Here is a 56,365-nt window from a genome sequence, read left to right on the forward strand (position 1 = left end):
CCCTGTCTCGGGGGGGCCCCCGCGCACCCGCACTGGGTGGTGGGCGTCGGACCGTACGGTCCGACGCCCTCACCGGTGTGCACCCCGCGGCCGGCCCGGCGGCCCTCAGGCCGGCTTCGGCTCGCAGACCATGAACACGAAGTCGTGCCCCAGCTGCGGCAGGACGGCGTCCTCGGCGGCGAAGCAGCGTTCGATGAGCCTGGCCTCGGCCTCGCTGCCGTCCCGGAAGTTCTGTGCGATCCCGGAGAACGCGACGTGCAGCACCGTGCCGCCGTAGGGGCGTTCCTCCAGGACCCGGTAGCGGCTGCGCAGCGCGGGCAGCAGCCGGTCCGCGTCGACGGCCTCCGAGGGGTCGTCCAGCCGCATCGACAGCAGGCTCGGCCGTACCGCCCGCCGCTTGAGCCGCCCGTCGGCCAGCCTGCGCCGCTCGGGCGGGAGGTGGCCGAGCAGCTGGTCCACCGCCCGCAGCTGGCCGCTGGTCCACTGGAACCTGGTCGGGCCGACGTACTCGTCCACGACCAGCAGTCCGCCGGGGTTGAGCAGTCCGGCGATCCGGTCCATGGTGTGGTCGAGCCGGTCGAAGTGGTGCAGCGACTGGAGGCCGAGCACGATGTCGTACGTCTCCCCCGCGCGCAGCAGGTCGCGGACGTCGGCGGTGCGGAAGCCGAGCACGTCGTCCAGGCCGAGCTCCTTGGCCTGGCCGGTGGCGTAGGCGATCCGGTCCGGGGAGATGTCGATGCCGGTGATGTGCTCGAAGACGCCGAGGCGGGCCCAGATGACCTCGTTGCCCCCGGTGCCGCAGCCGAGCGACAGGGCGCGCAGGCCGGTGCGTTCGGCCAGCCACCTGTCGGCGACGTACTGCGGGAACCCGGTCTCGGGGTCGCCGCTGGCGAAGGTGTTCCACCGGCGGACGACGGCGGGTATCGCCCACCACTCCTGGAGCGAGGGGTCGACGGCGGACCAGTGGGTGACCACCCGTTCCGTACCGCGGACCCGCACCTTGGACACCAGCCGGTCGAGTTGCCCGCGCCGCAGCTTCCGGCCGACCCGGTAGACGTCGTGACGGTTCACCAGATTGTTGAACACGTTCTCTCCCTTGTGTGAACGGGTCACCACCGGGGGCGCCCACCGGCCGGCCCGCTGCCTGCGGCCGCCTTCCTAGATCCCGCGCAGGCGCCAGGACTTCCACCAGAGCCACTCGCGCCCCTTGGCCACCACGGCGGTGAGCACCAGCGGCTGCAGGTACGGCATCGCCCGGGGCCCGATCCGGCGGCGCAGCCGGAGGCCGTGGTACTCCGGCAGGGTGCGGTAGGCGGGCCAGCACTCGGCGGCGAAGGCGAGGAGTTCGGCCTCGGGGACTTCGCGGGTGCGGCCCCGGTCGTAGGCGCGGACGGCGCGCCGCAGGGCGAAGCGGGCGAGTCTGCGGTTGACGGTGTCGGCGAGCCGGCGGGCGTCGGGGATGCGGTCACCGCACTTGGCGATCACCGAGTCGTAGGCGGTCTTGCACTGCCGCAGGTCGTCCATCTGTCCGCCGAACTCGGTGGCGGACATGTTCCCGCCGTGCCGGCGGTAGTACGCCTGGTCGACGCCCTTGACGTAGCCGACGTCGGCGCGCGCGGCGAGCCGCATCCACATCTCGATGTCGCCGGCGTGCGGCAGCTCGGGGTCGTAGCCGCCGACCTCCTTCTGCAGCGAGGTGCGGACCACCACCTCGGGCGAGGTGATGCAGCCGTGTGCCTCCCTGAAGCGCCGCTCCAGCCACCACCCGCCCGGGAAGACCGAGGTGCCGCGCAGCCGGGTACGGGCGGGCGGCAGCGGTGTGCCGTGCTGGAAGTGGATGGGGTGGCCGTAGACGAAGCCGACGCCGGGGTTGGCGTCCAGCAGGGCGGCGGCACGGGTCAGCGCCCCGGGGGTGAGCCGGTCGTCGGCCGAGAGCAGGACGGTGTAGTCGCCGTCGGCCCACTCCAGCAGGCCCTCGTTGTAGGTGGCGATGTGCCCCTTGTTGGTCTCGTGCACCCGGACCTCGATCCGGGGGTCGGTGGCGGCCAGCCTCCGGGCGACCTCGGCGGAGTCGTCCGGCGAGGCGTCGTCGATGATCAGCACCCGGACGTCGACGCCGGGTTGCTCGTCCAGCACGCTGCTCACGCAGTCGGCGAGATAGTGCCCGTACCTGTAGCACGGGATGACCACGCTCACGGTGCTCACTGCGCTGTTGTCCTTTCGCGGTCGGGGTCGGAGGCGGGGGCCGGTCCCGCCGGGAGGGCGGGACCGGCCCGGGTCGGGCGGCTGTCAGCCGGAGCGGCGCGCCGCGGCCGAGGCCGCGCCGGAGGGCGGGGTGAGCGGCGCGGGCTCACGGCCCGGGGTCGCCGTCCTCGGCCCGTTAGCCTTGCCCAGCAGGCCGTTCAGGAGTCCGCCGAGGATGTCCGTCACCGGCTTCAGCGGCAGGGCGAGCTGCAGTGCGGTGGTCTGGGCCGCGGCGGCCGGCCTGACGTTGGTGAAGACCGGGTCGACCCAGTAGTTGGTGGAGTTGAAGGTGCTGGTCGGGAAGCCGCTGGAGCCGTACCGGTAGACGCCGTTGGCGCTGCCGGGGCCGTCGGCGACGGCCCGCAGCGGGTACGCCGAGTAGCCCGCCGCGAGGTAGCCGTTGCTGGCGGAGTAGTGGCCCTTCGGCGCGTAGTACGAGACCAGGTAGCTGGTGTTGGCGGTGATCGCCACCGGGGTCGCGAAGTTGAGCTGCTGCCAGCCGGAGGCGCTCTCGCTGCTGAAGGTCCCGGTGGCGAGCTGGGTGCCGGAGTTGCTCCACAGCGTCGCGGTGTGGGTACCGGTGTTGGCGACCGACTTGTAGAACCGCACGCCGGTGATCCAGCCGTCCAGGGTGGAGCTGAACCGGGTGCCCACCTCGACGGCGGTGCCGTCGCCCGAGTCGAGGCTGGCCGGTGCCGCGGTGGAGTTCCACAGCGAGCAGGGGCAGCTGACCGCGGGCGGGGTGGCGTTGGTGGTGAAGGTCCAGGTCCTGGGCCCGCTCATCGGGTTGCCCCACGGGTCGCTCGCCTGCACGGTGGCCGTGTACGCGGTGTTCAGCGCCAGCTGCCCGTTGGGGCGCAGCGTGGCGGTGGCGGTGGCGGAGTCGTAGCCGACGGTCGCGGTGACCGGGGTGCCGCCGGGGCCGGTCAGGGTGAACTTGAGGGTGGCGGTGTCGACGGTGTGGTTGAAGGTGGCGGTCGGGGTCGCGGTGATGGCGACCTGGGTGGCGCTGTTGGCCGGGGTGACGGCGGTGACGGCCGGCGGTGTGACGGTGTCCACCGAGGTGTCGAGGACGGCGTCCACCCAGTAGTTGGAGTCGTGGTAGCTGGAGGTCGGGAAGCCGCCGCCGGTGGCGTAGCGGTAGACCGAGTTGTCGCCGTCGGCTCCGGCCATCAGGGCCTTGATCGGGTCGATTCCGGCGCCCTGGCTGGTGAAGTAGCCGTCGTCGTAGGAGTAGTGGCCGTTGGGGGCGTAGTAGGAGGCGATGTAGGTGGTGTTGGCCTTGACCGGGACGGGTGTGGCGAAGGTCAGCTGCTGCCAGCCGGAGGCGCTCTCACTGGTGAAGGTGCCGGTGGCGAGCCGGGTGCCGTCGGTGCTCCAGAGGCTGCCGGTGTGGGTGCCGGTATTCAGCGCGGACTTGTAGAACCGCACGCCGGTGATCGCGCCGTTGGTGGTGGTGCGGAACTTGGTGCCGAGTTCGATCGCTCCGGCGTCACCGGAGTCGACGTGGGCCGGGGTGGCCGAGCTGGGCCAGATGGTGCAGGGGCACTGCTGCGGGCCGACGGTCAGGCTGACGGCGGTGACCGTCCCGGTGTTGACGGAGTCGTTGACGCCGCGGACCTGGATCTGGGCGGCGCCCTGGGTCAGCGGCGTCCAGGTGTAGCTCCAGTTGGCGAGGCCGGTGGCGCCCTTCCAGGTGTTGCCGCCGTCGACGGAGACCTCGACCCGGGCGACCTGGCCGCCGCCGAGGTCGGCGGCGGTGCCGGTGACGGTGACGGGCTTCTGCACCGGGACGGTGACGCCCGGGGCCGGCGAGGTCACCACGACGGTGGGTCCGGTGAGTTCGGTGGAGGCGGTGGCCCGGACCAGGCCGGACTGCAGGCTGGTCGGCTGGACGCCCATGTCGGCGAGCAGGTTGACGGTCGCCTGCTGCATCCGCGGGTCCTCGGTGGTGGCGTTGCCCACGTGCAGGGTGTCCAGGCCCCAGGACCACTGGACCGTTCCGGCGCCGAAGACCAGCGCCTTGGAGGCCGGGTCGCGGTAGATGGTCGGGCTGTGGGTGGCGACGCCGTTGCCGTAGGTGTTGCCGTTGTCCAGCAGGTAGGTGCCGTCGGTGACGGAGACGGTGGTGGAGGAGAGGTCGATGGCGCCCGGCGGCCGGGAGCCGTTGTCCTCGTCGACGTCCCACTCGTAGCCGAGGGTGCCGGTCGGGAAGGTGGCGACCTGCCCCGGTTGCAGGTTGGCGATGGAGGTGTTGCGCCACAGTCGTAGCTTGGCGTACTGGGCGGGGACGGTCATCGCGTCGTTGCGGTAGCCGTTGACCCGGAACAGCTGTCCGGTCAGGGCGTTCTGCGGTTTGCCGCCGCCGCGTCCGGCGCCGACCGGGTCCATCCAGGTGCCGGTCCACTGGCCGCTGGGGTCGGGCACGCCGTCCACGCCGGGGATCTGGAGCTTGCTCTCCTTGTAGCTGACCATGGTGCGGTAGGCGGTGCCCGAGCCGTCGAGGGAGTTCTCGAAGCGGGTGCGCCAGAACATCTCGTTGCCGGAGAAGAAGGCCAGGTTGACGCCGGCCGCCTTGGCGGCCGTCACGTTGTCGCGCTGGGCCTGGTTCCAGTACTCGTCGTGGCCGTTGGACAGGAAGACCTTGTGGTTCTGCAGCAGCAGTCCCTTGGTGGTGACGTCGATGCCGGAGAGGTAGCTGACGTCGTACCCGTTGCGTTCCAGCCAGGCGATCATCGCGTACTCGGAACCGTAGACGCCGTTGTCGGCTCCGATGTCCAGCGGGCGGTTGTAACTGACCTTGTACGCACGGCCGTCGGGCGCGGGCCCGGAGCCGTTGTACAGGTTCTGGCCGCCCCACGTGTTGTAGGCCTGCCAGGTCTCGTCGCTGGTCTGCACCACGATGTCGCTGTGGCTGCTCTCGTCCCGGACGACGATCGGGTACGGCATCAGGCCGTTGCCGTCGGTCTGCGAGATGTTGGCGATGTAGAGGCCGGAGACGGCGTCACTGGGGACCGTCCAGGTGGCGGTCACGGTCCAGTTGCCGCAGTCGACCAGTCCGGTGGAGCTGTCGGAGAGGCAGTTGGGCTGGCTCTTGGCCGCGAACGTGGCGGTGGGCGAACTGGGCATCCTGCGCGCCCGGTCGCCCTGGTACCAGCCGAGGCGGTAGACGTCGATCGTGTACGGCACCGGCGACTGCACCTTGAACTGGACGGTGTCGCCGGGCTTGACGCTCTCGTGGGTGGTGAAGCCCTGGATGCTGCCCCAGGCGTTCGGGGAGTACCAGTCCTCCATCTGGTCGCCCGGCTTGCTGTTCTCGCAGGCGACCTTGTTGGTGACGGGCGCGGCGCACGGGTCGCCCGCCGCGTGGGCGGCCGGCGCCGCGAGGACGCCGGAGGCGACCAGCAGCACGGCCGCGAGCAGGGCTCGCAGGAGCCCGCCGGTGCCGTGGCCGCCGCGTCGGATGGATGGACTGGGTGGGGACGTGTTCATGCCGCTGCCGTTCTTCATTGCCGTTGCTCCCCTGCTGTGCCTACGAACTCCCGGGCACCGGTTCGGGCGCCGTTGCCCGTTCCGCCGCCCCAGCCGCCGCCCGGAGGAACCGGGCCGGGTTGCCGGCCCAGACCTCCAGCGGAGGTACGTCGTGCAGTACCACCGATCCCATGCCGACCAGCGACCACCGGCCGACCGTGGTGTACTCGCGGACCATCGAGCCCGCGCCGAGGTAGCAGCCGCGCTCCAGCCGCACGCCGCCGCCGAGGCGTACCCCGGTGGCCAGCGTGGCCAGGTCGGCCACCTCGGTGTCATGGGTGAGTACCGTCTGCGGCATCACCGCGACGTGCGCGCCGACCGTCGCCCGCGCGGTGATCACCACCTGGGCGAGCAGCACGCTGCCGGGGCCGAGTTCGGCCGAGCCGGCGATCTGCGCACTGGGGTGGACCAGGGTGGCGTACCTGTCCTCGGACAGTTCCAGCCGCTCCACCAGGTCCGAACGGCTCGTGTAGACACGGGGGTTGACGGTGCACAGGACGACCTGCGCGTCGGGCAGGTCGTGCACCGCCTCGGCCGGCCCGAGCACCGGGACGCCGTCCACCTCGGTGCCGTGCAGGGCCGGGTCGTCGTCCAGGAAGCCGCGCAGCCGCCAGCTGTCACCGGCTGCGCGGGCCGCTTCGGCGGCCTCCCGTCCGAAGCCCCCGGCCCCGACGATCAGCAGGTCCCGCCTCAGCACGGCGCGGCCGTACGGTCGGCCGGGGCGAGCGGCACCAGCGCACCGTCGCGTTCCAGGCTCAGTGCGGCCGCCTCCAGGATCTCCAGGACCCGCAGTCCGGAACGGCCGTCGGTGAGCGGCGCGCGGCCCTGCCGGATGGCGGCGGCGAACTCCTCCACCACTCCGCGCAGGGCCTCCTTCTCGCCGAGCGCGGGCGCGATCATGTCGCCGGAGCGGTAGTTGACCAGCCGCTCGCGGCGCTCGCCGGCACCGAGCTGCTCGGGGGTGGCGATGTCCACGCCCCGGTCGAACAGGGCGATCCGCTGCTGCGGGTTGAGGTCGTCCCAGATGACGGTGCGCTTGGAGCCGCCGACCATGGTGGTGCGCACCTTGGTCGGGGAGAGCCAGTTGACGTGCACGTGCGCGATGGCGCCCGAGGCCAGCTGCAGCGTCAGGTAGGCCACGCAGGCTCGGCCGACACCGAGCGGGTCGGCGCCCTGGGCGGCCACCGCGACCGGCCGGTCGGCCTCGGGCAGGACCGCGTCCAGGATGGACAGGTCGTGCGGCGCGAGGTCCCAGAGCACGTCCACGTCCTTCTGGACCAGCCCGAGGTTGATCCGGACCGAGTCGACGAACTGGATGTCGCCGAGCTCTCCGGAGCCGACCAGCTCGCGGATCCGGCTGACCGCCGGGGTGTAGCAGTAGGTGTGGTCGCACATCAGCACCAGGCCGCGCCGCTCGGCCTCGGCCACCAGCAGCCTGCCCTCCTCGCCGGTGGCCGCGAGCGGCTTCTCCACCAGGACGTGCTTGCCCGCGCGCAGGGCGGCCAGCGCCACGTCGAGGTGGGTGCCGGCCGGGGTGGCGATGGCGACCGCCGCCACCTCGGGGTCGGCGAGCACGGCGGCGTAGTCGTCGGTGGCGGCCACCGTGGAGTACTCGCCCAGCACCCGCTCGGCCCTGGCCAGGTCCAGGTCGCAGACCCAGCGCAGCCGGAACTCCTCCGAGGCCTGGAAGTTGCGCACCAGGTTCGGACCCCAGTAGCCGGCCCCGACCACGGCCAGGCCCAGCGGACGGGCTTCTGCCTGGACGGTCGGTGCAATGGCTGTCACGTGACGGTTCCTTTCGGCGGAGTTCGACAGTTCGTCCGACTTTGACGGTGCATCAATCAGCTGCTCGCCGGAGGGCGTTCAGCAGACGTATCAGTACGCACCCTTGCCACGGGCGACGGCGCCGGTGGTGCGCAGCAGAATCTGCGCGTCCAGGGCGTGGGACCAGTTGTCGACGTAGCTGAGGTCGAGCCGGACGGCTTCCTTCCAGGGCAGGTCGGAGCGCCCGCTGACCTGCCACAGCCCGGTCAGTCCGGGTTTCACCAGCAGCCGGCGGCGGGTGACCTCGTCGTAGTCCAGGGTCTCCTCGGGCAGCGGGGGCCTCGGGCCGACCAGCGACATGTGTCCGGCCAGGACGTTGATCAGCTGCGGGAGTTCGTCCAGGGAGTAGCGGCGCAGGAAGCGGCCGACCCCGGTGGTCCTGGGGTCCCTGGTCATCTTGAACAGCGGGCCGTCGCCGTTGACGTTGAGCGCGGCGAGTTCGTCCCTGAGTTCCTCGGCGTTCTGCACCATGGTGCGGAACTTGAACATGGTGAACTGCTCGCCGCCCAGCCCGGCCCGGCGCTGCTGGAACAGCACGGGTCCGGGACTGCTGCTGCGGACGGCGGCCGCGACCACCAGCAGCAGCGGGGTGAGCAGCAGCAGTCCCACGGCGGCCAGCAGCCGGTCGACGATCTCCTTCGGCAGCCGGGCGGCCAACGACCCTGCGGGCGCCCGGAGATGGAGCAGCGGCAGGCCGCCGACCGTCCTGACGTCGAGCCGGGCGGCGCAGACGTCCGAGAGCCGCGGGCTGATCAGCAGCTGGACCCCCTCGGCGTCGAGGTCCCAGCCGAGACGGCGCAGTGCCATCTGGTCCAGGGCCGCGTCCGGCAGCACGATGACCATCTCGCAGCCGGTCCGGCGGACCACCGGGAGCACGTTGTCCCGGCCGCCGAGGACGGGCAGTTGCGGGTCGGGCAGCCGGTCCGGCAGCGGTGCCGCGGTGAGGCAGGCGCCGATCAGCCGCAGACCGTGCGGCGACTGCCGGGCCAGCGACTCGGCCAGCTCGGCGACCGCCCCGGGGTTGCCGACCACCAGGACCCGGCGCAGGTCGCGCCCGGCCGCCCAGGCGACCGCCAGCCGCCACTGCAGCACGCGGCGCAGCAGTGCGGTCAGCACGCCCGCCCCGGCCAGTGCGAGCACCGCGTCGTGGACCAACTCGTCCCGGCCGAGGGCGAGTTCGGAGCCGAGCACGGCGACGGCCCCGAGGGCGAGCGCGGCCCTGGTTATTCGGCGGTAGTCCTCCCGGCCGCCGGCCAGGTGGCGCTGTCCGTAGCCGCGCACGGCCAGCAGGGCGAGCGGCCACAGCAGCGGCAGCAGGAGGACGACCTCCCGCCGTCCGCCGCAGAGGTGGGCGGTGAAGGCGGTGGCGGCTGCAGCCACCAGGTCCATGACGACGAGCTTCGGGAGATGGTCGTACTGCCACCTCCGGTGCAGCTCACGCGGTGTGATGACATCACGGATTCTCTCCGAACGTGCGGCCGACTCCACGGCCATGCTTCCCCCCTGGTGCGTCCGACGAAGGTTGCCCGAACTGCGAGAAGCGAGCGCCGGACACCGACATCCCCCACCGAAGGCCGTGTCGCTCGCGTAGCACCATGCGATCCCCAGGGAGCAAGGTAGTCGCCCGATCACCTCCCGCGAGGACAAACCGCAAACAATCTCTCCAACTATGTAGCAGTACAGTGGAGATAGCGTTAGTACGAACACACGTACGCGGGCCGCCCGAACACCGAATCCCCTGACCACGGCACACGATCCGGCGCATACTTGGCACGCGCCAGCTGGAGGGGAACGATGAATCCTGTGACGGTCGAAGTGATCGTGGTCACCTGGAACAGTGCCGAGGTCCTGCCCGGGCTGCTGGACTCCCTGGAGCAGGGGCTCCACGGCGTCCACTGGAGACTGACGGTGGCCGACAACGCCTCCGCCGACGACACCCTGACGATCCTTCAGGACCGGTTCCCCGAGGCCGGGATCGTCCGGACCGGGTACAACGCCGGGTACGCGGCGGCCATCAACGCCGCCCTCGCCCGGATCGCCCCCTGCACCGCCGTCCTGGTCCTCAACCCGGACATCCGGCTCGCCCCCGGCTGCGTCGCGGCCATGCTCCCGCAGCTCGGCCGGGCGGACACCGGCATCGTGGTCCCCCGCCTGCACGGCGAGAGCGGCGCCCTGACCCACTCGCTGCGCCGCGAACCCGCCGTGCTGCGGGCGGTCGGCGAAGCCGTCCTCGGCAACCGGCGGGCCGGGCGCTTCGCGCTGCTCGGCGAGATCGTCACCGCCGAGGCCGCCTACCGCACCGCCGCCTGCGCCGACTGGGCCACCGGCGCGGCCCTGCTGATCTCCTGGCAGTGCGTCCAGGACTGCGGCCCTTGGGACGAATCGTTCTTCCTGTACTCCGAGGAGACCGAGTACGCACTGCGCGCCCGCGACCTCGGCCACCGCACCCGGCTCGCCCCCGAGGCCCACGCCGTGCACCTGGAGGGCGACTCCGAGGTCTCGCCCCGGCTGTGGACACTGCTCACCCTCAACAAGGTCCGGCTGTTCCGCCGCCGCAACTCGGCGCCGGCCACGGCCCTGTTCTGGGCGGCGACCCTGCTGCGCGAGAGCTCCCGGGCCCTGCTCGGCCACCGGCGCAGCCGCCGGGCCGCCGCCGCCCTGCTCAGCCCGGCCCGCCTGCGGACCCGGCCCACCGCGGACAACCTGGCCTGAACCGTGTACCTCTCCTCCAGCCGGGCCGCCGACTCCACCCAGCAGGCCGCGGCCGGATCACCCCGGTCCCGGGCCGGGCGCCGGGTCGCCGCCAACGTCGTGGCCCTGGGCCTGGTCAGCTTCCTCACCGACATCTCCTCCGAGATGGTCAGCTCGGTGCTGCCGCTGTACTACACCTCGGTCCTCGGTCTGACGATGCTTCAGACCGGTTTCCTGGACGGCCTGTTCAACGGTGCCTCGGTCTTCCTGCGGCTGGCCGGCGCCCATCTCGCCGACCGCTTCCACGTCCGCAAGCCGGTCGCGGTGGCCGGCTACGCGCTCTCCGCCGTGTGCAAGCTGGGCCTGCCGGCGGCCGGTGCGTCACTGCCTGGCATCAGCGCCGTGCTGGCCGTGGACCGCAGCGGCAAGGGTCTGCGGACCGCCCCGCGCGACGCGCTGATCTCGCTCTCCAGCACCCCCGAGACCCAGGGCCGGGCCTTCGGCGTGCACCGCACCCTGGACACCGCGGGCGCCTTCGGCGGCCCGCTGATCGCCTTCGCCGTGCTCTCGGCCGTCGCCACCGCCTACGACGCGGTGTTCGTGGCCAGCTTCTGCGTGGCCGCCGTGGGCGTCCTGGTGCTGCTGCTCTTCGTCCGCGAGCGGCGCGGCAGTACGGCCGGAGGCACCGCCGGAAGCACCGCCGGAGGCACCGCCGCCGAGCGCCGGCCGGTCACCCTCCGCACCGGGCTCGGCCTGCTGCGCGACCGGAGATTCGGCCGCACCTGCCTGTGCGTGATGCTGCTGGAGACCGCGACCATCAGCGACGCCTTCGTCTACCTGACGCTCCAGCACCAGGACGACCTCGCCGCCCGCTGGTTCCCGCTGCTGGCCCTCGGCACCGCCGCCCCGTACCTGCTGCTCTCGCTGCCGCTGGGCTCGCTCGCCGACCGGGTCGGGCCCTGGCGGCTCTTCCTCGGCGGACACGTCTGCTTCCTCGGGGTGCTGGCACTGCTCGCCTCCTCCTGGGGCGGCCCCGCGGTGCTGGTCGCGGTGCTCGCCCTGCACGGCGTGTTCTACGCGGCCACCGACGCCCCGCTGATGGCGCACGCCGCCGCCCTGCTGCCCGCCCACGCCCGGACCTCGGGCTTCGCGGTGCTGCAGAGCCTCCAGGCCCTCGGGATGTTCGCCTCCTCGCTGCTGTTCGGGATGGCGTACCGCTTCCAGGGCCCGCAGTGGACGCTGCACGTCTTCGGCGCCGGGCTGCTGCTCTGCCTGGTGGCGGCGGCCCTGCTGATCCGCACCACCGAGAAGCCGACCGTGGAAGAGGCGATGTGACACCGCCCCGGGAAGCCCTGCCCGAGACCGACCAGGACGGCCCGGTGTTCACCAGGGCCCGGGTGATCGTCTTCGCCCTGGCCCTGGTCCTGCTCGCCGCCCTCGGCGTCGGCTACGGCCTGCACGCCGCCGGCCGCGCCGACCGCAGCATGCACCGGGGCTCCGGAGCCGCCCCCGCCGCCGACGAGCTGAACCTCACCGGCGCCCACGGCGAGCTGCTCTTCCGCGACACCGAACCCGGGCCCGGCTTCGGCTTCCTGGCCACCGTCGACCGCGCCGACTCCACCGGCCCGCGCACCGTCGGCCGGACCTCCTGCGAGCGCGTCTACGCCGCCGCCGGGACGGTCGTCTGCCTCACCACCGAGTACGGCGCGATCCCCAGCCACCACGTCAGGATCCTGGACGCCACCCTGCACGAGACCCGCAGGATCGACCTCGGCGCGGGCGCCCCCAACCGCGCCCGGATCTCGGCCGACGGCCGGATGGCCTCCTGGACGGTCTTCACCTCCGGCGACTCCTACGCCACCAACTCCTTCTCCACCCGCACCTCCATCCTGGACGTCCGCAGCGGAGCCCTGACCGCGACCCTGGAGGACTTCACCGTCCACAAGGACGGCAGGCTCTACATGCCGGTGGACCGCAACTTCTGGGGCGTCACCTTCACCTCCGACGACAACACCTTCTACGCCACCATGTCCCCGGTCAGCACCGGGAGGACCTACCTGGTCAAGGGGGATCTGGCGGCCCGCGCCTTCACCGTGCTCAGGGAGAACGTCGAGTGCCCCTCGCTCTCCCCCGACAACACCCGGATCGCCTTCAAGAAGCGCATCTCCGGCGATCCCGTCCGGCCCTGGCGGCTGTACGTCCTCGACCTGGCGAGCGGCAGGGAGACCGAACTCGCCGAGACCCACAGCGTCGACGACCAGGCCGCCTGGCTCGACGACGCCACCCTCGCCTACGCGCTGCCGGCCCCCGGCGGCACCGGATCCGATCTGTGGACCGTCCCCGCCGACGGCACCGGCGCCCCCGCCCTCCTGCTGCACGGCGGCTTCTCCCCCGCGCTGCTGCCCTGAGCCCGCCGCGGACCAACGCGACCGGCTCGACCAACGCGCCCGCCGCCGCGGCATCCGGCGGCGGCGGGCGTCCGATGGCCGGTCAGTAGATCAGGTACCCGGGCCGGTGCCCCTCGTCGGCGATCTCGCCGTCCGCCTGGGACCTCAGCCGGTGCGACAGGTCCTCCAGCGCCCGCGAGGCCGCGAGCTCCTCGCCGATCCGCGCCAACGGGCGGTCGTCCACGCTGCGGGTCGACTCGCCGTGCCCGCGCAGCCCCGGTGCCCTCGGTCCGACCAGAGCCGCCTCGCAGACGGTGTGCACACCGTCCTCCGAGAAGCTCAGCTGCACATCCCACTGGTTCTGCATGACCGACCTCCCAATCCCCCTTCTGCCGTCGCTACCACCAGCGTGCGCCCCGTCCCCGCCGCCTGCAAGAGTCCGGCGCACCGCCGCCGCCCGCCCCGCCGGACGGCGCGCACGGCGTTCTCCGACCGGCCGTCAGAGCGCGCCGTCACCTCCCTTCTCCCTTCGCGCCGGACCCGGCCGTCCCCTCGGCGGAGATCGACGGCGCCGACCTCACGGCGCCGGCCGCGCCGGCACTCGCCGCCGCGGCGGTCCGGCGGGAGGCGGCGGCCGGCGCGGACGGCGCCCGCGCCCTGCGGGCCCGTACCGTTCAGGACGTGACCTCGGACCGGGTCCGCAGGAGAATGGGGTGAGGTGATCTCTCCGAGGGAGGGAGCTCGGACATGGCCCGCTCAGTCGGTATCGACCTCGGTACCACCAACTCCGTCGTCTGCATCCTGGAGGGCGGCGAGCCCTCCGTCATCCCGAACGCCGAGGGGGCCAGGACGACGCCGTCCGTCGTCGCCTTCGGCAAGGGCGGCGAGGTCCTGGTCGGTGAGGTCGCCAAGCGCCAGGCGGTCACCAACGTGGACCGCACCGCCCGCTCGGTCAAACGCCACATGGGCGAGCCCGGCTGGCACTTCCCGGAGTCCGGCGACATCGACGGCAAGCGGTACACGGCGCAGGAGATCTCCGCCCGGGTGCTGCAGAAGCTCAAGCGGGACGCCTCCGCCTACCTGGGCGAGGAGGTCACGGACGCCGTGGTCACCGTCCCCGCGTACTTCAACGACGCCCAGCGGACGGCGACCAAGGAGGCCGGTGAGATCGCCGGTCTGCGGGTGCTGCGGATCGTCAACGAGCCGACCGCGGCCGCGCTCGCCTACGGGCTGGACAAGGAGAACGAGCAGACGATCCTGGTCTTCGACCTCGGCGGCGGCACCTTCGACGTCTCGCTGCTGGAGATCGGCGAGGGCGTGGTGGAGGTGAAGTCCACCAACGGCGACACCCACCTCGGCGGGGACGACTGGGACCAGCGGGTCGTCGACCACCTGGTCAAGGAGTTCAGGAACGGCTACGGCGTGGACCTCGGCAAGGACCGGATGGCCTCGCAACGGCTCCGGGAGGCGGCCGAGAAGGCGAAGATCGAACTGTCCTCGGCCACCGAGACCACCATCAACCTGCCCTACATCACGGCCTCCGCCGAGGGCCCGCTGCACCTGGAACAGCGGCTCAGCCGGGCCGAGTTCCAGCAGCTCACCGCCGACCTGCTGGAACGCTGCAAGACCCCGTTCCACCAGGCGGTGGAGGACGCCCGGATCACCGTGCAGGACATCGACCACGTGATCCTGGTCGGCGGCTCGACCCGGATGCCGGCCGTCACCGAGCTGGTCAAGGAGCTCACCGGGCGCGACCCGCACAAGGGCGTCAACCCGGACGAGGTCGTCGCCATCGGCGCCGCCCTGCAGGCCGGTGTCCTCAAGGGTGAGGTCAAGGACGTCCTGCTGCTCGACGTCACCCCGCTGTCCCTCGGCATCGAGACCAAGGGCGGCATCATGACCAAGCTGATCGAGCGCAACACGACGATCCCGACCAAGCGCTCGGAGATCTTCACCACGGCCGAGGACAACCAGCCGTCCGTGCAGATCCAGGTCTACCAGGGCGAGCGCGAGATCGCCGCGTACAACAAGAAGCTCGGCATGTTCGAGCTGACCGGCCTGCCGCCGGCCCCCCGCGGCCTGCCGCAGATCGAGGTCACCTTCGACATCGACGCCAACGGCATCATGCACGTCGGCGCCAAGGACCTCGGCACCGGCCGGGAGCAGCGGATGACCGTCACCGGCGGCTCCGCCCTGCCGAAGGAGGACATCGGCCGGATGATGCGGGACGCCGAGCAGCACGCCGAGGAGGACCGTCGCAGGCGCGAGGCCGCCGAGACCCGCAACCAGGCCGAACACCTCGTCTACACCACCGAGAAGCTGCTCCGGGAGAACCCGGACAAGGTCCCGGAGAACGTGAAGAGCGACGTCGACCGGGCGATGACCGAGCTCAGGGAGGCCCTGAAGGGCACCGACGACGCGGCGGTCCGCACCGCACTGGAGCGCGCGAACACGGCGGCGCAGCAGATCGGCGCCGCGATGTACGCGCAGGCGTCGCAGTCCCGGGCGCAGGGCGGCCCGGCGGCGGAGGGCGGCCCGTCCGCACCCCGGGACGACGAGGTGGTGGACGCCGAGATCGTCGACGAGGACCGGCCGAAGGGGACAGCCCCATGAACGATTCCCACGACCGCGACCGCTCCTCGGAACTGGTCCTGTGCGGCCCCCGGCGGCACGCCGAACCGGAGTTCCTCCCCGCCCCTTCGGCCGGCTCCGCCGACGAGGCGCCGACGACGCCCGCCGAGCTGGCGGCCCGGCTGGCCGAGCGCACCGCCGATCTCCAGCGCGTGCAGGCCGACTTCGAGAACTACCGCAAGCGGGTGCGGCGGGACCGGCTGGCCGTCCGCGAGATCGCGGTGGCGAACGTCCTGTCCGGCCTGCTGCCCGTGCTCGACGCCCTGGACCGGGCCCGCGCGTGCGGCGATGTGACCGGCGGCTTCCGGGCCGTCGCGGACGAACTGTCCGATCACCTCGGAGCCCTCGGCCTGCGCTCCTTCGGCGAGGTGGGCGAGCCCTTCGACCCCACCTGCCACGAGGCCCTGCTCAACGCCCGCTCCCCCGACGTCACCGCTCCCACCTGCAGTGCCGTCCACCGGCCCGGCTACCGGGTCGGCGCCCACCTGCTGCGCCCGGCCCAGGTCACGGTCGCCGAGCCGACCGAGGGCTGACGCATCGTCAACCACCGTCCGGGGGCGCCGGATCGGCCGTTCCGACGCCCGGGCGGGAGACTCCACCCGGGTGCGGCCGTCCCGTGCCCGCCGGGCGGCCGCCCCGGACCGGCCGGGACCGTCGGTCCGCCCGGGTACCCTTGCGGATTCGGCGAGGGAGGCATCCGGGGAGGGATCAGGGTGACGCGGACGGCAGGATGGACCGCCAACGGGCTGCACTGGCACGGCGGCCGCCCCTACCTGAGCGCGCGCAACGGCGAGCGGGAGCACGAGCGTCCGGTGGCCTCGGGCGAGCGGATCGGCTGGCTGCTCACCGGCCCGCGCCGCTGCACCGGCGTCTGGCTGCCCGGTGAGCCGCAGCGCCGCCCCTGCCCGCACGGCGCGACCATCGACCCGGCCGGCGCCGCCGTCCAGTGCCCGGCCTGCCAGAGCGCGGACCGGGGCCTCGCGCTGGCCCGCGACCAGATCCTCGACGACGGCCGCACCTACCGCCTCTACCTCGCGTGGCTCGGCACCGGCCTGCTCAAGGTCGGCCTGACCGCCGAACAGCGCGGCACCAGCCGCCTGTTGGAGCAGGGTGCGCTGGCCTTCACCTTCCTCGCGCGCGGCCCGCTGCCGGGCATCCGCCGCGCCGAGCTGACGGTCTCCGGCGCGGGGCTGGCCCGCGAGCGGTACCGCGGCCACGCCAAGACCGAGGGCTGGTGGCACCTGCCGGCCGCCGAGCGGCGCCGCGACGACCTCGCCGGGGCCCGCGCCGAGGCACTGCGCCTGCTGGCCGGCCACCACCGGATCGAGCACCACCCGGACGGCCGGATCACCGACCACGTCGAGCTGTTCGGGCTCACGGACGGCGCCCCCGCCGAGTACCGCGAGGTCGCCGGGCTGTCGGACGGCGCCGTGCTCTCCGGCGCGCTGCGCCGCCCGATCGGCCGCCACCTCTTCCTCGACCAGCCCGACGGCCTGCCGCTGCTGCTGGACACCCGCCGCCTGGCCGGCTGGACGCTCTCCGCCACCGACCGCCCGGCGGGCCCGGGCCTCGACCTCCGCCCGCGCCGCCGCCCCGAGGCGCCGACCACCCAGGACGCCCTGTTCTGAGGCCCGTCCGGCGGTTCCCGCCGGCTACCGCACCGGCCGGAACTCCGGACCGTAGGTGCCGGTGCCGTCGGGCAGCGCGATGCCCATCAGTCTGATCGCCGGAGCCTCCAGGTGGAACATCGCGTACACGGCGTCGTCCAGGGCGTCCCGGTCGCCCCGCTCCCAGGCGGTCTCCAGGCCTTCGAGCACCCGCGCGAAGGTCTCGTCGAACTGCCGGAGCAGCTGTCGCACCTCGTCCGGGGGCGAGGGCCAGCCGCCGGGCGGCACCACCCCCATCGGGCGGGTGTCCGGGAACGGGACGGCTTCACCGCTGTACTCCCAGGCCCTGCCGGTCTGACGCAGCCGCCGCTCGTGGTAGATCTCACCGAACGCGTAGTAGTGCGCCGGGAAGTCGTCGCCGAACGGCTCGTCCGGCGAGGCCGAGGTCCCTTCGCCCTGCTCCTTGATGGTCCTGATCGCGGTCTCGACGCCGCCGAGACCGCGCACCCGGGTCAGCCGGTTCGGCCCGATCCGCAGGGTCAGCTGGCCGGCCTCGGAGACCGCGGGGCGGACGGCCCGGAACGCGGCGAGCAGCGCGTCGTAGAACGCGCCGATGGTCGGCGGCCCGACCTCCCGGGTGAGCGGGGCCTCGGGCGTCTCGATGCCCATCAGGACGTCCCTGACGTACGGCTTGGTGAGCCCGGAGAGGTACACGGTGAGGCCGCTCCGCACCCCGCCGGGCAGCGGCCCGGGATAGGTCGGGACGGCGGCGGTGATCTTCGGTGAACCGCCCACGGCCACCAGCAGGTTGCAGGCCAGGCCCATGTGGTACATCTCGTCGGCGATGATGCGCTCGATCAGTCTGGCGGGCTCGCCGGAGCGGTCCCTGATGGACCACCAGCCGCACAGGTAGGGCGGGATGGTGGCCAGTTCCAGCTCCACCGCGGCCTGCAGGGCGCTCCTGATCCAGGAGACGTCGCGCCGGTCACGGGCCACCCCCATCAGCTGGACGACGCTGCCCACCGCACCGGCCACCGCCGCACCCGCCGCCTCGGCCACCGCCCCGGGGCCCTCGCCGCGCGGCCCGGCCGACGCCGTCCCCGCCAGGAGGGCCGGGGCTCCGGTCGCCAGCGTGGCTGATCGGAGGAACCCCCGGCGGCCCAGGGACGGCAGCCGCCGGCCCGTCCCGTTCTCGACCGGATCGCTCACAGCGTGCTCCGTTCTCAGAGGGCTCCACCCGGTGCGGAGCCGCGTCCGCCTGCTCCCGGCGGGTGGCGAAGCTACCAAGGAGACCGGGCCGGGACCCGGCACCGCCGCCGGTCCGGTGTGCCTGCCGCCCGGTTTGCCACCCGGGCGGGTCAATCCGCCGCTCGCGCCCGCCCGGTCCGCGCGGCACGACACGGCAGGCAGGTCGCGGGGGTGCCGGCCGGGGAGGTGCCGGCGGTGCCGTACGGATGCTGCCGGGTGGGCGTGCCGACATCATGGAAACAGCACTCCTGAACGCGGTACACCGAGGAGGTCCGCCGTGACCGGAACCGGATGGAGCCTCCCGACCGACACCCCCCGCGAGTGGCTGCCCGCACTCGACGTTCCCGAGCCCGGCCGGCAGCGCCGGCTGACCGTCCTGCTGCGGCTGCTGCTGCTGGTCCCGCAGTTCGTCGTGGTCTTCCTGCTGGGGATCGTGGCCCTGCTCATGGTGGTGATCGGGTGGTTCGCCGCCCTCGTCCTCGGCAGGCTGCCGGACCCCGTGCACGAGTTCCTGGCCGGGTACCTCGGCTACTCGACCCGGGTGAACGCCAGCGCCATGCTGCTGGTCGACCGCTACCCGCCGTTCACCCTCGAAGCACCCCCGGACTACCCGGTCCAGCTGGAGCTGCGGGCCGGGCCGCTCAACCGCCTGGCCGTGTTCTTCCGACTCCTGCTGATGATCCCGGCCGCCGTCGTGAGCAGCCTGGTCACCGCCGGCTGGTACAGCCTGGCGTTCTTCTTCTGGCTGCTGGTCCTGCTGCTCGGACGCATGCCGCGCCCGCTGTTCGAGGCGACCGCCGCCACCCTGCGGTACGGGATGCGCGTGCACGCCTACGGTCTGCTGCTCACCCCGGCCTATCCCAAGCGGCTGTTCGGCGACGACCTGCCCCCGGACACCCTGGAGGGGCCGCGCTCCGCCACCCGGCCCCTGCTGCTGGGCGGACCGGCCAAGGCCCTGGTCGTCGCCTTCCTCGTGCTCGGACTCCTCGGCTACGTCGCCTCGTCCTTCGGCAGCCCCCGCAGCGAGGAGAACGCGGATCCGCGCGGGGGCCCCGCCGCGACGCTGTCGGTGCAGCACCGGGCACCGCCGTGGCCGGCGGCCGACGGCAGGCCGCTCGGCCGGCCCTAGAACCGGTGGGCGTCCACCTCGGCGAGGTAGCGGGCGCGGGTCGGCCCGTCGAGGAAGGACGCCTCGAAGGAGTTCCTGGCCAGGGTGCGGACCTGCTGCTCGGTGAGGCCGAGGACGGCGGCGACCTCGGTGAGGTTCAGGTCGACGTAGCCGCCGAAGTAGGCGGGGTCGTCGGAGTTGACGGTGGCGACCAGTCCGGCGTCGAGCATCCGCCGCAGCGGGTGGTCCGCGAGGGTGTCGATGCAGCGCAGCCGCACGTTGGAGAACGGGCAGAGGGTCAGCGGGATCCGCTCCCGAACCAGGCGCTCGACCAGCTCCGGGTCCTCCATCGCCCGCAGGCCGTGGTCGATCCGCTCGACCTTCAGCAGGTCCAGCGCCTCCCGGACGTACTCGGCGGGGCCCTCCTCGCCCGCGTGGGCGACGGCGCGCAGGCCCAGTGCGCGGGCCCGGTCGTAGACGGCGGTGAACTTGGACGGCGGGTTGCCGACCTCGGCGGAGTCCAGGCCGACCGCGGTGATCCGGTCCAGGTACGGCAGGGCCGACTCCAGGGTGGCGAGCGCGGACTCGGCCGACTGGTCGCGCAGGAAGCACAGGATCAGCCGGGTGGTGATGCCGTACCCGGCCTCGCTGCGCTCCAGCGCGGCGGTGAGCCCGGTGACGACGGTGTCGATCGGGACACCCCGGGCGGCGTGCGCCTGCGGGTCGAAGAAGATCTCCGCGTGCCGGACGCCCTGGGCCCGGGCGCGGGCCAGGTACGCGTCGGCCAGGTCGGTGAAGTCCTGCGCGGTGTGCAGGACGTCCATCAGCCGGTAGTACAGGTCCAGGAAGGACTGCAGGTCGTCGAAGCGGTACGCCGCGCGCAGCTGCTCCACGTCGGCGAAGGGCAGCGTGACGCCGTTGCGCTCGGCCAGCGCGAAGGCCAGCTCCGGCTCCAGCGTGCCTTCGATGTGCAGGTGCAGCTCGGCTTTGGGTATCGGCATCGGTCAATCCTACGGACTCATGCCCTCCGGAAATATCTGACGAGTCAGTTACTGTTGTGTCAGGTGAATTGCTCGTCCCCTCGACAAGGCAGGTTTCCCCCATGCAGCTCGTCTACGTCCTCGATGCCTACTGCGGCTGGTCCTACGGCTTCGCCCGCACCATGGCCACGGTCGCCGACCGCCACCCCGAGCTGCCCGTCGAGGTGGTCTCCGGCGGCCTGTTCACCGGTGCCCGCCGGGTGCCGATCCGCGAGTTCGGCTACGTCCAGGGCGCGAACGCCCGGATAGCCGAGCTGACCGGGGTCGAGTTCGGCCCGGCCTACGAGCGGCTGATCGCCGACGGCTCGTTCGTGATGGACTCCGAGGACGCCGCCCGCGGCCTCGCCGCCCTGCGCGCCGCCGCCCCCGGGCGCGCCGCCGAGCTGGCCGCCGACATCCAGGAGGCGTTCTACCGGGACGGCCTGAGCCTCTCCGACGCCGCCACCTACCGGAAGACCGCCGAAGCCGCGGGCCTGGACGCCGACGCCGTCGTCCGCCACTTCGAGTCCCCCGCCGCGACGGCCGACGCCGCCGCCGACTTCCGCCGGGCCGCCCAGCTCGGCGTCGAGGGCTTCCCGACCCTCCTCGCGGTGGACGGCCGCCGGGCCACCGTCCTGGCCGTCGGCCACGCCACCGCCGCCGAGGTGGACCGCCGCCTCGCCGCCCTCCGGTGATCCGAGACCACCCTCCCCCAGGAGACTTTCCGATGAACACCCTCGACTTCAAGGTCGTCGACCTGGACTTCCCGGTCGGCAGCAGGAACAAGACCGCCACCCTGGTCACCGGCGAGCGCGAGGCCCTGCTGGTCGACACCGGCTTCACCCGGGCCGACGGTCACCGCCTGGTGGCCGAGGTCCTGGACTCCGGCAAGGAGCTGACCACGGTCTTCATCAGCCACGGCGACCCGGACTACTACTGGGGCGCCGAGGTCGTCGCGGACGCCTTCCCCCAGGCCCGGCTGGTCGCCACCACACCGGTGATCGGCCACATCCGCGCGAAGTTCGAAGGAAAGCTGAAGGCCTGGGAGGCGGTCGGCGCCAACCGTCCGACCCGGCTGGTCGAGCCGGCACCGCTCACCGGGGACCTGTACCTGGAGGGCCACCGCTTCCAGCTGATGGGCGGGAGCGCCGGTCTGCCCGACCGCCACTACCTCTGGCAGGCCGAGCACCGCGCGGTGCTCGGCGGTGTCCTGGTCTTCCAGCGCGAGCACGTCTGGACCGCCGACACGCCCCGGGTCGAGCAGCGCACCACCTGGATCGAGCTGCTGAACGAGATGGAGGCGCTGGACCCGCGCCTGGTCGTCCCCGGCCACCGGCTGCCCGGCACCCCCGCCGACCCCAGCGCCATCGCCTGGACCCGCGACTACCTGCTGGCCTTCGAGGCGATGCTCCCCGCGGCCGCCAACGGCGCGACCGTCACCGAGGAGCTGGTCGAGCGGTACCCGGACGCGGGCATGCTGATCGCCGCCCAGATCGGCCCGAAGGTCGCCAAGGGCGAGCTGGCATGGGGCTGACGCCGACCGCACCCGTGCTCTCCGCCGCCCCCGCCGACGTGGTCCGCCGGCAGTACCCGGCCTCCGCCGGGGTGGTCCGCCGGCAGTACCCGGCCTCCGCCGACGGCGATCCCGACGCCCTGCGGGCCACCCTGGCCGACGACGTCGAGTGGACCGAGATGACCGGCTTCCCGCTCGCCGGGACGTACCGCACCCCGCCGGGGTCACCGCCGACGTGACGGCGGAACCCGCCCGGGACCGGGACGGCTGGACCGCCCACGACGACAGCTACGCGGTGGACGGCGAGAACGTCGTGGTGCCGGCCCGCCACACCGCCGTCGACCGGGCCACCGGCGGGCCGCTGGACGTCGGGGTGGCCCACCACTTCGTGGTCCGGGACGGGCTGATCGTCCGCTTCGAACAGTCCGTGGACACCGCGGAGGTGCTGGCCGCGATGCGGCCCTGAAGCCCGGCCGCCCCGGCCCGGACTGGACGGCCGGTGCACCCGGCCGGGACGATTGGGCCGGGCACCAGTTCGATCGACCAGGGAGGGCTCGCGGTGGCGGACCAGCAGATCAGCAGCGGGGCACAGGCCGCCGCCGACCCCCGGATCAGGGCGGTCGGCGTGCTGCTGAGTGCTTCCGCCCTGCTGGAGCACCAGCTCGGCACCGCGATCCAGCGCGAGGCCGGGATCAGCCACCCGATGTTCGAGATCCTGCTGATCCTGGCCGAGCGCCCCGACGGCGCCCCGATGAGCGAGCTCTCCGGACGGCTGGTCGTCACCAGCGGCGGCGCGACCCGCCTGGTCGACCGGATGGTCAAGGCCGAGCTGGTCCGGCGCCGCCCGTCCCCCGACGACCGGCGGGTCCAGCTGGTCTCGATGACCGAGCAGGGCGAGGAGGCGCTCGTCCGGGCCGCCCGTGCGCACGTCCGGGAGGCGGACCGGCAGCTGTACGCGGCGCTGCCGCCGGGCGAGCTCACCGACATGATCGGTGCACTCGACCGGGTCGGGCGGCACGCCCGCTCCCTGCTGCCGCCGCTCCGCTAGTCCGGCCGCCGGTGCGGACGGTCGAGCCGGCCCCGACGCGTCGGCGGATCGTCCGGCACTGTCCTCCCGGCCTGTGGGCCCCGTCCTTATCCGGTGCTGACGCCCCTCCGGGCACCCTGGTGAGGTCACTCACAGCGTTTCGGAGCAGGTCCTGACCCTGTGGCAGACTCGGGAGCCATGCACACCAGCCAGACATCCAGGACGATCCGGGCAGCGGTCTTCGCCGCCCTGGTGGTGCTGCTGGCTGCCCTGAGCCAGGTGGTGCTGAGCGGTCGGCCGCTGCCGGTGACCGTGCTCGGCACGGCCGCCCTGGCGACCTTCCTGGTCGCGTTCGTCTGCTCCGGCGCCGAGCGGGGCTTCGGCCGGATCCTGGCCCTCTTCCTCCCGACCGAACTGGCGGTCAACGTCCTGTTCGACCTCGGCCAGGCCACCTGCCCCGGCGGCGACACCGCGCTGCACGGCGGCCGGACCGGCCTCGAAGCCCTGATCTGCGGCGGCGGCTCGGTCGGCGGCTTCCTCACCGACCCGGCGGCCACGGCGACCTCGCTGAACGGGCTCTCGGTGCTGGTCGGGCACGTCCTGCTCGCCGTGCTCGCCTCCTGGTGGCTGCGGCAGAGCGAGCGCGCCCTGCGCGGCCAGGCCACGGTGGCCCGGGCCCTGCGCGAACTGCTCGCGGGCGCGCGGCCGGTGCTGCGCCTGCTCGCCCCGCTCCCGGTCCGGCCGGTGCTCCGGCTGCGGATCCCGCGGGCCAGCCGCGAGCGGGTCCCCGCCGAGCCCGCGCTGCTCCGCCCCGCCGTCCGACGCGGCCCGCCGGCCTGCGCGCCGGCCTGCTGAGCACCGTCCCGTACCTCACGCAGGCCCCGCCGCCCACGGCACTTCGCCGGGGCGCGCCCAGCCGTACCCGGACCGCGTGAAACAGGAACCCACCATCATGAGCAACCAGCAGAAGAAGCTGAACAAGTCCGCCACCGAGCGACTGAAGGAGCAGCGGCTCCGCGAGGAGAAGTCCGCCAGGACGCGCCGCCGGATCGTGATCGGCGCGGCCTGCGCCGCCGTCCTGGCCCTGGCGGTGGGCGTGACGGTCGCGGTGAGCGGCAACGACGGCGGTGACGGCGCCGCCTCGGGGCCGCTGGTGGTCCCCGCCAACGCCTCCGGCCAGGACGGCACCGTGATCACCTACGGCAGGGCCGACGCCCCGCACACCCTCAAGATCTACGAGGACTTCCGCTGCCCGATCTGCGAGCGGCTGGAGACCACCGACGGCAAGACGATCCAGCAGCTCGCGGACAGCGGCACCTACAAGATCGAGTACCACATAGCCACCTTCCTGGACGCCAACCTCGGCGGAAAGGGCTCGCGCACCGCGCTGGCGGCGGCCGGGGCCGCGCTGAACGAGGGCGTGGACAAGTTCAAGCAGTTCCACGACGTGCTCTACGCGAACCAGCCGAACGAGCAGACCGACGGTTTCGGCGACGTCAACCACCTGCTCGACCTGGCCGGGAAGGTCCCCGGGCTGAAGACGGACGCCTTCGTCAAGGCCGTCCAGGACGGCACCTACGCGCCGTGGGCGGCCAAGGTCTCCCAGGCGTTCAACTCCAGCGGTGTCAGCGGCACGCCCACCCTGATGCTGGACGGCAAGACGCTGAACGTCTTCACCAACGGCACCCCGATCAGCCCCGAGCAGTACCAGGCGCTCGTCCAGCAGACCATCTCGGCGGGCTGAGCCGATGTCCTTCACCGAGACCGTCCGAACCGGGCGGCGGACGGCCTGGCTGCTGGTGGTGACCGGAGCGGTCGGGCTGGCCGCCTCGATCGAGCTGACCCTGGACAAGATCCGGCTGCTCCAGAACCCGTCCTACGTGCCCAGCTGCAACATCAACCCGATCATCAGCTGCGGTTCGGTGATGCGCAGCTCCCAGGCGTCGGTCTTCGGCTTCCCCAACTCGCTGATCGGGCTGGTGGCCTTCGGCGTGGTGATCGCGATCGGCGCCGGGCTACTGGCCGGGGCGACGTACCGGCGGTGGTTCTGGCTCGGCCTGCAGGCCGGCGTGGTCTTCGGCATCGGCTTCGTCACCTGGCTGATGACCCAGACGCTGTACTCGATCAACGCGCTCTGCCCGTACTGCATCGTGACCTGGTCGGCGATGATCCCGCTGTTCTGGTACACCACCCTGCACAACCTGCGCGGCGGGGTGATCCCCGTGCCGCGTGGGCTGCGCCCGGTGGTCCGGGAGGCGGCCCGCTACCACTGGGCGGTGCCGGTGCTCTGGTACGCGGTGATCGCCCTGCTGATCCTGGACCGCTTCTGGTACTACTGGCGGACCCTGATCTGACGCTCGGCCCCGACGCGGCGGCCCGGATCCCGGTCCGGCCCGCCGCATCCCGTGCGCGTCCCTGGCAAGTCCCGGGCGCACGACGGGCGCACGACGGGAGTACGACGGGCGCACGACCCCGCCCGCAGGGCTGCCCGCCGCGGTGAAGCGGTTCACCGCGAACCGGCCGCCGCGGCGCCTTCAGTCCGCGTCGACCAGCCCGGCCAGCTCGCCGAAGGCCGCCCGGGTGGCCCTGGAGGGAGTCAGCCGCCCCCCGAAACCGGTGTCCTGCAGGCCCTCGTCGTACGGGATGGTGACGACCTCCCCGCAGAGCTCCGCGACCTCGGGCACCCGGTGCCCGGCGGGCCCGCCCCGACCGGGCTCGGTGTGCACCACCGCCACCACGCTGGAACGGGCCAGCGCCCGGTGGCCCTCCCACTCCAGGAGTTCCAGCAGTGCCGCCGTGTCCCGCAGGCCGTGCTCCGGGCCGTCCACGAGCACCAGGCGGTCGGCCGAGTCCAGCACGGCACGGACGTGGGTGTCGAGCGTGGGTGCCCGGCAGGTGGTGACCGTCGTGTCGTAGTACCCCCGCAGGGCGCTCAGCACCCGCCGGTACTGCCCCCCGGTCAGCCCTTCGTGGCGACGGCCCCCGCCGAGGATGTGCACCCCCTCCGGGCCGGGGCTCAGGTACTCCCGCAGCGCCGCCCATCCGGGCGCGGCTTCCTCCTCGGCCAGCCACCACAGTCCGTCGGACACCGTCGGGTGCCCCAGGGCGCTGAGGGCGTGGGCGCCCCGGCCCGAGTCCAGTGCGACCACCGGCCGGCCGCCGGAGCGGGTGAGCGCCGCGCCGAGCATGACGGCGGTGGTCGCCAGCCCGGTGCCCAGGACCGGCGCGAGCACGGCGATCCGGTGGAACCGGGTGGGCGGCGGCGGAGGCTCGACACCGCTGCCGGCCGCCCCGGCCGAAGCGGGCTGCGCGGCCTCGGTTGCACCGCCGCCGAGGACCGCCGGCGGCCGCGGCCCCGCCGACTGGTGGCCGTTCAGCAGCGCCCGGCCGCGCTGGGGCATCCAGGCCGTCAGCCGGGTGTCCTCGGCACCGGCCGCCAGGCGGCCCCGGAACTCCGCGACCAGCCGGTCCAGGCCGGGCCTCGTGTTCGGCTCCTCCCGGAGGCAGTGCGCGACGAGGGTGAGCCACCGGCGGTCCTGCACGGTCGGCTTGCCGACCATGTCGCCCCAGATGATCCGGTAGTCGTCGCCGTCCCGGGCGGCGGGGTCGTACTCCCGTCCGGTCGCGCAGTAGAACAGCACCTCCCCCAGGGTGTGCACCAGACTGCCGACCGACGACCGCAGCGGCCTGCGGAAGACGGCGTCCCACGACCTCTCGTCGCTGAGCAGGCGGGAGACGGCCGGGTCCCCCCGCCAGTCGGTGACCACGGGCGCGTCCCCGGTGACGACGATGCGGTCCAGGTCGAGCTGGACCGGGGCAATGCCGTTGTCCAGGACCCGGCGCAGCGCGAGCGCCAGGTGGAGTGCGAGGTGGTGCAGCAGCGCCGAGTTCAGCAGCGGCCCGCAGACGTCGACGAACTCGCGCAGGGTCGGCGCGGGCCGTCCGGCCGGGGTGAGCGGGACGGCGGTGGCCAGCCACGGGGCGAGGTCGTCCGTCCCCTCCGCGACCACCTTCGGGGCGTAGCGGGCCCCGACGCTGCGCAGGTTCCTGGCCTCGGCCCGGATCAGCCGGATGCGCTGCCGGTGGTCGTCGGGCAGGATCCGCAGGTTCACCACCGCGCCGCCGTCGTCCGCGCCGACGTACGCCCACTCCTCGGTCGCCGACCGGCCCAGCACCCGGTACGGCCCGGCGGCGCGCGGGTCCCCCGGTCGACGCGGGACCATCCGGCCCGTCGTGGCCAGCGCGGCGGCGGTCGGCGGGAGTTCGGCCGTCAGGGGTTCGGCCGGCGTGGGTGCGGCCGACGGGAGTCCGGCCGTCCGCTCCGCCGCGGCCCGGTCCGCCGACTCTCGCTCGGCCCGCTCCCGGGCCGCCGGCTCCCCGACTCCGAGGCGGTGCAGCAGCGTTCGGCCGGCCCAGGCGAACGGGCTGCCCGTGCGGTGCGGCCCCGGGCTGCCGCCGGTGTCCAGCCAGCTCGGGAAGTCCGCCGACCGGCCGACCAGTTCGTCGAGCAACCTGCCCACCCGGCCGCTGACGTCGAGCAGTTCGGCGGTCGGCACGGAGTCGAGCAGGACGTCCTTGACCTGTGCCGGGAAGTCGAACGTCCGGTGGGCGGCGGGCCGTTCGGCGGCAGGTGCGGTGGGGCGGAGCAGGCCGCCGAGGACCACCTCGGCGAGTGGAACGGTGTCGGCGGTGCCGAGCAGGGTCGCCTGGATCAGCCGCATCACCGGGACGGTGACCGGTGAGCGGGCGGCGAGGTGGGCGGCGAGGCGGTGGGCCGCGGGGGAGGCCGCGCGCTGGAAGCGCTCCAGCCGGAGCCGGGCGGCGGCAGCCTGGTCCGGCGGGGGCGCAGCGGCCGTCCGGCGGAGCGCGCCGGGGGCCGGGTGCGGTTCCCACAGCGGCAGTTGGGTCTCCCCGTTGGGCGCGGCGAGGAACCGGGACCAGTCGAAGAGGGCCGCCGGGGTGAGGTCGAGCACCGGGATCGGAACGCCGGGGCCGCCCTCGTCGGCGGTCTGCCAGTCCGCGTTGCGCGCGCCGGGGTACGAGGTCCGGACCGCGGCCTGCCCGGCGGCCAGTCCCGTGCCCGGCCACATCCGGCGCGGCAGCGCGTGCAGCACCGCGGTGGGACCCGAGGCGGCCCACCGCTGCAGGACGGTGTGCATCCGCCCGTCCCGCCAGGCCGCTCCGGCGCCGTCGCTGAACACCAGGAACAGGGTCTCGCCGGTGGGGTCGGCCAGCGTCGCGGGGTCGAGCGCGCCCGCCGTCCCGCTCCCGTACGGGCTGCGCACCAGGCGGACCCCGCCGGGCCCGCGCGTTCGCAGCCCGTGGACCCGCACGTCCCGGAAGGCGCCGCTGCGTTCGAGCAGCAGCCGCAGGTCGGTGACCGTCCGCTGCCAGATCAGCATCGAGATGCCGTCGTCCACCACCAGGTCGCAGCGGAGCCAGCGTTCCCGGGCCGGGCGGAGGACCACCTCCAGCACGCCGCCGTCCGCCGTGGCGGCCACCGTGGCCGCCTCGTCGACCTCGGTGTGGCGCAGGCTGGGGCGGTGCCGCTTGAGCGGACGCAGCGCGCGGCCGAGCGGCAACTGGTCCGGCAGGCCCTGGAACTCGGGGACGCGTACCGCTTGCAGCCGTGCGGCACCGGCCGGCCGGGCCGCCGCCCGGTCGGTGGCGTAGAGCGGCCGGGCGGGGGTGGTGGGGACCGGATCGGGCGGCGGCACCGGGCCGGTGGCGGCCGGTCCGGGCGGCGTGTCCCGCTCCGGTCCGGCCGGTGCGCCCCCGGCGGACCGGGGGTGCACCGCACCGGCCAGCGGGGCGCGGTGGTCGGCCGGCAGCCGGCGGGCCAGCCAGAGGGCGTCGAGCAGTTCCTCGGGGGCGAGTTCGACGCCACCGCTCGCCAGTGCGTCCAGGACCGACCGGAGTTCCACCGCCGCCCCGCCCTTCAGACCGCTCCGCCGAGCCTGCGCAGCACGGCGTCGAGCAGGGCGTCGGCGTCCAGGCCGATGCCGCCCTTGCGCAGGAAGACGGCGTTGAGCAGCTGGTCGGTGGCCAGCTCCCCCTCCGTGCGCCGGTCCAGGAAGGCGCGGAGCACGTCCTCCGCGCCGTCGAGCGCGTCGGGGCCCAGGTGGGCGGCGACGATGCTGCGCAGCCGGGTCTCGTCCGGGTCGGGCAGGTCCAGGCGCAGGCAGCGGCGCAGGAAGGCCGGCGGGAAGTCGCGTTCGCCGTTGCTGGTGATCACCACGACCGGGAACTCGGTGCAGCGGACCCGTCCGCGGACCACCCGGGTGCGGCGGCCGCCGCCGTCGGCGGTCAACACCTCCACCTCGGCCTCCTGCTCGGGGAGCCGGGCGAGTTCGGGGATCTCGAAGGCACCGTCCTCGAAGGCGGTCAGCAGGTCGTTCGGGAGGTCCACGTCGCCCTTGTCGAGCTCGTCCACCAGCAGGACGCGGGGTCTCGTCGCCGGGACGAGCGCGGTGCCGAGCGGTCCGAGGCGGAGGTAGCTGCCGATGTCGGGCTCTCCGCGGCCGTGCTCGCGCAGCAGGGTGCTCTCGCGCAGCCGTCCGATGGCGTCGTAGCGGTAGAGGGCCTCCTGGAGGGTGGAGCGGCTGTTCACCGGCCAGTGCAGGACCTCCCCGAGGCTGAGTTCGTGGGCGATGGCGTGGGCGAGCGAGGACTTGCCGGTGCCGGGGTGGCCGGTGACGAGCAGCGGGCGGCGCAGGTGGAGTGCGGCGTTGACGACGTCGGTCTCGGCCCGGTCGATCAGGTAGCGGCGGGCGGGTTCGCCGTCGGGCGAACGGCCGAAGCTGCGCCAGGGCGGGGCCGGGGGCATCGCGGGCGTCCGGGCCCGGCTGTCGCCGTGGAACAGCCACCAGTCGGGCGGGGTGTCGTCCTGGCCGTCGTCGACCTGGCTGTGCTGGCTCATCGTCCGCCGTTCCTCGTCGTTCGCCGCTCGCGCGTCATTCGCCGTCCTCCGTCAGGTAGGTGTCGTACAGGTCGTCCGGGTCGGTGAGTTCGAGCACGGGCGGCGGCGGCCGGCCCGGGTCCTCCCAGGCGAGGACGGGCCGCAGCGGGCGGGAGCGGTCGCCGAAGACCTCGGCCCGGTAGCGGCGGACGCGTTCGGGCAGGCCGAGGGCCGGGCCTCCGGGTGCCAGCGGGTCGAACTCCTCGGTGCGGACCGGGCCCTGGACCTGCCGGTCCCAGAGCACCACGGGCACGCCGAGCCGCAGGCAGTCGGCGGCGAAGGCGGCCCGGCGGGCGCGGTCCGGGGTGCGCAGGACGATCCGGGCCGCCTGCTGCTCGCGCTGGACCTCGCCGGTGACGTGGCGGCGCTCCTGGTGGCGCTCGTCCAGGTGCAGGACGTCCGCCGTGGCCAGGTGCTGCCAGCGGCGGCGCAGGCGCTTGGCGCGTTCCTTGGCCTGGACCGGAGGGAGCTCCCCGGCCAGCCGGACCACCATCCGGTAGGCGATGCCGAGGGGTTCGACGTCGGCGTACCGGTCCTGCGGGTCGGCGCTGTCCCAGTGCTCGACGGGCAGGCCGAGCTCCGGCTCGTCGAGGAAGATCTCGACCAGCGGTTCGTCGGGGGCCGGTTCGGCGGCCGGCAGGTCCTCGTCCCAGGTGGCCAGGACGGACCGGATGAACCTGGCCACCTCCGGCGGGCCCAGCGGGCCGGGGTCGGGGGCGGGGACCGGGCGCAGGACGCAGTCGCCGCTGTCGGCCCAGGCGGCGCAGCGGAAGCTGCCGTCCCCGCCCCGGCCGGCGTACTCGTAGCGGGTGAGGCTCACGGCTATCCGGGGGCCCGCGGTGCCGGCCGGGGCCGTGCCGGTCGGCGCGGGGGCGGCGGCGTGCTGGAGGTCGGCCCACTCGGCGGCGGCGGCGCGGTACTCGCCGAGCACCTCGGCGCGGACGCCCAGCCGGGCGGCCACCCGTTCGGACCAGGAGCGCAGCTCCTGGCCGCCCCGGGGCTCCCCGGCCCGGTCGGCCCAGGCCGCGCGGTACTCGGCCACGCGCAGCAGCGGCGGCACCCGGAGCACGCCGGGCTCGGCCACCGAGTAGCCTCCGGCGTGGCCCTCCAGCTGCTCGACCAGCTCGGCCACCGGACCGGTCGCGGCTCCGGCCGCAGGACGCGGGAGTACGGGCGGCATCCGGATCTCGGGGGCCGCGCCGCCGGCCGCCCGCACCAGCAGGGCCGGGTCGGTGTCCGCGAGGGCGTCGAGCAGCCAGCCGTGCTCGCCCGGCGAGAGCAGGGCGGTCGCCTCGGCGGAACGGCCGAAGGCCAGGAACTCGGCTGCCCCGCCGAGGCGTTGGGCGGTCAGGTACTCCACCAGGGCGGGCAGGGCGCGCGGTTCGGCGGCGAGCAGGCGGGCGAAGCCGTCCGCGTCGGGCCGCCAGCCCGAGGTGACCTGCCGGCCGCACTCCCGGGCGACGAAGCGGGCGGGAGTGCCCACCGCCTCCGGATGCGGCAGGAACTGCCGGACGAGCATGGCGAGCCGGCGCTGCGCCGGGCCGTCGGCCTCGGGGGCGCCGGACGGGAGCAGGGCGCTTGCCGCGTCCGGACCGAGGGACCGGTTCAGCTCGGCCGCGATGCTCTGCCAGGAGATCGCGAAGCTCCGGTCGTGGTAGCCGCGCCCCACCGTGCCCTCGGCGGAGCGGAGTTGGCCGACCACCAGCCCGACCACCGCCTCGTCGTCCTGCGACCAGAGCGGCCCACCGCTGTAGCCCGGGCCGATGACCGGCCCGCCGGTCGCCTCCAGGTCGAGGTAGCAGACGTCCGAACCGGTGAACCGGACCCGGGTGTCCACGTACGACATCGCGAGCCCGCTGCCGTACCAGGCGCGGACCTTCTGCTCGCGGGCCATCCGGCCCCAGCGCTGGGGCCGGACCTCCGCGGGCGGATCCGCGGCGAGCCGCAGCAGCGCCAGGTCGCCCAGCCAGCCGACAGCCCCCTCGGGGACCCGCCCGTTCTCGGCCGTGCGCGGCGGGATCCAGCAGTCGAGCCGGCCGTCGACCTCGATCCCGCCCGGGAAGGAGACGCGCAGGGTCACCGGCCCGGGGTGGCCGGGGTCGAAGCCCTTGCGGTGGAGCGCCATGTTGACCACGTGGGCGCAGGTGAGCACCGCCTGCTCCGCCAGGAGCACCGCACCGCCGCACACCTCGCCGCTGCGCACGTCGAGCACCGAGGCGTACGAGTCGAGCAGGGCCTGCTCACCTGGGCACGCCGAACTGTCGGAGCAGTCCATGCCCCCGGCTACCGCGCCGAGGGGACGGCCGAACCGAGCGGCACGGCACCGCCGTTGGCGGCGGGGCCGGCGGTGGCCGGGCGCGCCGGGAGCTGCCAGGTCGCCGAGACCTGCAGGCTGGACTCCCCGCTGCCGCCGACGATGCCCAGCTTGAGGTCGCTCCCGAACCGCACCCCGAACTCGACCGACACCGTGTCCGGCCGGTCCGGCACCTCGGCCACGGTGTCGTGCACCTCCTGCAGCAGCGGCACCAGCGGGCGCAGCGCCGCCCGCAGCGAGCCCTGTGCGAGCCTGGTCACCCGTCGGGCCCGCTGCTGCTCGCCGTCCTCGTCCGACCGGTCGTCCTCGGACTGCCGGCCCACCGCTCGGCCACCGGCCAGGCCGGGCGGCAGACCTCCGGCCGGCGCCGGGGCCGGCTCAGGCTCGGGCTCCTCCGCGGCCTCCGCCTGCTGCTGGGAAGCGGGGAAGGCACGCAGCATGACTGACGTGCCGTCAGTGAACGAGAACTCGAAGAACGACGACATGACCCCGATTCTGCCCACTCCCGCCGATCCCCGCAGCAAGATCAGCAAGATCACGCCGCCGGGCGTGCGGAGATCCGCGCCCGGGCGTGGATCTCCGGCACCGGACCGGTCGGACCCCGCCCGGACCTCCGGGGAACGGCGCGCGGGCACCGGTGCTCCGTGCACGGCTGCTCACGCGCCTGGCCGCCGGCCGGCGAGGTCCCCCCGGGGAAGCTCCCCGGCCTCGGCCGGGGTCGGCAGGCCGGACATCGGGTCGCGGGAACGGGCGAGGACCTGCTCGGGGGTGAGCCACAGGTCCTCGGGGCGGCGGCAGTTGCGGACGGCGGTCCAGGTGAGCGGGGCGGAGACGGCGGGCCGGGGCCCGGCGCGCAGCGAGTACGGGGCCGCGGTGGTCTTGGCGCTGCTGTTCTGCGACCAGTCGACGAAGACCCGGCCGGTGCGCAGCGACCTGTCCATCCGGTCCACCACCAGGTCGGGCCGGTGGGCGCGGAGCCGGGCGGCGAGGCGGCGGGCGTAGTCGGCGGCGGCCCGTTCGGGCACCGGGCGCAGCGGCACCAGCAGGTGGAGTCCCTTGCCGCCGGAGGTCTTGGGCCAGGCGCGCAGGCCGTCGGCGGCGAGTTCGCGGCGGGCGAGCAGGGCGACGGCGCAGCAGTCGACGATCGTGGTGCCCGGCCCCGGGTCGAGGTCGACGATCAGCCGGTCGTGCTCGGCCGGGGTGTGCCGCCACTGCGGGACGTGGATCTCCAGCGCACCGAGGTTGGCCACCCAGAGCAGGGTGGGCAGATCGGCGACGACGACGTGCCGCAGGGTCTCCTCGCGGTGTTCGACGTCGAGGGTGGTGAGCCAGTCGGGGGCGCCGGGCGGCACCCGTTTGGCCCAGAACCCCTCGCCGGTGACACCTTCGGGCAGGCGCAGGAAGGAGGCGGGCCGGCCGGCCAGGTGGGGCAGCAGCAACGGCGCGATCCGGAGGTAGTACTGCAGGGCGGCGGCCTTGGTCCAGCCGGTCCCCGGGTAGTAGACGCGGTCCAGGTGGGTCAGCCGCAGTCGCCGTCCCTCGATCTCGGTGACGGTGGCGGTGGGGTCCGGGGCGGCGGCCACCGGTCACCGCCGGGGTCCGGGGGTGCGGCCGGTGTCCGCCCAGGTGAGCAGTTGGCGGGCGGTCCAGGTGGTGACGATCCGTTCGGGGCCGAGTCCGGCGGCCTCGGCCCTGGCACAGCCGTACGGCTGCCAGTCGAGCTGGCCGGGTGCGTGGGCGTCGGTGTCGAGGGCGAACAGGCAGCCCGCCCCGGCGGCGAGTTCGAGCAGTCTCATGGGCGGATCACGGCGCTCGGGGCGGCAGTTGATCTCGACGGCGGTGCCGGACTCGGCGCAGGCGGCGAACACCCGCTCGGCGTCGAACCGGGACTCCGGCCGGGTCTTCCCGTCCCGTCCTCCGCCGATCAGGCGGCCGGTGCAGTGGCCGAGGACGTCGGTGCGCGGGTTGCGGACGGCGGCCAGCAGCCGGCGGGTCATCGGCATCGGCTCCATCCGCAGCCCGGAGTGCACGGAGGCGACCACCACGTCGAGTTCGTCGAGCAGTTCGTCCTCCTGGTCGAGGCTCCCGTCGTCCAGGATGTCGCACTCGACACCGGTGAGCAGCCGGAACGGCGCCAGTCGCGCGTTGATCCCGGCCACCACGTCGAGCTGCCGGCGCAGCCGTTCGGGGCTGAGGCCGCGGGCGACGGTCAGGCGCGGCGAGTGGTCGGTGAGCACCGCCCAGGAGTGGCCGAGGTCGCGGGCGGTCCGGGCCATCGTCTCGATCGGGCTGCCGCCGTCCGACCAGTCGGAGTGCAGGTGGCAGTCGCCGCGCAGGGCCGCGCGCAGCTGCTCGCCCCCGGTGGCGAGCGGCTCGGCGGCGCGCTGCTCCAGGTCGGCGAGGTAGCCGGGGGTGCGGCCGGCGGCGGCCTCCGCGATCACACCGGCCGTGGTCGGCCCGATGCCCTTGAGCCCGGCGGCCCGAGCAGCCAGAGTGGAGACATCGGGATCGGCCGCGAGCCGGGCCCGGACGGCCTCGGCGGCGTGCCGGAAGGCCTGCACCCGGTAGGGCGAGGACTGCTCGCGCTCCAGCAGGAAGGCGATCCGCTCAAGCGCCCGAACGGGGTCCATGTGGCGGAAACTGCCCGGTGCGGTAGCCGGGGAAACCCGGTTTCCGCAGCTCGCGCGGGGGCACCGGTACATCTGGAGGCGTCCATCCGGGGGATCCATCCGGGGGGCTAGGAGGAACGGCCATGCACGACCCCGCCAGCACGCAGCACCGGTCCGGCGGCATCCCTCCGCTCGCCCTGGAGACGGATGTCCTGCTGCGCGAACTCTCCCACCTGCACCGCACCCGCCACGAGACCTTCCTGTACGGCTCCGAGGAGGCGCTGCACCGCCACACCCTGCGCACCGGTCAGCTGGAGGACGAGTACCTGCGGCGCTTCCCGCTCCGCCAGGTGACCGCCGGCCGGACCAGGAACGGCGCCCGCGCACGCGAGGCCGCCGCCCGCGCCGAGGCGCACCCGGAGTGAGGCCGACATGCCCATCGCAACCGTGAACCCCGCGACCGGCGAGACCCTGGAGACCTTCGAACCGCTCGGCCCGGCCGAGCTGGAACTGCGCCTGGCCAGGGCCGGGGCCGCCTTCCTCGACTACCGCCTCACCTCCTTCGAGTACCGGTCCCAGCTGCTGCGCCGGGCCGCCGACGTCATGGACGCCGACCGGGAGCAGCTGGCCCGCACGGTGACCACGGAGATGGGCAAGCCGCTGGCCCAGGCCTCGGCCGAGACCGCCAAGTGCGCGCGGGCCCTGCGCTGGTACGCCGACCACGGCGCGGCACTGATCGCGGACGAGCTTCCCGGCGAGGACGACGTCGTGGACTCCGGCGCCACGGCGGCGTACGTCCGCTACCGGCCGCTCGGCGTGGTGCTGGCCGTCATGCCGTGGAACTTCCCGCTCTGGCAGGTGGTGCGGTTCGCGGCACCCGCGCTGATGGCGGGCAACGTGGGCCTGCTGAAGCACGCCTCGAACGTGCCGCGGACCGCGCTCGCCCTGGAGGAGGTGTTCCGCCGGGCCCAAGCGCCCGAGGGCTGCTTCCAGACCCTGCTGATCGGCTCCGGCGCGGTCGAGGCGGTGATCCGGGACCGCCGGGTGGCGGCCGTGACCCTCACCGGCAGCGAACCGGCCGGCCGCTCGGTCGCGGCCGTGGCGGGCGACGAGCTGAAGAAGACCGTGCTGGAACTGGGCGGCAGCGACCCGTTCGTGGTGCTGCCCAGCGCGGACCTGGACGCCGCCGTCCGGACAGCGGTGAAGGCCCGTACCCAGAACAACGGGCAGTCCTGCATCGCGGCGAAGCGGTTCATCGTGCACTCGGACGTCTACCCGAGGTTCACCAGCGAGTTCGCCAAGGCGATGGGCGCGCTGCGGATCGGCGACCCGATGGCGCCGGACACCGACATCGGCCCGCTCGCCACCCGGCAGGGACTGGCCGACCTCTCCGCCCTGGTCACCGACGCGCTCGCGCACGACGCCGTCGCCGAGTGCGGCGGAGACCGCCCGGACGGGGAGCTGGGACGGGGCTGGTACTACCCGCCGACCGTGCTCACCAAGATCACCCCCGCCATGCGGATCCACCGGGAGGAGGCGTTCGGACCGGTCGCCACGGTGTACCGGGTGGACAGCCTGGACGAGGCGGTCGCACTCGCCAACGACAGCCCGTTCGGGCTGAGTTCCAACGTGTGGACCACCGATGCGGCCGAGCAGGAGCGGTTCGTCCGCGACATCGAGGCGGGCGGCGTCTTCTTCAACGGCATGACCGCCTCGCACCCGGCCCTGCCCTTCGGCGGCATCAAGCGCTCGGGCTACGGCCGTGAGCTGGCCGGGCACGGGATCCGCGAGTTCTGCAACGCCACCACGGTCTGGCTGGGGCCCGCGTAGCCGGCCGTACGGGACGGCTGTCCGGCCGCCCCGCCCCCGTCGGCCGGCGGGGGCGGGGCGGTCGTTCACCCGACGGGGTTCGCGTGACGGGGTTCGGGAGACGGTGTTCAGGAGACCGCGCGCAGGCGGCGGCGCGGGCGGGCGACCTCCTCCAGGGCCTGCCGGAGCTGGTCCCGGGTCATGGTGGAGCGGCCCTGGATGCCCTGTTCGGTCGCCATCCGGTACAGCTCGGTCTTGCCGAGCGCCGACAGGTCCTGGCCGGCCGGTGCCCGCTTCGCCGCGCCCGCCTTCTTCGCGGCGGGTGCGTTCTTGGCGGCGGCCTTGTCCCGCGCGACGGGCGGGTGCTTCGCGGCGGGCGGGTGCTTGGCGGCGGGCGGGTGCTTCGCGGCAGCCACCTCCGGCTGCGCCACGGACCGCTGCCCGCTGCTGTCCTCCCCGGCACCGGCCTGCCGCAGGCTGCGCTGGAGCACGTCCATCAGGTCCACCACGTTGGTGGACTCCGGCGCCGGGGCGGCCGCCACGGTCTCCCGGCCGGTGAGCTTGGCCTCGACCAGGTCGCGGACCTGCTCGCCGTAGGTGTCGTGGTAGGCCTCCGGCTCCCAGTCGATGCTGAGCGCCTCGATCAACTGGCAGGCGGTGGCCAGTTCCTTCTCCCGGGGTGCCACCTCGCCGGGCAGGTTGTCCACCTCCCGGTGCGGGTCGCGGACCTCCTCCGCGTAGTGCATGGTCTGCAGCACCAGCAGGTCCGCCTCCGGCCGGACCGCCGCCAGGTACTGCTTGCCGCGCATCGAGAAGGTCGCCAGCCCCGCCCGCCCGGTCTCGGTCATGGCCCGCAGCAGCAGCCCGTACACATTGGCGTACTCCTTGCCGCGCGGCCCGAGGTAGTACGTCCGGTCGAAGAAGATCGGGTCCACCTCCTGGAACCGGACGAAGCCGCTGATCTCGATCGACCGGGAGCGTCCCGGCGCCAGGTCCTCCAGCTCGGCGGGTTCGAAGACGACGTACTCGCCCTCGGCCACCTCGTAGCCCTTGACGATGTCGCCGTACGCGACCTCCTTGCCGGTGCGCTCGTTCACCCGCAGGTTGCGCACCCGGTCGGAGGTTCCGCGCTCCAGCTGGCGGAAGTGCGGCGAGTGGTCCTCGGTGGCCGCGTACAGCCCCACCGGAACGGCGACCAGCCCGAAGCTCAGGGTGCCGGTCCAGATCGGTCTGGCCATGGTGGGCCTCCTCGGTCCGCCGTCCGCGCTCCGCGGCGGCGGGCTCCGGCCGCGCGGCTCCGGCTGCGCCGCCGAAGGCGCGGTTCGCCGCTGTCCATGGTCCGTCGCCGCAGGCCGATCGGCCACTCCTCCGCACGACGGCCGGGCGGCGGGGGGACGGCGGCCGGGCGCACTCTGGAGGGGTGAGCACATCCGCGCGCGCGTCCGCCGGACCGGGGCCGCTCCCCGACTCGCTCAGCCCGATGCTCGCCACCACCGGCACCCGCCGGGAGTTCGGCGGTGACTGGATCCTGGAGCGGAAGCTGGACGGCGTCCGCGCCCTCGCCTACCGCGACGGCGAACGGGTCCGGCTGGTCAGCCGCAACGGCAAGGCGCTGGAGGACGGCTACCCCGAACTGGTCGCCGCGCTGGCCGCGCAACCCGTCCGGCGCTTCGTGGTGGACGGCGAGATCGTCGCCCTCGACCACGGCGTGCCCAGTTTCGAACTGCTCCAGCGCCGGATGCAGTTGCGCGACGCCCGCCGGGTCAGGGCGACCGGCGTGGAGGTCACGTACTACCTCTTCGACCTGCTGCACCTGGAGGGGTACGACACCACCCGGCTGCCGCTGCGCTCCCGCAAGAAGCTGCTCCGGCAGGCGATCCGCTACGGCGGACCGCTGCGCTTCACCGTCCACCGCAACGGTGACGGTCCGGCGCCGCTCGCGGAGGTCTGCGCCCGGGGCTGGGAGGGACTGATCGCCAAACGCGCGGACAGCCCGTACGTGCAGCGGCGCTCCCCCGACTGGCTCAAGCTCAAGTGCTCGGCCGCGCAGGAGCTGGTGATCGGCGGTTTCACCGGCCCGGCGGGCAGCCGGGTCGGCTTCGGCGCCCTGTTGCTGGGGCACTACGCCGACGGGCTGCTGCACTACGCGGGCAAGGTCGGCACCGGCTTCGACACCGCCACTCTGCACCGGCTGCGCGCCGTCCTCGACGCCCTGACCCGGCCCGACCCGCCGTTCGCCGAGCCGGTGCCCGAGCGCACCGCCCACTGGGTGCAGCCCACGCTCGTCGCCCAGGTCGCCTTCAGCGGGTGGACCCGCGACGGCCGGCTGCGCCATCCGCGCTACCTCGGTCTGCGCGGGGACAAGCCCGCCGACGAGGTGGTCCGTGAACCGTAGGACCCGTCCCCAGCCCTCGGTCCACCATCGCTGAGCTGGGAGAATCCGCTGGATCGCAGAGCGATCGAGCAATGACCGCCGTCCGGGAGCAGCGCATGGACAAGCAGCAGCCACCGTGTCCGCACTGCGGGTACCACCCCGGCCCGGACCGTGCACCGGACCCCGGCCGCACACCGGACCCCGGGAACGGGCGGGTCGAGGACTGGCGGTCGGTGCTCGGCCAGGACTTCGCCCGGACGACCGCACGGCAGCGCCGGCGCGGGCTGGCGGTCATGCTCGTCTGCTGCGTGGCGCTGGTCCCGTGGATCGCCTTCCTGGCGGAGACGCTGCCGGTGCACTACGAGTCGCGGCAGTGGCGGCTGGCCTGGGTCGGCTTCGACATAGCCCTGCTGGCGGCACTGGCGGCCACCGCCTGGGCGGGGTGGCGGCGCAGACAGCTGATCGTCCCGTTCGCCCTGGCCTCGGCGGTCCTGCTGCTCTGCGACGCCTGGTTCGACGTGATGCTCGCCTGGGGCACGGACGATCTCCGGTGGAGCCTGGCCTCGGCCGTCCTGGTCGAACTCCCGCTCGCCGGTCTGCTGTTGAACCGGGTCCGGGTGATCATGAGGATGACACTGAAGGTCTACTGGCACCGCGCCGGCCTCCCCGGCGATCCGCCGCCCCTGCACCGTGCCCGGCTCTTCTCCGCCACCGTCGACCACCACCCGTCCTGACCCGGCCGCCGGGCCGCCGGGCCGCCGATGTCCGGGGCCGCGAAGAGCGACACTGAGAGCATGGACGAGTCGCACCGGCCGGCGAAGGGGGACATCTTCACCCCGCCCGTGGTCGTGCGCCCACCGACCCGTGGCGCGCGGCCCTACCGCCGGGTAGAGATCTACGGACGCCTCGTCGGCAAGGCCTACGGCGAGGCCGACGTGGCCGAGTTCATCCGGCAGGCCGGAGTGGACGACCCCGATCTGGACGATCCGGCCCTGGTCGGCTGGCGCGGCGGCGACCGGACCACCTGGTCGGCGGAGCCGAAGCCCGCGAACACCACCGCGACCGGGACCGCACCCGACGACGGCACCGGCGACGACACCGGCACCGGCACCGGCACCGGCACCGGCACCGAACCGGACGGCGAGCGCGATCGCGGGAGCGCGGCCGGAGCCTCCGCACAGCCCGAGCGCACACCCGCTAGCGGATCCGAGGGCCGAACGGCGCCCGAACCGCCTCATGTTGCGTAACGTTCCGGGGACGCTTCCGACTGCGGTTAGGTATGCACCAATTCCCACATCTCTGCATAACTTTGCAGTCGTGCCCAGGCGAGGCGCGGAGCATTGCCACATCACTATGCAGAAGAGCGCGATTCAATACCGATTCCGGCAAAGTCTCAAGTAATCCTCAAATCTCAGCCACCCACTTCAACCTGCACGGACTCAACGACCAACCACAGCAACCGAATTGACGCCGCGTGTCGCCGACTATTCGACCAAATGGCCGCAGCTGAAGATAACTATTCGGAGTCATGGGCTGTTCGCCGGGAATCCCAGCCGCCTAGCCTTGGGCAACTCTCAACCCCCTGCCATCACCCGAGAGGTCATCTCCCCCATGGCACATGTTGACCAGATCGCCCCTTCAGACTCCCCACCGACCGGATCCTCGTCAGGCGGCCGCTCCCTGCGCCGCGAGGTCGGTCTGATCGGGCTGCTCTGGGCCTCCGTCGGTTCGATCATCGGATCCGGATGGCTCTACGGCGCCAAGAACGCCGTCGTCGCGGCAGGTCCCGCCGCGATCATCTCCTGGGGCATCGGCGCGGTGGCCATCGTGCTGCTCGCCTTCGTCCACGCCGAGCTGGGCGGGCTCTTCCCCGTCGCCGGCGGTACCGCCCGCTACCCGCACTACGCCTTCGGCGGTCTGGCCGGTATGTCCTTCGGCTGGTTCTCCTGGCTGCAGGCGGCCACCGTCGCCCCGATCGAGGTCGAGGCGATGATCGGCTACGCCGGTCACTGGGAGTTCGCCAAGGGCTTCCTGAACGACAACGGGACCCTCACCGTGAGCGGATTCGCGGTCGCGGTGATCCTGATGGGCGTCTTCGTCGCGGTGAACTTCCTCGGCGTCCGCGTGCTGTCGCACACCAACAGCGTCGCCACCTGGCTGAAGATCTTCGTCCCGCTGTTCACGATCTTCGTGCTCGCCGCCACGCACTTCCACGGCAGCAACTTCACCTCGCACGGCTTCATGCCGTTCGGCGCCAAGGGTGTGCTGACCGCGATCAGCACCAGCGGCATCATCTTCGCCCTGCTCGGCTTCGAGCAGGCGATCCAGCTGGCCGGTGAGAGCAAGAACCCCAAGCGGGACATCCCGCGTGCGGTGCTCGGCTCGGTGGCCATCGGCACCCTGATCTACACCCTGCTGCAGGTGGTCTTCATCGGCGCCCTGCCGGCCTCCGCCTTCGCCAAGGGCTGGGCGAACCTGGACTTCCCCGGCATCAGCGGTCCGTTCGCCGGTCTCGCCACCGTGGTCGGCCTCGGCTGGCTCGCCGTGGTGCTGTACTTCGACGCCATCGTCTCTCCCGGCGGCACCGGCCTGATCTACACCACCTCCACCTCGCGCATCTCCTACGGCCTCAGCAAGAACGGCTACGCGCCGCAGCTCTTCGAGCGGGTCGACCAGCGCGGTGTGCCGTGGTTCGGTCTGATCATCTCCTTCGTCACCGGCGTGATCTGCTTCCTGCCCTTCCCGAGCTGGCAGGAGCTGGTCGGCTTCATCACCTCCGCCAGCGTGCTGATGTACGCGGGCGCCCCGCTGGCCTTCGGTGCGCTGCGCCGCCGGCTCCCCAACCGCGAGCGCTCCTACCGACTGCCCTTCGGCGACTTCATCGCTCCGCTGTCCTTCGCGGTCGCCAGCCTGATCATCTACTGGACCGGCTGGCACACCCTGGTCCGCCTGGGTGCCGCCATCGTGATCGGCTACGTGCTGCTCGGCTCCTACGCCGCGTACGCGACCAAGAAGGGCCTGCCGAACGCCCCGCGGCTGGACTGGCGTCCGGCGCAGTGGCTGCCGGTCTACCTGCTGGGCCTCGGCGTGATCTCGTGGCAGGGCGGTTTCGGCGACGGCACCGGCAACCTGCCGATGTGGTGGGACATGGCCGTGGTCACGCTGTTCTCCCTGGCGATCTACCACTGGGCGATCCGCGTCGCGCTGCCCGCCGATGCGATCGAGCAGAACATCGAGGACGTCGAGGTCGTGGACGAGGGCGGCCACTGACCCCCGACCACTGACCCGGACGGCTGCCCCCGGCTGTCCGCGATCCGGGACCGAGCCCGGCCGGTGCCCTCCTTCGGGAGGGCGTCGGCCGGGCTCCGGCATACCTGCCGCCCGCAGCGCTCCCGGTCGGGAGCGCTGCGGTTGTGGGAGTGGCCGGTCGGTGCTCAAGCGGAAGCGGCCACAGCGGGAGCCGCCACCGGCCCCGCCGGCACGCCTGCACGCCTGCACCCGGCTCATCTGCAACCGGCGGGCCTGCACCGCGAGGGGACCCGCCCTACGAGTCGTCGCCCGGGAGGCGGACGGACTGGGCGTGGTGGAAGACGTCGTAGGGATCCCACTGCGCCTTCACCTGCTGCAGGCGCGCGTAGCCCTTCCCGTAGTAGAGCTGGTGCCAGGGCTGGTCCGAGGTGTTGAACTCCGGGTCAGAGAGGTCGACGTCGGGGTAGTTGACGTAGCAGCCGTCGGTGTTCGGCGGGGGCAGCGGGAGGGTCGGGCTCGCGACGGCCGGGACGCCGCCGGTGGGCTGGTAGACGTCCCGGTAGAACCGCCGGATCCAGCTCAGGTGGTAGTCGGCGATCCCCGGGTCGATCTCGGCGTCCTGGTAGTCGTAGACGCCGTCGCCGTTGGCGTCCTCGCCCCACGTCCAGTACGCCTGGTACTGGAGTTTCAGGATCGACGAGCGCTGCGGCACGGCCGTCGCGTCGGAGGGGATGTCGTTGACCGCGCCGCCGTAGGAGTCGACCTGGAGCAGGGCGTCGGGGTTGCGGTAGTCCGGGTCGGTGAGGTTGCGCAGGATCGCCTCGATCTGGTGCTCGGTGAACCCGGCGGTCATGTACGCCGACTTGTACTTGCCGCACCGGTTGGGGCCTGAGCCGTTGAGGCTCTGGGTGGCGGTGAGCCAGGGCAGCCGGGTCGGGACGAACAGCGCGCCCTGCGGGGGGTGTTCGCCCATCGGCCGGTCGAGCGGGGTCTCCTCGAGGTCGTCCTCGCCACCCGACCTGAACCCCTCTGTCAGCCAGTCGAGGAAGAGCTCCAGGCGCGCCACCGAGTCCTCCCTGGTGGCGTCGAGCTGGACGACCAGGCCGACCTGGCCGTTGCTCATGTGCGTGAGCTTCAGCAGGGCGAACATGTCCCGCCAGTCGTACCGCCCGATGAACCCGGGCCCTTCGCCGCTCCGCTCGTACTCGAAGAACTCGCCGAAGCGGCGCACCAGTTGCCGGAAGCGGTCGGGCCGCTTCCGGAAGCCGTCCCAGTCCCAGGCGACCGACCGGAGCAGCACCTGGGACGGCGGCGAGGGCAGGTCCCGGAACCAGTAGCGGGTGATCACGCCGAAGTTGCCGCCTCCGCCGCCGGTGTGGGCCCACCAGAGGTCCACCAGCGTGTCGTCGGGCGAGTCCCGCCGGGCGATCGTGACCCGCGGGTTGCGGCCGTCCTCGACGGTGACCACCTCCACCGCGTAGAGGTAGTCCACGGTCAGGCCGTGCAGCCGGGAGAGCAGGCCGTAGCCGCCGCCCGAGATGTGGCCGCCGAGGCCGACCGAGTAGCAGGAGCCGCCGGGCAGGGCGAGGCCGGTCGGCCGGTAGAGGTGGGTGGTGCTGTGCCAGTTGGTGGCGCCCGCCTCGATGCAGTACGCCTCCATCTCCCGGTCGTAGTGGACGCCGCTCAGCTGGCTCACGTCGATGATGACGCCGACGTCCTCCGCGGAGACGAAGTTCTCGTAGCAGTGGCCGCCGGAGCGGACGGCGATCCGGCGCTGCGGGCGCCCCGGGTCGGCGAGGTGCCGGCGCAGTGCGTCCACCACGTCGTCGGTCGTCGCGGCCACCACGATGCGGTCGGGATCGGCGATCCAGCGCTGGTTGAAGCCGCGACGCAGGGCGTCGTAGCGCTCGTCACCCGGTACGACCTCGACCGGACCCACATGCATGGCTACTCCCGGAGTACGACTGAGACGACTACGAACCGACACGGAACGCTATCACTCGAATACCATGTGTCACTCCCCCGATCGGGTGAACCGACCGCGGGCCGACCGATCCGTTGACAGCACGGCGGGGGCGCGGCGATGCTAAGCAAGCGCTTAGTCAGACACCATCGGCAGCCACCATCAGCCGTCCGCCCTCCGCCGCGGCCACCCAGACGAGGTACCCAGATGAGCGACACCCCCGAGGCACCCCCCGGTCTCGACCTCGCGCGACTGCGCGAACGGCTCGACGCCGAGCTGCCCGGCACCGTACGCGGCCCGCTGCGCGCACGGCTCTTCGAGGGCGGCAGGTCCAACCTCACCTACCTGCTGGAGGACGGCGCCACCCGCTGGGTGCTGCGCCGCCCGCCGCTCGGCCACGTACTGGCCACCGCGCACGACATGGCGCGCGAGCACCGGGTGCTGACCGCGCTCCACCGGACCCGGGTGCCGGTCCCGCAGCCGCTGCTGCTGGTCCGGGACGAGGCGGTGATCGGCGCGCCGTTCTACCTCATGGAGTACGTGCCGGGCACCCCGCACCGGGACGCGGCCGCGCTCGCCGCACTCGGGCCGGATCGGGTGCACGCCCTCGGCCTGCACCTGGCGGACACCCTGGTCGAGCTGCACGCCGTCGACCCGGAGGCCGTCCGGCTGGCGGACTTCGGCCGTCCCGACGGCTTCCTGGAGCGTCAGCTCGGGCGCTGGGGAAAGCAGTTGGACGCCTCCCGCAGCCGCGAGGTGGCGGGCATCGACGAGCTGCACGGGCAGCTGTCCCGCAGCCTGCCGGTCTCCCCCGCGCCGGCCCTGGTGCACGGCGACTACCGGCTGGACAACGTCCTGGTCGGCCCGGACGACCGGATCACCGCCGTACTGGACTGGGAGATGTCCACCCTCGGCGACCCGCTCACCGACCTCGGGCTGCTGGTGATGTACACCGAACTCGCCCGCCGGTACGACGGCATCCTGCCCGGCGCGGCCCTCGCCGAGGGCTTCCCGGACACCGCCGGGCTGGTCGGCCGCTACGCCGCCGGCTCCGGGCGGGACGTCTCGGCGCTCGGCTGGTACGTCGGCTTCGCCTCGTTCAAGCTGGCCGTGGTGCTGGAGGGCATCCACTTCCGCTTCACCCGGGGCGGCACGGTCGGCACCGGATTCGACCGGGTGGGCGAACTGGTGCCCGCCTTCGTGCAGTTCGGCCTCACCTCGCTGAAGGAGCGGTGACCGTGGACTTCTCGTACGACGCCAGGACCGAGGAGATGCTCGGCCGGCTGACCGCCTTCATGGACGAGGCGGTGTACCCCGCCGAGGCCGTGCTGGCCGCCCAACTCGCCGATCCGGCCCGCGAACCGTGGACCGCCCCGCCGGTGGTCCGCGAGCTCCAGGCGGCGGCCAGGTCGCGCGGACTGTGGAACCTCTTCCTGCCCGGCGAGTCGGGCGCGGGCCTGACCAACCTCCAGTACGCCCCGCTGGCGGAGCTCACCGGACGCAGCATCCTGCTCGCGCCGCCCGCGCTGAACTGCTCCGCGCCGGACACCGGGAACATGGAACTGCTGGCCCAGTTCGGCGACGAGGCCCAGCGCAAGCAGTGGCTGGAGCCGCTGCTCGACGGCGAGATCCGGTCCGCCTTCGCGATGACCGAGCCCGAGGTGGCGTCCTCCGACGCCACCAACATCACCACCCGGATCGAGCGCGACGGCGACGAGTACGTCGTCAACGGCCACAAGTGGTACATCACCGGGGCGATGAACCCCGAGTGCCGGATCTTCATCGTGATGGGCAAGACCGATCCCACCGCCGACGCCCGGCGGCAGCAGAGCATGATCCTGGTGCCCCGCGACACCCCGGGTGTGACGGTGAAGCGCGGGATGACGGTCTTCGGGTACCAGGACTCCGACCACGGCGGGCACGCCGAGATCCTGTTCGAGAACGTCCGGGTACCCGCCGCCAACCTGATCGGCGAACCCGGCTCCGGCTTCGCCATCGCCCAGGCCAGGCTCGGCCCCGGGCGGATCCACCACTGCATGCGGGCGATCGGAATCGCCGAGCGGGCCCTGGAGCTGATGTGCCGCCGGGCGAGCCTGCGGGTCGCGTTCGGCAAGCCGCTGGCCGCCCAGGGCGTGGTGCAGGACTGGATCGCCGAGTCCCGGGTGCGGATCGAGCAGGCGCGGCTGCTGGTGCTGAAGACGGCCTGGCTGATGGACACCGTCGGCAACCGGGGCGCGCACACCGAGATCCAGGCCATCAAGATCACCGTACCGGCCACGGTCGAGTGGATCCTGGACAAGGCCGTCCAGCTGCACGGCGCGGCCGGGGTCGGCCAGGACACCCCGCTGGCCCAACTCTGGGCCGGCATCAGGACGCTGCGGCTGGCGGACGGCCCCGACGAGGTGCACAAGCGCTCGCTGGCCCGCCGCGAGCTGGCCCGGTACCGGCAGGACTGACCCCGGCAGGACTGCCCCGGCCCGACCGGGCCTCCACGGCCGTCGGGCAACCCGAACCGCGCGCACCACCGCAGAGAGCGAGCTGAACTGACGTGGCATCGGACATCAGGGCGCGGGTCGACGCGCTGCTGAAGGCGCACGACCCCGCGACCACCGCGCGGGCGGACTTCCTGGCGGCCCGCTTCGACGCCGGCCTCGCCTGGGTGCACTTCCCGGCCGGCCTGGGCGGGCTCGGCGCACCGCGCTCCCAACAGGCCCTGGTGGACGCCGAACTGGCGGCCGCGGGGGCACCCGACAACGACCCGCGCCGGATCGGGATCGGGCTCGGCATGGCCGCGCCGACCATCCTGCGCTACGGCACCGAGGAGCAGAAGTCCCGCTTCCTGCGGCCGTTGTGGACCGGTGAGGAGGTCTGGTGCCAGCTGTTCAGCGAGCCCGGCGCCGGTTCCGACCTGGCCGCGCTCGGCACCCGGGCGGTGCGCGACGGTGACGGCTGGGTGGTGGACGGGCAGAAGGTCTGGACGTCCAGCGCGCACACCGCCCGCTGGGCGATCCTGCTCGCCCGCACCGACCCCGGCGTGCCCAAGCACCGCGGCATCACGTACTTCGTCTGCGACATGACCGACCCCGGGGTCGAGGTCAGGCCGCTGCGCCAGATCACCGGGGAGGCCGAGTTCAACGAGGTCTTCCTGACCGGCGTCCGGATCCCCGACACCCACCGGCTCGGCGGGGTCGGCGAGGGCTGGCAGGTCGCGCAGACCACGCTCAACAACGAGCGGGTCGCGATCGGCGGCCAGGCCACCCCGCGCGAGGGCGGCATGATCGGCCTGGTGGCCGGAACCTGGCGCAGCCGGCCGGAGCTGCGCAGCCACGAGCTCCACCAGCGGCTGCTGAAGGGCTGGCTGGACGCCGAGGTGATCCGGCTGGCCGGCGAGCGGCTGCGCCAGCAGCTGGCGAGCGGCCAGCCGGGCCCCGAGGGTGCGGCGATGAAGCTGGCCTTCGCCCGGCTGGCCCAGGAGCTCAGCGGTCTGGAGGTCGAGCTCCTCGGCGAGGAGGGCCTGGCGTACGACGACTGGACGATGACCCGGCCCGAGGTCGTCGACTTCACCGGGCGCGAGGCCGGGTACCGCTACCTCCGGGCGAAGGGGAACTCGATCGAGGGCGGCACGAGCGAGATCCTGCGCAACATCATCGCCGAGCGGGTGCTCGGCCTGCCCGCCGAACCGCGTACCGACAAGGACCTGCCCTGGAAGGAGCTCGCGCGATGAGCGGCACCGCCCCGTCGGCCCCGGATCTGCTCTACTCGGAGATCGAGGAGGAACTCCGGGCGAGCGTGCGGGACTTGCTGGCCGACCGGTGTCCGCCGGGCGCCGTCCTGGCCCGCTGCGAGAGCCCCGAACCGTACGACCTCGCGCTGTGGCGCACCCTGGCGGTGGAGCTGGGCACGGCCGGCCTGCAGGTGCCCGAGAAGCTCGGCGGGGCGGGCGCGTCGCTGCGGGAGACCGCGGTGGTGCTGGAGGAGCTGGGACGCAGCGCGGCACCGGTTCCGTTCCTGGGGAGCGCGGTGCTGGCGACGACGGCGCTGCTGGCCTGTGAGGCGGGCGAGTTGCTGTCCGGGCTGACCGAGGGCGGACGGGTCGCGGCGCTGGTGGTGCCGTTCTCGACACCGCCCGGCGGCACCTTCCCCGAGGCGGTACGGGTCGGCGGGGACGGGACGTTGACCGGCCGGGTGACCTCGGTGGCCGACGCGCTGCCGGCCTCGCTGCTGCTGGTGCCCGCGGTCGGCGGGGACGGCCCCGGGCTGTACGCGGTCGAGGCGGGCGCGCTCGGGGTCGGGGTGGTCCGCCGGACCTCGCTGGATCTCACCCGGCAGCTGGCCGACGTGACGCTGCAGGGCGTACCCGCACGGCAGTTGGCGGGGGCGGAGACGGCGGCCGCGGTGCTGGACCGGGCGCTGCTGACCGGGGCCGGGCTGCTGGCGTCGGAGCAGCTGGGCATCGCCGAGTGGTGCCTGGGGAGCACCGTGGCGTACCTGAAGGAGCGTCGGCAGTTCGGGCGGGCGCTGGGTTCGTTCCAGGCGTTGAAGCACCGGCTGGCCGACCTGTGGCTGGAGACGGTGGGGGCGCGGGCGGCAGCGCGCGGTGCCGCCGACGCACTGGCCGGCGACGGCCAGGACACGGCGGTGGCGGTGTCCGTCGCGCAGGCGTACTGCGGGGCGCTGGCCGTCCGGGCGGCGGAGGAGTGCATCCAGTTGCACGGCGGCATCGGGATGACCTGGGAGCACCCGGCACACCTCTACCTGAAGCGGGCCAAGGCGGACCAGATCGCCCTCGGCACGCCGGGCTTCCACCGCAACGCGCTGGCCGGCCTGGTGGACCTGCCGGGCCCGGTGGGCTGAGGGCGGCCGACCGCCGGGCCCCCGCCCCCTGGGCGGCGGGGGCCCGGGGCGCGGGACGCAGGGCGGTCGGCGCCCCCCACCGGTAAACCCCGCCGCGGGCGGCGCCCGCCACGGGGTCAGGTGGGGATTGCGATACGGCCCAACCAGTAACCGGGCGCGCCCCCCCGGGCTCCCTCGGCGGCGCGCTCGAACGGCAGCCGTTCGCCGATCAGCGGCCGCACCACGCCCTTGGCGGCCAGCTCGGTGAGTTCGGCGTGCACCGCCCGGACCGCCTGCGGGTCCCTGGTGTTGTAGAGGCCCCAGTGCAGACCGAGGATCGAGTAGTTCTTCACCAGCGCGTGGTTGAGGCCGGGGGACGGAATGCCGCCGCTCGCGAAGCCGACCACCAGGATCCGGCCCTCGAAGGCGATGCACCTGGTCGAGCCGGTGTAGGCGTCGCCGCCGACCGGGTCGAAGACGACATCGGCGCCGCGGCCTCCGGTGGCCTCCTTGACCGCCGTGACGAAGTCCTCGGACCGCCGGTCGATCACCAGGTCGGCTCCCAGCTCCCTGGCCCGGGCGGCCTTCTCCGGGCCGCCGACGACGCCGATCACGGTGGCCCCGGCCGCCTTGCCGAGCTGGACGGCGGCACTGCCGACCCCACCCGCCGCCGCGTGCACCAGCAGGGTCTCGCCCGCACGCAGTCCGGCCCGGCGGTGCAGGCCGAACCAGGCGGTCTGGTAGCCGATGTGGAGTGCCGCCGCCTCGGCGTCGTCCAGCGCGTCGGGTGCCGGGAAGACCGCGTCGGCGGCCATCAGCGCGTACTCCCCGAACGCCCCGGCGGGCAGCAGCGGCGTACCGATCACCCTCCCCCAGCCTCCGGCCGGGGGTACCCCCACCCCACCCTCGGCCGGGGGTACCCCCACCCCAGCCCCGGCCGGGGGTGGGGTGGACGCTGCCTCGCCGCCGACCACCTCGCCGCAGAGTTCCACGCCGGGGGTGAACGGCAGCGGCGGGCGCACCTGGTAGTGGCCCCGGCACATCAGCGCGTCCGGGAAGTTCACCGCGGCGGCCCGCACCCTGACCAGCAACTGGCCGGCCGCGGGCTCGGGTTGCGGCACGTCCCGGCGGAGTTCCATCACCTCGCGCGGTTCGCCCAGCGCACCGACCTGCCACGCCCTCATTGCGCCCGTCCCTTCTCGCCGACGTGCCTGTCGATGTTCTGCTGGAGCCGGTTCATGCCGTCCAGCCAGCGGTCGGGCTCGGCGGCGCGGGCCGCGTAGTACCCGGCGACCTCGGGGTGCGGCAGGACCAGGAAGGTCTCCGCCTCGATGCCGCGCAGCAACGCCTCGGCCACGGCCGCCGGTTCGACGGCGGACCGGGCGAGCAGCGCCTCCCCGGCGGGCCCCGAGTCGGCGAGCATCCTGGTCCGTACCCCCTGCGGGCAGACGGCGTGCACCCGCAGGCCCCGGTGGCGGTAGCTGGCCGCGAGCCACTCGGCGAAGGCGAGGGCGCCGTGCTTGCTGACGGCGTACGGGGCGGAGCCGAGCATCGTGAGCAGCCCGGCGGCGGAGACGGTGGCGACGAAGCGGCCCTCGCCGCGCTCCAGCCAGTCGGGGAGCAGCAGTTCGGCGGCCCGGACGTGCGCCATCACGTTGACGTCCCAGGCGGTGGCCCAGGCCCCGGGGGAGGCGTCGGCGCCGCCGGTCGGGGCGACTCCCGCGTTGGCGCAGTAGACGTCGATCCGGCCGAGCGCGCTGCGGGCGGCGGCGACCAGCGCGGCGACGCCCTCGGCGGTGGCGGCGTCACCCGGCGCGGGGATGCCGCCGATCCGGGTTGCGACCTGCTCGGCGGCGTCGGCGTCCAGGTCGTTCACCACCACCCGGGCGCCCTCGGCGGCGAAGGCCTCGGCGAGGGCGGCACCGATGCCGTGCCCGGCGCCGGTGACGACCACGCCCTGTCCGGCGAGCCCGGTGCTCACATTCCACCGCCGAGGGTGACGCCGCCGTCCACCACCAGGGTCTGCCCGGTGATCCAGCTGGCGTCCTCGGAGAGCAGGAAGGCGACGGCTCCGGCGACGTCCTCGGGCAGGCCGAGCCGTCCGAGCGGGTAGGCGCGGGCGACCTCCTCCTCGCGGCCGTCGTAGAGGGCCTCGGCGAACCTGGTCTTCACCACGGCCGGGGCGACGGCGTTCACCCGGATGCCGGGGCCGAGTTCGGCGGCGAGTTCGGTGGTGAGGCGGATCAGCGCGGCCTTGCTGACGCCGTACATGCCGATGCCGACCGAGCTGCGGATGCCCGCGATCGAGGCGACGTTGACGATCGCGCCGCCGTGCTCGCCCATCCAGGCCGCGCGGGCGAGCCTGGTCCAGGAGAGCGGGGCGAGCACGTTGACGCCGAAGATCTTGGCAGCGGCCGCCGGATCGACGTCCAGGACCGACCCGAACACCGGGTTGATGCCGGTGTTGTTGACCAGGTAGTCGAGCCGCCCGAAGGCCTCGACCGTGCGGCTGACCGCCTCCTCCTGGTGCGCCACGTCGTCCGCCTTGCCCGCGACGGCGATGGCGTTCTCCGGACCACCGAGGTCACGCACGGCCTCGGCGAGCGGTTCGGGGTTGCGGGCGGTGATGCAGACCCTGGCGCCGCGCTCCACCAGCGTGCGCGCGATGCCGAGGCCGATGCCCCGACTCGCTCCGGTGACCACGGCCACCCGGCCCTTGAACGAAGGAGTCATCGCCAATCCTCTCGACGGCGGCAGGGCGTCCTGGCCTGCCTGTCTGACTAAGCGCTTGCTTAGCATGTTGGGCACGCGCGACACTGTCAACCACGGGAAGCACCCCGAAGGCACCCCGGCCAGCGGGACCGGCCGGGCCCATCTGCGAGGATTGCGCCATGACCGACCAGGCAACCGCCGATCTCTGGCCCGTCCCGCCCCTCGGCGGACCGGGCGGCGGACGTGCCGCAGGACGTACGGGCGAGCGCACCGAGGCCGCCCGGCGGCTGCTGCTCGCCGCCGTGGACTCCTTCGCCCGGCGCGGCTACCACGCCACCACCACCCGCGACATCGCCACCGCCGCCGGGATGAGCCCCGCCGCGCTCTACATCCACTACCCCTCGAAGGCCGCACTGCTCTCCGAGATCAGCCGCACCGGCCACCAGGCGACCCTCGACCTGGTCGAGCGTGCCGAGGCGGGCAGCAGCGACCCGGTCGAGCAGATGCGCCGCCTGGTGGAGGACTTCACCACCTGGCACGCCCGCGGCCACACCGTCGGACGGATCGTCAACCACGAGCTGCACGCCCTGCCGGACGAGGACTTCGCCGTCGTCGCCGAACTGCGCCGCCGGATCGAGGAGACCGTCCGCCGCATCATCGACGCGGGCGTGGCCTCCGGCGCCTTCGCGGTCCCGGACGTCCGCACCGCCGCCCGCGCGGCCACCTCGCTCGGCATCGACGTCTCCCGCTGGTACAGCGAGCGCAGCACCGAGACCCCGGAGGAGCTGGGCCGCCGCTACGGCGTCCTGGTCCTCCGCATGCTCGGCGCCACGGTCTGACCGCCCCCGCCGCTCGACCGCGGGGCCCACCGGGCCACTGCCCGCCGTTCCGCCCCTCTGCCCCTCCGCTCCTCGTCCCCCTGCCCCTCTGCCGCGGCGCCGCCCACGCCACCCGCCGCGCAGCGCAGATCCGGCCGTCCACCAGGTGCGGGACCGATGCCCGCGCCCCCGATCGAGCGGCCCTCCCCGTGGCCGGCCCACGGAACCGCCGTCCACCCGGAAGCACGGGCACACCGACGCACCGACGCACCGACGCACCGGCGCACCGGCGCACCGACACGACTCGACAGAGTGCCGAGGCGGCACTTCCCCGGCCCCGATTCGTTAGGTTAGGCTCACCTAATCAACGAGGAGGTCTCCATGTCGGACGCCAAGAGGCACCGCCTGCCCGTCGCCCCCCGGCCGCAGCCCGCACGGCACGGACAGGCTCCGAACGGCGCCGAACGAGCCCGCACCCTGCTGGAGTTCGGCTCCTCGGTGGTGCTCGACGTACCCGGTATCGACCTGCTGAACCGGCCGGGGATCCCCCCGCTGGTGCGCTGCACCGCACTGCCCGGCGCCGCGTTGGCCGTCCTGGTGGAGAGCGCCTCGCCGCTCTGCCGGATCGCCGCACTCTCCCGGGACGAGGCCCTCACGGCCGAGCTGGAGGCGGTGGACGTCGCCCCGGTCGCCCTCCCCCACCGGATCCGCGGCCGGCTCACCGCCCAAGGACGGCTCAGTGCGCTGCCGACCGCCGGTCCCGAGCTGATCGACGGCCTCTTCCCCCGGCGGGGCGACGGCGACCACGCGCTGCTCCGCCTCGACCTCGACCACCTGGCCGTCGAGGACCTCTGGGGCACCGAGTGCTGCATCGACCCCGCCGCGTTCTCCACCGCGACTCCGGACCCGATCGCCGCCGACGAGGCCGCCATGCTCCAGCACCTGGCTGCCTCCCACCCCGAACAGCTGCGACTGCTGGGCCGTCGGGCGCTCGAACACCCGTCAGGGCTGAGCGCCTGGCACGAGCCCGTCCACAGCCTGTCCGAGGTCCGGCCGGTGTCGCTGGACCGCTACGGGCTGCGCGTCCGGCTGCTCAGCGGCACCCGGATGCTGGACGCCCGGTTCGACTTCGACCGCCCGGTCACCGGCCCCGAGCAGCTGCCCGAGGCGATGCACCGGATCTTCGCCCACCTCGGCCACTGACGCCGACGACGGCCCGGCCAGCGGGACCCTCGACCGGACGGCCTCCGGTCGACCCGCCCGCAGTCGGCCGTGGGCCGCTCAGGAACGCCCGGCGTCGGGCCGGCGGTCGGGGCCGATCACCGAGAAGAGGCCGCCTTCGGCGTCGCGCAGCCGGGCCACCCGCCCGTACGGGGAGTCGCTCGGATCGTTCACGACCGCCCCGCCGAGGGCGATCGCGTGGTGCACGGCGGCATCGGTGTCGGCCACCGAGAAGAAGACCTCCCAGTGCGGGACCACCTCGGTGGCCCGGCGCAGTGCGGCCACGCTGCGGCCGTCCGAGCGCAGCACCACCCGCTCGTGCTCGTAGCGCACCTCGAAGTGCGCCGGATCGCGGCCGTCCCAGAGGAAGACCTCGCCGTAGAACAGCGCCGCGGCGAACGGGTCCGCCGTGCGCAGCTCGATCCAGACGGCGGCGCCGGGCGAGCTCACCCAGGCGGCGCAGCCGAGGTCGCCCTCCCAGACCCCGAAGGCCGCCCCGAACAGGTCGGCGGCCAGCGCGACGCGTCCGGCGTCGAAGGCGAGCGGGCCGACCGCGACGGTGGCGCCGCGTTCGCGGATCCGGGCGGCGGCCTGGTCGACGCTCTCGATGCCGAAGTAGGTGGTCCAGGCCACCGGCGGCTGCCAGTCCCCCGAGACGACGCCGATACCGGCGACCTCCACACCGTCCACCACCGCGCGCAGGTAGGGGCCCCAGCGGTCGGGCCCCGGCTCGAAGGTCCAGCCGAGCAGTGGCCCGTAGAAGGCCCGCGCGTCCTTGAGGTCGCGCGCCATCAGGCTGACCCAGCAGGGGGTGGCCGGTACGCAGCGTACGGTGACGGTGTGCTCGCTCATGCGGACGTACCCCTTCCGGTGCTGGCAGGGTTCAGCCTAGGGCCCGTCTTCAAACTCCCGCCTGCCGGGCGGCGCCACCGGGGCGGGGCGGGGCCGCCACCGGGGCGGGGCCGGGGCGGCCTTCAGGATCCGGTTTCCGTCCGCCCGTCCTTGAGGCCGCCCGGCACACCCGTCAACTCGGCTGCCAGCCCAGGGGGTCGACACCGCCCGGGATCGGCGTGCCCGGGTCGTAGGGTGCGCGGGTCAGCACGAAGCTGCCGAGATCGAGGTGGCTCACCGTGCCGTCCGCCGCGCGGACCACCCGGAGCGTCTCACCCGCGTAGTAGCCGTCCAGTCCGGTCCACGTACCGTCCGGCAGGGCGCGGAACCGGGAGTCCCGGCCCGCAGCGCCGAGCGGCGCGAGTTCGAGGGCCCGGTCGGCCCGCAGCCGCAGGATGTGTGCCGACGGCCCCCAGTACCAGGGCCCGGTCAGCGCGAGGAGTTCCGGATCGACCTCGGCCAGCGGGCGCCACGGCTCCGGGAGACGAGGTTCGTGTTCGGCCACGATCCCGATCAGATCCGCCGCGATCACCGAGGTCGGCGTCCCGGAGGTCGCGTTGGCCAGCACCACGGCGGCCAGGTCGTCCGCCTCGCTCACCCAGAGGGCGGCCACGAAGCCGGGCATCGAACCGGTGTGCCCGAACAGCAGCCGGCCGTCCTGCCGCCGCAGCTGGGTGCCGAACCCGTAGGAGGCCACCCAGTCGGGCCCGCTGGGCTCCGCCACCGGCCGGCGCATCTGCGCGACGCTGTCGGCGCCCAGCACCTTCTCGTCGCCGCCCACCAGGAACGCGGCCCAGCGGCACAGGTCCGCGGCGGTGGACCAGAGTTGACCGGCCGGTGCCATCACCCCCGTGTCCTCCAGCGGTTCGGGCAGCATGACGTCCGCCCACGGGTGCACGGCGAACCCTCCGGCGTGCGGCGCCTGGGGCGACAGGGTGGTCCGGGTCATACCGAGCGGCTCCAGCACCTCCCGGCGCAGTACGTCGCCCCACGGCTCCCCGCGCAGCCGCTCGACCAGGGCACCCAGCAGCGCGTACCCCGGGTTGGAGTAGTGGAACCGGCTCCCCGCCGGGTGGCGCATCGGCTGCTCGCCGAGCACGTCCGCGAGCTCGGGCCGCAGTGCCCCCGGGGTCCGCTCCCACCAGGGGCCCGGCGTCTCGGAGGCCAGTCCCGAGGTGTGGGCGAGGAGTTGGGCGATCGTCAGCCCTCCGGCGGAGGTGCCGGGCAGGTGCTTCTCCAACGGGTCGGTCAGCTCCAGGGCACCCTCGTCCCGCAGCCGCATCACCAGCACCGCGACGAAGTTCTTGGTGAGCGAGCCGATCCGGTACTGCACGTCGTCGTCCGGGCGGTGGTCGTCGATCATGCTCCGACCGTCGGTCCAGACCATCCGGCCGCCCCGGACCACCGCGCCCACCAGCGACGGCGTGCGCCCCTCCGTCTGTCCTACGGCCAGCCGGTGCAACAGGGCACGGCGGGTGGTGGGAAGCAGTTCCTCGGGCGGGAAAGCCATCTGACTCCTCGTTCCTGTCTCGCGGTTCCGGCCTCACCTCCGGACCGGACCGGCCGACCCTACCCCGGCCTCCCCGGACCTGCCGCCGAATTCCCGGGGCACCCGCCCGGGACGACGACGAGCGGGTCCCGGCGTCCCTGCGGACCCACTGCGGCCGGTCGGCAGACGGTCGGCGAACGGGGACGACGGGTGCGGCGGTGTCCACCCGTCGTCCCGGGTCCCCCGATCGGCCGCCCGTCACTCCTGCCCCTGTGCCCCCTTCGGCCTTCCCGCC

47 protein-coding genes and 1 pseudogene are annotated in these 56,365 nt (G+C 73.7%); 26 read left to right on the top strand and 22 right to left on the bottom strand.

Going from position 1 to position 56,365, the window contains the following annotated elements; genetic code table 11:
- Positions 1–105 precede the first annotated feature (105 nt).
- The 6 genes from ACFC1R_RS16195 to ACFC1R_RS16220 form a co-directional block, all read right to left on the bottom strand.
- Positions 106–1,086: a class I SAM-dependent methyltransferase gene (locus ACFC1R_RS16195; protein WP_375938934.1), complete on the bottom strand. Its 981-nt coding sequence runs from the start codon at positions 1,084–1,086 to the stop codon at positions 106–108.
- A gap of 72 nt (positions 1,087–1,158) precedes the next feature.
- Complete coding sequence (locus ACFC1R_RS16200; RefSeq protein ID WP_375938936.1) at positions 1,159–2,205, bottom strand: glycosyltransferase family 2 protein; 1,047 nt, start codon at positions 2,203–2,205, stop codon at positions 1,159–1,161.
- Between the two features lie 84 nt (positions 2,206–2,289).
- A complete protein-coding gene (locus ACFC1R_RS16205; protein WP_375938938.1) occupies positions 2,290–5,754 on the bottom strand; it encodes a DUF4082 domain-containing protein in 3,465 nt (1,154 codons plus the stop codon).
- A gap of 22 nt (positions 5,755–5,776) precedes the next feature.
- On the bottom strand, positions 5,777–6,472 hold the full coding sequence (locus ACFC1R_RS16210) for an acetyltransferase (protein WP_375938940.1): 696 nt from the start codon (positions 6,470–6,472) through the stop codon (positions 5,777–5,779).
- Positions 6,466–7,560 (bottom strand): Gfo/Idh/MocA family protein, encoded by a 1,095-nt coding sequence (locus ACFC1R_RS16215; protein ID WP_375938942.1) that lies wholly within the window; start codon positions 7,558–7,560, stop codon positions 6,466–6,468. Before ACFC1R_RS16215 ends, ACFC1R_RS16210 begins: the two co-directional genes overlap by 7 nt.
- Before the next feature lie 90 nt (positions 7,561–7,650).
- A complete protein-coding gene (locus tag ACFC1R_RS16220; RefSeq protein WP_375938944.1) occupies positions 7,651–9,093 on the bottom strand; it encodes a sugar transferase in 1,443 nt (480 codons plus the stop codon).
- A gap of 300 nt (positions 9,094–9,393) precedes the next feature.
- Here ACFC1R_RS16220 and ACFC1R_RS16225 point away from each other — a divergent pair, with 300 nt between their 5' ends.
- Genes ACFC1R_RS16225 through ACFC1R_RS16235 form a run of 3 tightly spaced genes read left to right on the top strand, consistent with a single transcriptional unit; the run spans position 9,394 to position 12,698 of the window.
- On the top strand, positions 9,394–10,311 hold the full coding sequence (locus ACFC1R_RS16225) for a glycosyltransferase (protein ID WP_375938946.1): 918 nt from the start codon (positions 9,394–9,396) through the stop codon (positions 10,309–10,311).
- 3 nt (positions 10,312–10,314) lie between these two features.
- The gene (locus ACFC1R_RS16230; RefSeq protein WP_375938948.1) at positions 10,315–11,625 is read left to right on the top strand and encodes an MFS transporter; all 1,311 of its coding nucleotides are present in this window, start codon (positions 10,315–10,317) and stop codon (positions 11,623–11,625) included.
- Positions 11,622–12,698 carry a hypothetical protein gene (locus ACFC1R_RS16235; protein ID WP_375938950.1) on the top strand — a complete coding sequence of 359 codons (1,077 nt, stop codon included), beginning with the start codon at positions 11,622–11,624 and terminating at the stop codon, positions 12,696–12,698. The genes ACFC1R_RS16230 and ACFC1R_RS16235 overlap by 4 nt, the downstream gene beginning before the upstream one ends.
- Before the next feature lie 82 nt (positions 12,699–12,780).
- Here the strand turns inward: ACFC1R_RS16235 and ACFC1R_RS16240 are convergent, their stop codons facing one another.
- Complete coding sequence (locus ACFC1R_RS16240) at positions 12,781–13,044, bottom strand: dsRBD fold-containing protein (protein WP_375938952.1); 264 nt, start codon at positions 13,042–13,044, stop codon at positions 12,781–12,783.
- A gap of 380 nt (positions 13,045–13,424) precedes the next feature.
- On the opposite strand from ACFC1R_RS16240, the gene dnaK reads away from it, so the two are divergent.
- The 3 genes from dnaK to ACFC1R_RS16255 all read left to right on the top strand — a co-directional run bounded on the left by dnaK (position 13,425) and on the right by ACFC1R_RS16255 (position 16,936).
- Positions 13,425–15,290: a molecular chaperone DnaK gene (gene dnaK / locus ACFC1R_RS16245; protein WP_375938954.1), complete on the top strand. Its 1,866-nt coding sequence runs from the start codon at positions 13,425–13,427 to the stop codon at positions 15,288–15,290.
- Entirely contained in the window at positions 15,287–15,841 is a 555-nt protein-coding gene (gene grpE, locus ACFC1R_RS16250) for a nucleotide exchange factor GrpE (RefSeq protein WP_375938956.1), read from the top strand. The genes dnaK and grpE overlap by 4 nt, the downstream gene beginning before the upstream one ends.
- Before the next feature lie 180 nt (positions 15,842–16,021).
- Positions 16,022–16,936 (top strand): DUF2797 domain-containing protein, encoded by a 915-nt coding sequence (locus tag ACFC1R_RS16255; protein ID WP_375938958.1) that lies wholly within the window; start codon positions 16,022–16,024, stop codon positions 16,934–16,936.
- 24 nt (positions 16,937–16,960) lie between these two features.
- Here the strand turns inward: ACFC1R_RS16255 and ACFC1R_RS16260 are convergent, their stop codons facing one another.
- Complete coding sequence (locus ACFC1R_RS16260; protein ID WP_375938960.1) at positions 16,961–18,124, bottom strand: ferritin-like protein; 1,164 nt, start codon at positions 18,122–18,124, stop codon at positions 16,961–16,963.
- Positions 18,125–18,440: 316 nt separating this feature from the next.
- Here ACFC1R_RS16260 and ACFC1R_RS16265 point away from each other — a divergent pair, with 316 nt between their 5' ends.
- Positions 18,441–19,292, top strand: coding sequence for a DUF4389 domain-containing protein (locus ACFC1R_RS16265; RefSeq protein WP_375938962.1), 852 nt, complete (start codon positions 18,441–18,443; stop codon positions 19,290–19,292).
- On the opposite strand, the gene ACFC1R_RS16270 is transcribed toward ACFC1R_RS16265, so the two are convergent.
- Positions 19,289–20,272: an adenosine deaminase gene (locus ACFC1R_RS16270; protein ID WP_375938964.1), complete on the bottom strand. Its 984-nt coding sequence runs from the start codon at positions 20,270–20,272 to the stop codon at positions 19,289–19,291. The two genes, ACFC1R_RS16265 and ACFC1R_RS16270, sit on opposite strands and share 4 nt — an antisense overlap.
- Positions 20,273–20,373: 101 nt before the next feature.
- Here ACFC1R_RS16270 and ACFC1R_RS16275 point away from each other — a divergent pair, with 101 nt between their 5' ends.
- From ACFC1R_RS16275 to ACFC1R_RS16305, 7 genes and pseudogenes are all read left to right on the top strand, one after another.
- The gene (locus ACFC1R_RS16275) at positions 20,374–20,985 is read left to right on the top strand and encodes a DsbA family protein (protein WP_375938966.1); all 612 of its coding nucleotides are present in this window, start codon (positions 20,374–20,376) and stop codon (positions 20,983–20,985) included.
- A 32-nt stretch (positions 20,986–21,017) separates the two neighbouring features.
- Positions 21,018–21,824, top strand: coding sequence for an MBL fold metallo-hydrolase (locus tag ACFC1R_RS16280; protein ID WP_375938968.1), 807 nt, complete (start codon positions 21,018–21,020; stop codon positions 21,822–21,824).
- Positions 21,815–22,269 (top strand): annotated as a pseudogene (locus tag ACFC1R_RS16285) (nuclear transport factor 2 family protein). Before ACFC1R_RS16280 ends, ACFC1R_RS16285 begins: the two are co-directional and overlap by 10 nt.
- Positions 22,270–22,362: 93 nt before the next feature.
- Entirely contained in the window at positions 22,363–22,851 is a 489-nt protein-coding gene (locus tag ACFC1R_RS16290; protein ID WP_375938970.1) for a MarR family winged helix-turn-helix transcriptional regulator, read from the top strand.
- A gap of 177 nt (positions 22,852–23,028) precedes the next feature.
- Entirely contained in the window at positions 23,029–23,685 is a 657-nt protein-coding gene (locus ACFC1R_RS16295; RefSeq protein ID WP_375938972.1) for a hypothetical protein, read from the top strand.
- A 97-nt stretch (positions 23,686–23,782) separates the two neighbouring features.
- Positions 23,783–24,574, top strand: a complete 792-nt coding sequence (locus tag ACFC1R_RS16300; RefSeq protein WP_375938974.1) for a DsbA family protein — start codon at positions 23,783–23,785, stop codon at positions 24,572–24,574.
- A gap of 4 nt (positions 24,575–24,578) precedes the next feature.
- Positions 24,579–25,184 (top strand): vitamin K epoxide reductase family protein, encoded by a 606-nt coding sequence (locus tag ACFC1R_RS16305; protein ID WP_375938976.1) that lies wholly within the window; start codon positions 24,579–24,581, stop codon positions 25,182–25,184.
- A gap of 180 nt (positions 25,185–25,364) precedes the next feature.
- Here ACFC1R_RS16305 and ACFC1R_RS16310 read toward each other — a convergent pair whose 3' ends face one another.
- From ACFC1R_RS16310 to ACFC1R_RS16335, 6 genes are all read right to left on the bottom strand, one after another.
- Entirely contained in the window at positions 25,365–28,754 is a 3,390-nt protein-coding gene (locus tag ACFC1R_RS16310) for an SAV_2336 N-terminal domain-related protein (RefSeq protein ID WP_375938978.1), read from the bottom strand.
- A 14-nt stretch (positions 28,755–28,768) separates the two neighbouring features.
- Entirely contained in the window at positions 28,769–29,749 is a 981-nt protein-coding gene (locus tag ACFC1R_RS16315) for an AAA family ATPase (protein ID WP_375938980.1), read from the bottom strand.
- Between the two features lie 34 nt (positions 29,750–29,783).
- Positions 29,784–32,063 (bottom strand): trypsin-like peptidase domain-containing protein, encoded by a 2,280-nt coding sequence (locus tag ACFC1R_RS16320; RefSeq protein ID WP_375938982.1) that lies wholly within the window; start codon positions 32,061–32,063, stop codon positions 29,784–29,786.
- 8 nt (positions 32,064–32,071) lie between these two features.
- A complete protein-coding gene (locus ACFC1R_RS16325) occupies positions 32,072–32,587 on the bottom strand; it encodes a CU044_2847 family protein (RefSeq protein ID WP_375938984.1) in 516 nt (171 codons plus the stop codon).
- Positions 32,588–32,758: 171 nt separating this feature from the next.
- Positions 32,759–33,685 carry a non-homologous end-joining DNA ligase gene (gene ligD, locus ACFC1R_RS16330; RefSeq protein ID WP_375938986.1) on the bottom strand — a complete coding sequence of 309 codons (927 nt, stop codon included), beginning with the start codon at positions 33,683–33,685 and terminating at the stop codon, positions 32,759–32,761.
- A 3-nt stretch (positions 33,686–33,688) separates the two neighbouring features.
- On the bottom strand, positions 33,689–34,732 hold the full coding sequence (locus ACFC1R_RS16335) for a PHP domain-containing protein (RefSeq protein WP_375938988.1): 1,044 nt from the start codon (positions 34,730–34,732) through the stop codon (positions 33,689–33,691).
- A 122-nt stretch (positions 34,733–34,854) separates the two neighbouring features.
- On the opposite strand from ACFC1R_RS16335, the gene ACFC1R_RS16340 reads away from it, so the two are divergent.
- Both ACFC1R_RS16340 and ACFC1R_RS16345 read left to right on the top strand, forming a co-directional pair.
- Positions 34,855–35,136, top strand: a complete 282-nt coding sequence (locus ACFC1R_RS16340; RefSeq protein ID WP_375938990.1) for a DUF6158 family protein — start codon at positions 34,855–34,857, stop codon at positions 35,134–35,136.
- Between the two features lie 7 nt (positions 35,137–35,143).
- On the top strand, positions 35,144–36,541 hold the full coding sequence (locus ACFC1R_RS16345; RefSeq protein ID WP_375938992.1) for an NADP-dependent succinic semialdehyde dehydrogenase: 1,398 nt from the start codon (positions 35,144–35,146) through the stop codon (positions 36,539–36,541).
- A gap of 107 nt (positions 36,542–36,648) precedes the next feature.
- Here the strand turns inward: ACFC1R_RS16345 and ACFC1R_RS16350 are convergent, their stop codons facing one another.
- Positions 36,649–37,758: a Ku protein gene (locus ACFC1R_RS16350; protein WP_375938994.1), complete on the bottom strand. Its 1,110-nt coding sequence runs from the start codon at positions 37,756–37,758 to the stop codon at positions 36,649–36,651.
- A gap of 242 nt (positions 37,759–38,000) precedes the next feature.
- On the opposite strand from ACFC1R_RS16350, the gene ligD (ACFC1R_RS16355) reads away from it, so the two are divergent.
- The 4 genes from ligD (ACFC1R_RS16355) (at position 38,001) to ACFC1R_RS16370 (ending at position 42,164) form a co-directional block, all read left to right on the top strand.
- Positions 38,001–38,915 (top strand): non-homologous end-joining DNA ligase, encoded by a 915-nt coding sequence (ligD, locus tag ACFC1R_RS16355; protein WP_375939042.1) that lies wholly within the window; start codon positions 38,001–38,003, stop codon positions 38,913–38,915.
- Between the two features lie 95 nt (positions 38,916–39,010).
- Positions 39,011–39,628 carry a hypothetical protein gene (locus ACFC1R_RS16360; RefSeq protein ID WP_375938996.1) on the top strand — a complete coding sequence of 206 codons (618 nt, stop codon included), beginning with the start codon at positions 39,011–39,013 and terminating at the stop codon, positions 39,626–39,628.
- Positions 39,629–39,688: 60 nt separating this feature from the next.
- Positions 39,689–40,141 carry a hypothetical protein gene (locus ACFC1R_RS16365; protein WP_375938998.1) on the top strand — a complete coding sequence of 151 codons (453 nt, stop codon included), beginning with the start codon at positions 39,689–39,691 and terminating at the stop codon, positions 40,139–40,141.
- Positions 40,142–40,505: 364 nt separating this feature from the next.
- On the top strand, positions 40,506–42,164 hold the full coding sequence (locus ACFC1R_RS16370; protein WP_375939000.1) for an APC family permease: 1,659 nt from the start codon (positions 40,506–40,508) through the stop codon (positions 42,162–42,164).
- A gap of 274 nt (positions 42,165–42,438) precedes the next feature.
- Here the strand turns inward: ACFC1R_RS16370 and ACFC1R_RS16375 are convergent, their stop codons facing one another.
- Positions 42,439–44,088 (bottom strand): FAD-dependent oxidoreductase, encoded by a 1,650-nt coding sequence (locus tag ACFC1R_RS16375; RefSeq protein WP_375939002.1) that lies wholly within the window; start codon positions 44,086–44,088, stop codon positions 42,439–42,441.
- Between the two features lie 225 nt (positions 44,089–44,313).
- Here ACFC1R_RS16375 and ACFC1R_RS16380 point away from each other — a divergent pair, with 225 nt between their 5' ends.
- From ACFC1R_RS16380 to ACFC1R_RS16395, 4 genes are all read left to right on the top strand, one after another.
- Entirely contained in the window at positions 44,314–45,342 is a 1,029-nt protein-coding gene (locus ACFC1R_RS16380) for a phosphotransferase family protein (RefSeq protein ID WP_375939004.1), read from the top strand.
- 2 nt (positions 45,343–45,344) lie between these two features.
- Positions 45,345–46,562 carry an acyl-CoA dehydrogenase family protein gene (locus ACFC1R_RS16385; RefSeq protein ID WP_375939006.1) on the top strand — a complete coding sequence of 406 codons (1,218 nt, stop codon included), beginning with the start codon at positions 45,345–45,347 and terminating at the stop codon, positions 46,560–46,562.
- A 92-nt stretch (positions 46,563–46,654) separates the two neighbouring features.
- The gene (locus ACFC1R_RS16390; protein ID WP_375939008.1) at positions 46,655–47,830 is read left to right on the top strand and encodes an acyl-CoA dehydrogenase family protein; all 1,176 of its coding nucleotides are present in this window, start codon (positions 46,655–46,657) and stop codon (positions 47,828–47,830) included.
- The gene (locus tag ACFC1R_RS16395; protein ID WP_375939010.1) at positions 47,827–48,960 is read left to right on the top strand and encodes an acyl-CoA dehydrogenase family protein; all 1,134 of its coding nucleotides are present in this window, start codon (positions 47,827–47,829) and stop codon (positions 48,958–48,960) included. Before ACFC1R_RS16390 ends, ACFC1R_RS16395 begins: the two co-directional genes overlap by 4 nt.
- A gap of 116 nt (positions 48,961–49,076) precedes the next feature.
- On the opposite strand, the gene ACFC1R_RS16400 is transcribed toward ACFC1R_RS16395, so the two are convergent.
- From ACFC1R_RS16400 to ACFC1R_RS16410, 3 genes are read right to left on the bottom strand one after another with little or no spacing between them, the layout of a single operon-like run.
- Positions 49,077–50,123, bottom strand: a complete 1,047-nt coding sequence (locus tag ACFC1R_RS16400; RefSeq protein ID WP_375939012.1) for an NADPH:quinone oxidoreductase family protein — start codon at positions 50,121–50,123, stop codon at positions 49,077–49,079.
- The gene (locus tag ACFC1R_RS16405) at positions 50,120–50,920 is read right to left on the bottom strand and encodes an SDR family oxidoreductase (RefSeq protein WP_375939014.1); all 801 of its coding nucleotides are present in this window, start codon (positions 50,918–50,920) and stop codon (positions 50,120–50,122) included. The genes ACFC1R_RS16400 and ACFC1R_RS16405 overlap by 4 nt, the downstream gene beginning before the upstream one ends.
- Positions 50,917–51,672 (bottom strand): SDR family oxidoreductase, encoded by a 756-nt coding sequence (locus tag ACFC1R_RS16410; protein WP_375939016.1) that lies wholly within the window; start codon positions 51,670–51,672, stop codon positions 50,917–50,919. Before ACFC1R_RS16410 ends, ACFC1R_RS16405 begins: the two co-directional genes overlap by 4 nt.
- Positions 51,673–51,830: 158 nt before the next feature.
- On the opposite strand from ACFC1R_RS16410, the gene ACFC1R_RS16415 reads away from it, so the two are divergent.
- Both ACFC1R_RS16415 and ACFC1R_RS16420 read left to right on the top strand, forming a co-directional pair.
- Complete coding sequence (locus tag ACFC1R_RS16415; protein WP_375939018.1) at positions 51,831–52,490, top strand: TetR/AcrR family transcriptional regulator; 660 nt, start codon at positions 51,831–51,833, stop codon at positions 52,488–52,490.
- A 360-nt stretch (positions 52,491–52,850) separates the two neighbouring features.
- Positions 52,851–53,672 (top strand): DUF2470 domain-containing protein, encoded by an 822-nt coding sequence (locus tag ACFC1R_RS16420; RefSeq protein ID WP_375939020.1) that lies wholly within the window; start codon positions 52,851–52,853, stop codon positions 53,670–53,672.
- 78 nt (positions 53,673–53,750) lie between these two features.
- Here the strand turns inward: ACFC1R_RS16420 and ACFC1R_RS16425 are convergent, their stop codons facing one another.
- Both ACFC1R_RS16425 and ACFC1R_RS16430 read right to left on the bottom strand, forming a co-directional pair.
- Positions 53,751–54,542 carry a VOC family protein gene (locus ACFC1R_RS16425; protein WP_375939022.1) on the bottom strand — a complete coding sequence of 264 codons (792 nt, stop codon included), beginning with the start codon at positions 54,540–54,542 and terminating at the stop codon, positions 53,751–53,753.
- 172 nt (positions 54,543–54,714) lie between these two features.
- On the bottom strand, positions 54,715–56,091 hold the full coding sequence (locus tag ACFC1R_RS16430) for a serine hydrolase domain-containing protein (protein ID WP_375939024.1): 1,377 nt from the start codon (positions 56,089–56,091) through the stop codon (positions 54,715–54,717).
- Between the last annotated feature and the right edge of the window lie 274 nt (positions 56,092–56,365).

The sequence above is a fragment of the Kitasatospora sp. NPDC056138 genome (genome assembly GCF_042264695.1).
Taxonomy (GTDB): Bacteria; Actinomycetota; Actinomycetes; order Streptomycetales; family Streptomycetaceae; genus Kitasatospora.

What these genes read in the sequence shown, in the direction of transcription:
- ACFC1R_RS16430 (WP_375939024.1), bottom strand. Translation starts at nt 56,091, where the DNA reads ATGGCTTTCCCGCCCGAGGAACTGCTTCCCACCACCCGCCGTGCCCTG.
- ACFC1R_RS16350 (WP_375938994.1), bottom strand. Translation starts at nt 37,758, where the DNA reads ATGGCCAGACCGATCTGGACCGGCACCCTGAGCTTCGGGCTGGTCGCC.
- dnaK (WP_375938954.1), top strand. Translation starts at nt 13,425, where the DNA reads ATGGCCCGCTCAGTCGGTATCGACCTCGGTACCACCAACTCCGTCGTC.
- ACFC1R_RS16315 (WP_375938980.1), bottom strand. Translation starts at nt 29,749, where the DNA reads ATGAGCCAGCACAGCCAGGTCGACGACGGCCAGGACGACACCCCGCCC.
- ACFC1R_RS16225 (WP_375938946.1), top strand. Translation starts at nt 9,394, where the DNA reads ATGAATCCTGTGACGGTCGAAGTGATCGTGGTCACCTGGAACAGTGCC.
- ACFC1R_RS16425 (WP_375939022.1), bottom strand. Translation starts at nt 54,542, where the DNA reads ATGAGCGAGCACACCGTCACCGTACGCTGCGTACCGGCCACCCCCTGC.
- ACFC1R_RS16295 (WP_375938972.1), top strand. Translation starts at nt 23,029, where the DNA reads ATGCACACCAGCCAGACATCCAGGACGATCCGGGCAGCGGTCTTCGCC.
- ACFC1R_RS16305 (WP_375938976.1), top strand. Translation starts at nt 24,579, where the DNA reads ATGTCCTTCACCGAGACCGTCCGAACCGGGCGGCGGACGGCCTGGCTG.
- ACFC1R_RS16345 (WP_375938992.1), top strand. Translation starts at nt 35,144, where the DNA reads ATGCCCATCGCAACCGTGAACCCCGCGACCGGCGAGACCCTGGAGACC.
- ACFC1R_RS16240 (WP_375938952.1), bottom strand. Translation starts at nt 13,044, where the DNA reads ATGCAGAACCAGTGGGATGTGCAGCTGAGCTTCTCGGAGGACGGTGTG.
- ACFC1R_RS16400 (WP_375939012.1), bottom strand. Translation starts at nt 50,123, where the DNA reads ATGAGGGCGTGGCAGGTCGGTGCGCTGGGCGAACCGCGCGAGGTGATG.
- grpE (WP_375938956.1), top strand. Translation starts at nt 15,287, where the DNA reads ATGAACGATTCCCACGACCGCGACCGCTCCTCGGAACTGGTCCTGTGC.
- ACFC1R_RS16340 (WP_375938990.1), top strand. Translation starts at nt 34,855, where the DNA reads ATGCACGACCCCGCCAGCACGCAGCACCGGTCCGGCGGCATCCCTCCG.
- ACFC1R_RS16360 (WP_375938996.1), top strand. Translation starts at nt 39,011, where the DNA reads ATGGACAAGCAGCAGCCACCGTGTCCGCACTGCGGGTACCACCCCGGC.
- ACFC1R_RS16325 (WP_375938984.1), bottom strand. Translation starts at nt 32,587, where the DNA reads ATGTCGTCGTTCTTCGAGTTCTCGTTCACTGACGGCACGTCAGTCATG.
- ACFC1R_RS16365 (WP_375938998.1), top strand. Translation starts at nt 39,689, where the DNA reads ATGGACGAGTCGCACCGGCCGGCGAAGGGGGACATCTTCACCCCGCCC.
- ACFC1R_RS16410 (WP_375939016.1), bottom strand. Translation starts at nt 51,672, where the DNA reads ATGACTCCTTCGTTCAAGGGCCGGGTGGCCGTGGTCACCGGAGCGAGT.
- ACFC1R_RS16320 (WP_375938982.1), bottom strand. Translation starts at nt 32,063, where the DNA reads ATGGACTGCTCCGACAGTTCGGCGTGCCCAGGTGAGCAGGCCCTGCTC.
- ACFC1R_RS16300 (WP_375938974.1), top strand. Translation starts at nt 23,783, where the DNA reads ATGAGCAACCAGCAGAAGAAGCTGAACAAGTCCGCCACCGAGCGACTG.
- ACFC1R_RS16375 (WP_375939002.1), bottom strand. Translation starts at nt 44,088, where the DNA reads ATGCATGTGGGTCCGGTCGAGGTCGTACCGGGTGACGAGCGCTACGAC.
- ACFC1R_RS16415 (WP_375939018.1), top strand. Translation starts at nt 51,831, where the DNA reads ATGACCGACCAGGCAACCGCCGATCTCTGGCCCGTCCCGCCCCTCGGC.
- ACFC1R_RS16280 (WP_375938968.1), top strand. Translation starts at nt 21,018, where the DNA reads ATGAACACCCTCGACTTCAAGGTCGTCGACCTGGACTTCCCGGTCGGC.
- ACFC1R_RS16335 (WP_375938988.1), bottom strand. Translation starts at nt 34,732, where the DNA reads ATGGACCCCGTTCGGGCGCTTGAGCGGATCGCCTTCCTGCTGGAGCGC.
- ACFC1R_RS16220 (WP_375938944.1), bottom strand. Translation starts at nt 9,093, where the DNA reads ATGGCCGTGGAGTCGGCCGCACGTTCGGAGAGAATCCGTGATGTCATC.
- ACFC1R_RS16395 (WP_375939010.1), top strand. Translation starts at nt 47,827, where the DNA reads ATGAGCGGCACCGCCCCGTCGGCCCCGGATCTGCTCTACTCGGAGATC.
- ACFC1R_RS16205 (WP_375938938.1), bottom strand. Translation starts at nt 5,754, where the DNA reads ATGAAGAACGGCAGCGGCATGAACACGTCCCCACCCAGTCCATCCATC.
- ACFC1R_RS16420 (WP_375939020.1), top strand. Translation starts at nt 52,851, where the DNA reads ATGTCGGACGCCAAGAGGCACCGCCTGCCCGTCGCCCCCCGGCCGCAG.
- ACFC1R_RS16270 (WP_375938964.1), bottom strand. Translation starts at nt 20,272, where the DNA reads ATGCCGATACCCAAAGCCGAGCTGCACCTGCACATCGAAGGCACGCTG.
- ACFC1R_RS16275 (WP_375938966.1), top strand. Translation starts at nt 20,374, where the DNA reads ATGCAGCTCGTCTACGTCCTCGATGCCTACTGCGGCTGGTCCTACGGC.
- ligD (WP_375939042.1), top strand. Translation starts at nt 38,001, where the DNA reads ATGCTCGCCACCACCGGCACCCGCCGGGAGTTCGGCGGTGACTGGATC.
- ACFC1R_RS16380 (WP_375939004.1), top strand. Translation starts at nt 44,314, where the DNA reads ATGAGCGACACCCCCGAGGCACCCCCCGGTCTCGACCTCGCGCGACTG.
- ACFC1R_RS16370 (WP_375939000.1), top strand. Translation starts at nt 40,506, where the DNA reads ATGGCACATGTTGACCAGATCGCCCCTTCAGACTCCCCACCGACCGGA.